The sequence below is a fragment of the Ancylobacter novellus DSM 506 genome, from assembly GCF_000092925.1.
Classification (GTDB): Bacteria; Pseudomonadota; Alphaproteobacteria; order Rhizobiales; family Xanthobacteraceae; genus Ancylobacter; species Ancylobacter novellus.
The window spans coordinates 2,915,234-2,972,784 of sequence record NC_014217.1 but is presented as its reverse complement, the minus strand read 5'-3'; the positions used below and the strand labels follow the sequence as shown (position 1 = coordinate 2,972,784).

General features: G+C 69.6%; 44 protein-coding genes and 1 pseudogene (2 of these 45 running past the window's edge). 23 read left to right on the top strand and 22 right to left on the bottom strand.

The features are described 5' to 3' along the window. From SNOV_RS14075 to SNOV_RS14065, 3 genes are all read left to right on the top strand, one after another. Nucleotides 1–516, top strand: the 3' portion of a protein-coding gene (locus SNOV_RS14075) for a WD40 repeat domain-containing protein (RefSeq protein ID WP_013167621.1). 480 nt of this gene lie to the left of the window's left edge; the window shows 516 of its 996 coding nt (coding positions 481–996); the start codon falls outside the window, past its left edge; the stop codon is at nucleotides 514–516. Between the two features lie 169 nt (nucleotides 517–685). Beyond that, the gene (locus SNOV_RS14070) at nucleotides 686–4,165 is read left to right on the top strand and encodes an autotransporter outer membrane beta-barrel domain-containing protein (RefSeq protein ID WP_013167620.1); all 3,480 of its coding nucleotides are present in this window, start codon (nucleotides 686–688) and stop codon (nucleotides 4,163–4,165) included. Nucleotides 4,166–4,319: 154 nt separating this feature from the next. Further along, complete coding sequence (locus SNOV_RS14065) at nucleotides 4,320–5,060, top strand: acetoacetate decarboxylase (protein WP_013167619.1); 741 nt, start codon at nucleotides 4,320–4,322, stop codon at nucleotides 5,058–5,060. Nucleotides 5,061–5,201: 141 nt separating this feature from the next. On the opposite strand, the gene SNOV_RS14060 is transcribed toward SNOV_RS14065, so the two are convergent. The 4 genes from SNOV_RS14060 to ispG all read right to left on the bottom strand — a co-directional run bounded on the left by SNOV_RS14060 (nucleotide 5,202) and on the right by ispG (nucleotide 10,113). Further along, entirely contained in the window at nucleotides 5,202–6,164 is a 963-nt protein-coding gene (locus tag SNOV_RS14060) for a nickel/cobalt transporter (protein WP_013167618.1), read from the bottom strand. Then, a complete protein-coding gene (locus tag SNOV_RS14055) occupies nucleotides 6,161–6,796 on the bottom strand; it encodes a DUF1007 family protein (protein ID WP_013167617.1) in 636 nt (211 codons plus the stop codon). Before SNOV_RS14055 ends, SNOV_RS14060 begins: the two co-directional genes overlap by 4 nt. Nucleotides 6,797–6,932: 136 nt before the next feature. Then, nucleotides 6,933–7,970, bottom strand: coding sequence for an aspartate-semialdehyde dehydrogenase (locus SNOV_RS14050; protein ID WP_013167616.1), 1,038 nt, complete (start codon nucleotides 7,968–7,970; stop codon nucleotides 6,933–6,935). Nucleotides 7,971–8,823: 853 nt separating this feature from the next. Further along, nucleotides 8,824–10,113 carry a flavodoxin-dependent (E)-4-hydroxy-3-methylbut-2-enyl-diphosphate synthase gene (gene ispG / locus SNOV_RS14045; RefSeq protein ID WP_013167615.1) on the bottom strand — a complete coding sequence of 430 codons (1,290 nt, stop codon included), beginning with the start codon at nucleotides 10,111–10,113 and terminating at the stop codon, nucleotides 8,824–8,826. Nucleotides 10,114–10,273: 160 nt separating this feature from the next. Between ispG and SNOV_RS23065 the strand changes: the two genes are divergently transcribed. Next, entirely contained in the window at nucleotides 10,274–10,600 is a 327-nt protein-coding gene (locus SNOV_RS23065; protein WP_081440981.1) for a helix-turn-helix domain-containing protein, read from the top strand. Nucleotides 10,601–10,606: 6 nt separating this feature from the next. Here SNOV_RS23065 and SNOV_RS14040 read toward each other — a convergent pair whose 3' ends face one another. Further along, nucleotides 10,607–11,080: a Fur family transcriptional regulator gene (locus SNOV_RS14040; protein ID WP_041782282.1), complete on the bottom strand. Its 474-nt coding sequence runs from the start codon at nucleotides 11,078–11,080 to the stop codon at nucleotides 10,607–10,609. Between the two features lie 196 nt (nucleotides 11,081–11,276). Between SNOV_RS14040 and SNOV_RS14035 the strand changes: the two genes are divergently transcribed. The 3 genes from SNOV_RS14035 to SNOV_RS14025 all read left to right on the top strand — a co-directional run bounded on the left by SNOV_RS14035 (nucleotide 11,277) and on the right by SNOV_RS14025 (nucleotide 14,419). Further along, entirely contained in the window at nucleotides 11,277–12,056 is a 780-nt protein-coding gene (locus SNOV_RS14035; protein ID WP_013167613.1) for a 3-hydroxybutyrate dehydrogenase, read from the top strand. An 81-nt stretch (nucleotides 12,057–12,137) separates the two neighbouring features. Continuing rightward, entirely contained in the window at nucleotides 12,138–13,628 is a 1,491-nt protein-coding gene (locus SNOV_RS14030; RefSeq protein ID WP_244412760.1) for a patatin-like phospholipase family protein, read from the top strand. A gap of 38 nt (nucleotides 13,629–13,666) precedes the next feature. Further along, nucleotides 13,667–14,419, top strand: a complete 753-nt coding sequence (locus SNOV_RS14025; RefSeq protein WP_013167611.1) for an RluA family pseudouridine synthase — start codon at nucleotides 13,667–13,669, stop codon at nucleotides 14,417–14,419. On the opposite strand, the gene SNOV_RS14020 is transcribed toward SNOV_RS14025, so the two are convergent. Next, nucleotides 14,394–15,365: a glucokinase gene (locus SNOV_RS14020; RefSeq protein ID WP_013167610.1), complete on the bottom strand. Its 972-nt coding sequence runs from the start codon at nucleotides 15,363–15,365 to the stop codon at nucleotides 14,394–14,396. The two genes, SNOV_RS14025 and SNOV_RS14020, sit on opposite strands and share 26 nt — an antisense overlap. A gap of 133 nt (nucleotides 15,366–15,498) precedes the next feature. Here SNOV_RS14020 and rsmB point away from each other — a divergent pair, with 133 nt between their 5' ends. The 3 genes from rsmB (at nucleotide 15,499) to purH (ending at nucleotide 20,452) form a co-directional block, all read left to right on the top strand. Next, nucleotides 15,499–16,839, top strand: coding sequence for a 16S rRNA (cytosine(967)-C(5))-methyltransferase RsmB (rsmB, locus tag SNOV_RS14015; protein WP_013167609.1), 1,341 nt, complete (start codon nucleotides 15,499–15,501; stop codon nucleotides 16,837–16,839). 128 nt (nucleotides 16,840–16,967) lie between these two features. Then, nucleotides 16,968–18,698 carry a heparinase II/III family protein gene (locus tag SNOV_RS14010; RefSeq protein WP_013167608.1) on the top strand — a complete coding sequence of 577 codons (1,731 nt, stop codon included), beginning with the start codon at nucleotides 16,968–16,970 and terminating at the stop codon, nucleotides 18,696–18,698. Between the two features lie 164 nt (nucleotides 18,699–18,862). Then, complete coding sequence (gene purH / locus SNOV_RS14005; RefSeq protein ID WP_013167607.1) at nucleotides 18,863–20,452, top strand: bifunctional phosphoribosylaminoimidazolecarboxamide formyltransferase/IMP cyclohydrolase; 1,590 nt, start codon at nucleotides 18,863–18,865, stop codon at nucleotides 20,450–20,452. Nucleotides 20,453–20,609: 157 nt separating this feature from the next. Here purH and SNOV_RS14000 read toward each other — a convergent pair whose 3' ends face one another. After that, nucleotides 20,610–21,332, bottom strand: coding sequence for an OmpW/AlkL family protein (locus SNOV_RS14000; RefSeq protein ID WP_013167606.1), 723 nt, complete (start codon nucleotides 21,330–21,332; stop codon nucleotides 20,610–20,612). Nucleotides 21,333–21,578: 246 nt separating this feature from the next. Between SNOV_RS14000 and SNOV_RS13995 the strand changes: the two genes are divergently transcribed. After that, on the top strand, nucleotides 21,579–26,435 hold the full coding sequence (locus SNOV_RS13995; RefSeq protein WP_013167605.1) for an NAD-glutamate dehydrogenase: 4,857 nt from the start codon (nucleotides 21,579–21,581) through the stop codon (nucleotides 26,433–26,435). A 123-nt stretch (nucleotides 26,436–26,558) separates the two neighbouring features. Here the strand turns inward: SNOV_RS13995 and acs are convergent, their stop codons facing one another. The 6 genes from acs to tsaD all read right to left on the bottom strand — a co-directional run bounded on the left by acs (nucleotide 26,559) and on the right by tsaD (nucleotide 33,858). Further along, entirely contained in the window at nucleotides 26,559–28,517 is a 1,959-nt protein-coding gene (gene acs, locus SNOV_RS13990; protein ID WP_013167604.1) for an acetate--CoA ligase, read from the bottom strand. Nucleotides 28,518–28,809: 292 nt separating this feature from the next. Next, a complete protein-coding gene (locus SNOV_RS13985; RefSeq protein WP_013167603.1) occupies nucleotides 28,810–29,541 on the bottom strand; it encodes a class I SAM-dependent methyltransferase in 732 nt (243 codons plus the stop codon). Between the two features lie 50 nt (nucleotides 29,542–29,591). Then, nucleotides 29,592–31,118: a glycoside hydrolase family protein gene (locus SNOV_RS23060; protein WP_013167602.1), complete on the bottom strand. Its 1,527-nt coding sequence runs from the start codon at nucleotides 31,116–31,118 to the stop codon at nucleotides 29,592–29,594. Nucleotides 31,119–31,383: 265 nt separating this feature from the next. Continuing rightward, complete coding sequence (locus tag SNOV_RS13975; RefSeq protein WP_013167601.1) at nucleotides 31,384–31,803, bottom strand: EVE domain-containing protein; 420 nt, start codon at nucleotides 31,801–31,803, stop codon at nucleotides 31,384–31,386. A gap of 1 nt (nucleotide 31,804) precedes the next feature. Then, nucleotides 31,805–32,794: an NAD(P)H-dependent glycerol-3-phosphate dehydrogenase gene (locus SNOV_RS13970; RefSeq protein ID WP_013167600.1), complete on the bottom strand. Its 990-nt coding sequence runs from the start codon at nucleotides 32,792–32,794 to the stop codon at nucleotides 31,805–31,807. Further along, complete coding sequence (tsaD, locus tag SNOV_RS13965; RefSeq protein ID WP_013167599.1) at nucleotides 32,794–33,858, bottom strand: tRNA (adenosine(37)-N6)-threonylcarbamoyltransferase complex transferase subunit TsaD; 1,065 nt, start codon at nucleotides 33,856–33,858, stop codon at nucleotides 32,794–32,796. Before tsaD ends, SNOV_RS13970 begins: the two co-directional genes overlap by 1 nt. A gap of 63 nt (nucleotides 33,859–33,921) precedes the next feature. Between tsaD and hemC the strand changes: the two genes are divergently transcribed. The 4 genes from hemC (at nucleotide 33,922) to SNOV_RS13945 (ending at nucleotide 38,738) form a co-directional block, all read left to right on the top strand. Further along, nucleotides 33,922–34,851, top strand: coding sequence for a hydroxymethylbilane synthase (hemC, locus tag SNOV_RS13960; protein WP_013167598.1), 930 nt, complete (start codon nucleotides 33,922–33,924; stop codon nucleotides 34,849–34,851). Between the two features lie 11 nt (nucleotides 34,852–34,862). Continuing rightward, nucleotides 34,863–35,555, top strand: coding sequence for a uroporphyrinogen-III synthase (locus SNOV_RS13955; RefSeq protein ID WP_244412758.1), 693 nt, complete (start codon nucleotides 34,863–34,865; stop codon nucleotides 35,553–35,555). 97 nt (nucleotides 35,556–35,652) lie between these two features. Continuing rightward, a complete protein-coding gene (locus SNOV_RS13950; RefSeq protein WP_013167596.1) occupies nucleotides 35,653–37,161 on the top strand; it encodes a COG4223 family protein in 1,509 nt (502 codons plus the stop codon). After that, the gene (locus SNOV_RS13945) at nucleotides 37,158–38,738 is read left to right on the top strand and encodes a heme biosynthesis protein HemY (protein ID WP_013167595.1); all 1,581 of its coding nucleotides are present in this window, start codon (nucleotides 37,158–37,160) and stop codon (nucleotides 38,736–38,738) included. The genes SNOV_RS13950 and SNOV_RS13945 overlap by 4 nt, the downstream gene beginning before the upstream one ends. A gap of 439 nt (nucleotides 38,739–39,177) precedes the next feature. Here SNOV_RS13945 and cobT read toward each other — a convergent pair whose 3' ends face one another. From cobT to SNOV_RS13930, 3 genes are all read right to left on the bottom strand, one after another. Further along, complete coding sequence (cobT, locus tag SNOV_RS13940; protein WP_013167594.1) at nucleotides 39,178–41,157, bottom strand: cobaltochelatase subunit CobT; 1,980 nt, start codon at nucleotides 41,155–41,157, stop codon at nucleotides 39,178–39,180. Nucleotides 41,158–41,389: 232 nt separating this feature from the next. After that, complete coding sequence (gene cobS / locus SNOV_RS13935; protein ID WP_013167593.1) at nucleotides 41,390–42,373, bottom strand: cobaltochelatase subunit CobS; 984 nt, start codon at nucleotides 42,371–42,373, stop codon at nucleotides 41,390–41,392. A 51-nt stretch (nucleotides 42,374–42,424) separates the two neighbouring features. Continuing rightward, nucleotides 42,425–43,042 (bottom strand): J domain-containing protein, encoded by a 618-nt coding sequence (locus SNOV_RS13930; RefSeq protein WP_013167592.1) that lies wholly within the window; start codon nucleotides 43,040–43,042, stop codon nucleotides 42,425–42,427. A gap of 110 nt (nucleotides 43,043–43,152) precedes the next feature. Here SNOV_RS13930 and SNOV_RS13925 point away from each other — a divergent pair, with 110 nt between their 5' ends. Further along, nucleotides 43,153–43,446, top strand: a complete 294-nt coding sequence (locus SNOV_RS13925) for a BolA family protein (RefSeq protein ID WP_013167591.1) — start codon at nucleotides 43,153–43,155, stop codon at nucleotides 43,444–43,446. A 204-nt stretch (nucleotides 43,447–43,650) separates the two neighbouring features. Here the strand turns inward: SNOV_RS13925 and SNOV_RS13920 are convergent. The 3 genes and pseudogenes from SNOV_RS13920 to SNOV_RS13910 form a co-directional block, all read right to left on the bottom strand. Next, nucleotides 43,651–44,427: pseudogene (locus tag SNOV_RS13920) on the bottom strand (transporter associated domain-containing protein); the annotation flags it as partial. Nucleotides 44,428–44,513: 86 nt separating this feature from the next. Then, on the bottom strand, nucleotides 44,514–45,674 hold the full coding sequence (aroB, locus tag SNOV_RS13915) for a 3-dehydroquinate synthase (protein ID WP_013167589.1): 1,161 nt from the start codon (nucleotides 45,672–45,674) through the stop codon (nucleotides 44,514–44,516). Next, nucleotides 45,671–46,276 (bottom strand): shikimate kinase, encoded by a 606-nt coding sequence (locus tag SNOV_RS13910; RefSeq protein ID WP_013167588.1) that lies wholly within the window; start codon nucleotides 46,274–46,276, stop codon nucleotides 45,671–45,673. Before SNOV_RS13910 ends, aroB begins: the two co-directional genes overlap by 4 nt. 175 nt (nucleotides 46,277–46,451) lie before the next feature. On the opposite strand from SNOV_RS13910, the gene SNOV_RS23840 reads away from it, so the two are divergent. From SNOV_RS23840 to SNOV_RS13895, 4 genes are all read left to right on the top strand, one after another. After that, complete coding sequence (locus SNOV_RS23840; RefSeq protein ID WP_013167587.1) at nucleotides 46,452–46,595, top strand: hypothetical protein; 144 nt, start codon at nucleotides 46,452–46,454, stop codon at nucleotides 46,593–46,595. 10 nt (nucleotides 46,596–46,605) lie between these two features. Next, nucleotides 46,606–47,610, top strand: coding sequence for a site-specific tyrosine recombinase XerD (locus SNOV_RS13905; protein ID WP_013167586.1), 1,005 nt, complete (start codon nucleotides 46,606–46,608; stop codon nucleotides 47,608–47,610). 115 nt (nucleotides 47,611–47,725) lie between these two features. After that, nucleotides 47,726–48,679 (top strand): acetyl-CoA carboxylase carboxyltransferase subunit alpha, encoded by a 954-nt coding sequence (locus SNOV_RS13900; RefSeq protein ID WP_013167585.1) that lies wholly within the window; start codon nucleotides 47,726–47,728, stop codon nucleotides 48,677–48,679. Between the two features lie 202 nt (nucleotides 48,680–48,881). After that, on the top strand, nucleotides 48,882–50,663 hold the full coding sequence (locus SNOV_RS13895; RefSeq protein ID WP_013167584.1) for a L,D-transpeptidase family protein: 1,782 nt from the start codon (nucleotides 48,882–48,884) through the stop codon (nucleotides 50,661–50,663). A gap of 221 nt (nucleotides 50,664–50,884) precedes the next feature. On the opposite strand, the gene SNOV_RS13890 is transcribed toward SNOV_RS13895, so the two are convergent. Beyond that, a complete protein-coding gene (locus SNOV_RS13890) occupies nucleotides 50,885–51,304 on the bottom strand; it encodes a nuclear transport factor 2 family protein (RefSeq protein WP_013167583.1) in 420 nt (139 codons plus the stop codon). Next, nucleotides 51,301–54,096, bottom strand: a complete 2,796-nt coding sequence (gene secA / locus SNOV_RS13885; RefSeq protein WP_013167582.1) for a preprotein translocase subunit SecA — start codon at nucleotides 54,094–54,096, stop codon at nucleotides 51,301–51,303. The genes SNOV_RS13890 and secA overlap by 4 nt, the downstream gene beginning before the upstream one ends. Nucleotides 54,097–54,535: 439 nt before the next feature. Between secA and SNOV_RS13880 the strand changes: the two genes are divergently transcribed. The 3 genes from SNOV_RS13880 to mutT all read left to right on the top strand — a co-directional run bounded on the left by SNOV_RS13880 (nucleotide 54,536) and on the right by mutT (nucleotide 57,371). Then, nucleotides 54,536–55,549 (top strand): peptidylprolyl isomerase, encoded by a 1,014-nt coding sequence (locus SNOV_RS13880; RefSeq protein ID WP_013167581.1) that lies wholly within the window; start codon nucleotides 54,536–54,538, stop codon nucleotides 55,547–55,549. A 161-nt stretch (nucleotides 55,550–55,710) separates the two neighbouring features. Beyond that, on the top strand, nucleotides 55,711–56,949 hold the full coding sequence (argJ, locus tag SNOV_RS13875) for a bifunctional glutamate N-acetyltransferase/amino-acid acetyltransferase ArgJ (RefSeq protein WP_013167580.1): 1,239 nt from the start codon (nucleotides 55,711–55,713) through the stop codon (nucleotides 56,947–56,949). 2 nt (nucleotides 56,950–56,951) lie between these two features. Beyond that, a complete protein-coding gene (gene mutT / locus SNOV_RS13870) occupies nucleotides 56,952–57,371 on the top strand; it encodes an 8-oxo-dGTP diphosphatase MutT (RefSeq protein WP_013167579.1) in 420 nt (139 codons plus the stop codon). Nucleotides 57,372–57,516: 145 nt separating this feature from the next. Here the strand turns inward: mutT and SNOV_RS13865 are convergent, their stop codons facing one another. After that, a protein-coding gene (locus SNOV_RS13865; protein ID WP_013167578.1) for a methyltransferase domain-containing protein crosses the window boundary here: on the bottom strand, nucleotides 57,517–57,551 show its 3' portion. Its footprint extends 847 nt past the window's final position; 35 of the gene's 882 nt are visible here — the last part of the coding sequence; its start codon lies off the right edge, out of view — the gene reads right to left on this strand; it ends in the stop codon at nucleotides 57,517–57,519.

The window sequence follows — 57,551 nt, the reverse complement described above, 5'->3', positions numbered from 1 at the left end:
CCGAATGCGGTGGCCAAACCCGAAGTGCTGGAGTGGAAGGGCTCGCATCGCGGCGTGCTCTGGCACCCGGAAGGACGCTTCCTCGTCACCACCATGCAGGAGCCGGCGCTACATGGCTGGCGCCTGCCGGACGGGGCGCATATGCGCATGTCCGGCTATCCCTCGCGGGTGCGCTCGATGGCCTTCACGGTGGGCGGACGTTATCTCGCGACCTCCGGCTCGGGCGAGGCGATCCTCTGGCCCTTCGGCTCGAAGGAAGGGCCGATGGGCAAGCAGCCCACCATGCTCGCCCCGCGCGACGTGCGCGTCTCGGCGGTGGCCACCCACCCCAAGGACGAGGTCATCGCCTGCGGCTATGAGGACGGGCTGGTGCTGATGGTGCGCATCTCCGACGGCGCCGAGATCCTGCTGCGCGCACCGGACGGCAAGCCGGTCAGCGCCATGGCCTGGCGGGCGGATGGTGGGGCGCTCGCCATCGGTACAGAAGGCGAGACGGCGGGCCTTCTCGCCTTCTGATTGGTCCTTTGTGAATCAGCGGCTTGGCAGGCTGTGGCCGTGAGGCAACGCAGCGTCGGCTGAGGAGGCGCGCTGCCGGAAATCCGGCTGCGGTCGTGGCGGCGTCACCCCGCTGTCATAAGCCGCCGGTAGCGGGGGACGACCCGAAGATCGTCCAGGATCCCGCCCCATGAACCGCCTCTTCTCGTCGGCCAGCTGCTCCGCTCTGCTGGCCGCCAGCGCTCTGCTGTTCGTGCCGCTGGCCGCCGGCCTTGCTCCGGCGCATGCCGATCCCGCGCCGAGCGGCTCGTTCATCGTTCCCACCGGCACGACCGAGACCGCGCCGCAGAGTGTCTCCGGCACGGATACGGGCGTGATCGAAGAGGGCGGCACGCTGGAGACCGACGGCGACGACGCCATCGTCTGGGACGGTCCGGCGACCGGAGCCGGCGTCGTCATCACCAATGACGGGACGATCTCCACCACCGACCGGGCGATCGACACGGACGGCGAGGTGAGCGGCACTTTCACGCTCCAGAACAACGGCGTCATCGAATCCGGCGACGACACGGTGCGCATCAACGATGCCTTCGCCGGCGGCTACCTGCATGTGATCAACACCGGCGAGATGACCTCGGGCGAGGGGCAGGTGTTCGATCTCAACAAGGCGACCGATGCGAGCGCCGTAGTGGTGATCGAGAACAGCGGCAGCATCACCGCGCAGGAGAACGACGCCATCCGCTTCGGCAGCGGCGCCATCACCCTGATCAATTCCGGCACGATCCAGACCCTCAACGAAGACGACCGCGCGCTGAAATTCGACGACGAAGGCAATATCGAGAACGTCTCGACCTTCACCCTCGTAAATGAGGAAGGCGGCAAGATCATCGGCGGCGACGATGCCTTCAAGATCGCCGCCGACGCCGACAACAACGCCTCCAGCGCGGTCATCACCATCGAGAACCATGGGCTGATCGACGGCGGCGCCGGCCAGGCGCTCGACTTCGCCGACCTCACCTCGGCGACCAACACGATCACCATCATCAACCACGCCACCGGCGTCCTGCAGTCCTCGGAAGCCGACGGCATCCGTCCCGGCGCCTTCGCCAGCGTGATCAATTACGGCGTCATCCAGTCGACGGACCTCACCAGCGACGGCGACGGCGTCGACTTCCAGGGCGCCGGCGGCTCGGTTCTGAACAAGACCGGTGGCGAGATCCTCGGGGCGAAACATGGTGTCACCGGCGATGGCGCTGTCACCGTGACAAACGAGGCTGGTGGCATGATCCTCGGCCGCAACGGCTCGGGCATCAACGTCGACAGCACCGGCGACACCATCGTCACCATCACCAATTACGGCACCATCCAGGGCGCCGTGACCGGCCTGCTCGACGACGACGAGGACACGGCCGACGGCACGCCGGACGGCGACGGCGACGGCGTGGACGTCGACGGGCAGGTGATTCTGCACAATTACGGCCTGATCCAGGGCACCGGCGCCACCGGCACCAATGACGGCGATCCGAACACGGCGGACGGCATCGCCGCCGGCGGCGGCCTCATCCACAACCATGCCGGCGCCACCATCCAGGCCTTCGACAACTACGCCAATGAAGGCCAGGACGACGTTGGCCGCGCCATCCTGATCGATGACAGCTCGCAGGGCCCGGCGCCCTTCGCCACCACGCTAATCAACGAGGGCACGGTCGTTTCGGACGGTGTCGCGGTGACCTTCATCGGTGACAATGACGACGTCATCGTCAACGCCGGTGTCATCAGCAGCGACAACGCCAAGGCGGTCGACATGGGCGGTGGCGACGACCTGTTCGTCTACCGCTCGGGGAGCCAGGTCACCGGCTACGTCACCGGCGGCGACGGCGACAACACCTTCGAGCTCGGCGGCAGCGGCAGCTTCAATCTCGGCCTGCTCGGCGACGAGGCGCAGTATCGCGACTTTGGCACGCTGCTGATCGGCGAGGGTTCGAGTTTCACCGGCACCGGCAGCAGCGACTTCGCCGGCGCCGTGGTGGTGGACGGCAGCTTCGTGCTCAACGGCGCGCTGCCCTCGGTGGCGCTGACCATCGCCAACGGGGCGACGCTGGGCGGCAACGCCACGCTCGGCTCGCTGACCGTCGGCAATGGCGGCACGGTTACCCCGGGCAACTCGATCGGCACCGTCACGGTGAACGGCACGGCGACCTTCGACACGGGCTCGACCTATGTCGTCGAGTTCAACCAGACGAGCTCCGACCGGATCGTCGCCGACACCTCGGCGATCAATGGCGGCACGGTGATGCTCTCCAGCGAGGGTGGGCCGCTCAATGTCGGCGCCGTCTACACCATCGTCTCGGCCGATGCGACGACCACGCCGGACGGCAAGTTCGACGGCATCACGATGGCGCAGGACTTCCTGTTCATCGACCCGACGCTCGGCCGCGACGGTGCGTCGGTGACGCTGACGCTGGAGCGCAATGGCACCTCCTTCGCCAGCCTCGCCCAGACCGCCAACCAGCGCGCGGTGGCGAACGCCATCGAGTTCGCCAATGGCGGGCTGCTGCAGTCGACCGTCTTCGCCGCCACGGCGGGCGACCAGGCGGCGATCGCCGAGGGCTTCGACCTGCTCTCCGGCGAGGTGCATGCCTCGGTCGGCACCACGCTGTTCTACCAGTCGAACCTGGTCGCCGACACGCTGGTCGGCCGCCTGCGCCAGGCATCCGCCGCCGGGGACTCGCCGGCCATGGCGGCGCTCGCCGCCGGCGGCCCGGTGACCGCCTATGCCGCCAGGGCGCCGGAGCCGGCGAGCCCGTTCCCGGTGAAGGCCGCGCCGCTCGAGCCGGCCGGCCCGGTCTACGCCACCTGGGCGCAGGGCTTCGGCCAGTGGAACAGCACCGACGGCAACGGCAATGCCGCCGATATCGATAGCTCGCTCGGCGGCTTCCTCGCCGGCGCCGATGTCACCAGTGGCAACGCCACCTTCGGCCTAGCCGCCGGCTACACCTCGTCCAGCACCGACATCGACGACCGGCTGAGCAGCGCCGACGCGGACACCGCGCTGATCGCCGCCTATGCCGGCGCCAGCCTCGACGCCTGGCGCCTGCGCGGCGGCGCCAGCTATGGCTGGAGCGACGTCGACACCAAGCGGACGGCGGCGATGCTCGGCCTCGCCGAGAACCCGCTCGGCTCCTATGACGGCTCGACCGCCAACGTCTTCGTCGAGGCCGCCTATGCGGTCGAGGCGGCCGGCATCGCCTTCGAGCCCTTCGCGCAGATGGCCTGGAGCTGGATCGACACCGACAGCTTCGTCGAGACCAACGCGCCGGTCCTCGGCCTGTCCTCGTCGGGCCTGTCCTATGACGTGCCCTATTCGACCCTCGGCCTGCGCCTCGCCACCAGCTTCGCGGTGGGCGAAGGCACGGTGACGCCGCATGCGACGCTTGCCTGGCGCCATGCCTATGGCGACCTGTCCCCGGAAGTCGCCATGTCCTTCGCTTCGACCGGCGGCGCCTTTACCGTGGCCGGCGCGCCGATCGCTGAGGACAGCTTCGTGCTCGGCGCCGGCATCGATCTCAACATCGGCCAGAACCTGTCGCTGAACGTCGGCTATGAGGGCCAGTTCGCCAGCGACGTAGACACCAACGCGATCAAGGGCGGCCTGACCTACCGCTTCTGATCGACGCTTCCCGCGGGCGGTGGCGCGGAGACGCGCTGCCGGCCGCCCGCCTTTGCCGGTACGCCGCATCGTGACATGCCAGTGACGCGCTTCGCGCTGTTGCAGCGCAGTATTGTCGACTAGGCTGGGCTACCGTTCAGCACGAGGGCCCGCCATGAAGATCGAGGACGTCCGCCGCACCGCCTATTCCATGCCGCTGACCAGCCCTTCCTATCCCAAGGGGCCGTATCGCTTCTTCGACCGCGAGTTCTTCATCGTCACCTACCGCACCGATCCGGCGGCGCTGGAGAAGGTGGTGCCCGAGCCGCTGAAGGTCATCGAGCCGATCGTCAAATATGAGTTCATCCGCATGCCGGATTCGACCGGCTTCGGCGACTACACCGAGACCGGGCAGGTGATCCCGGTGGAGTTCGAAGGCCGCAAGGGCGGCTATGTCCATGCGATGTATCTCGACGACGAGTCGCCCATCGCCGGCGGGCGCGAGCTGTGGGGCTTCCCGAAGAAGCTCGCCAAGCCGAAAATGGCCGTCGAGAGCGACGTGCTGGTAGGGAGCCTGCATTACGGCAGCGTGCTCTGCGCCTCCGCCACCATGGGCTACAAGTACGAGGCGCTCGACCATGACGCCGTGCTCAAGTCGCTGGCCGCGCCGAACTGGATGATCAAGATCATCCCGCATGTCGACGGCACGGCGCGGGTGTGCGAACTGGTCGAATATTATCTCGAGAACGTCACGCTGAAGGAGGCTTGGACCGGCCCGGCGGCGCTCGGCCTGTTCCCGCACGCCATCTGCGACGTCGCCAAGCTCCCCGTGCTGGAGGTACTCTCCGCCGTGCACATGCGCACCGATCTCACGCTGGGCCTCGGCAAGGTGGTGCACGACTATCTGAAGGATTGAGCGGGCCTGCGTGCTTCGAGGCCACCCTGCGGGTGGCACCTCAGCATGAGGCCGGTTTCCGCAAATCCCTGTCCAGCCTCATCCTGAGGTGCCCGGCGCAGCCGGGCCTCGAAGGACGCAGGCTGTTGATGCAGGCGGGCCTCACCCCAGCGTCAGGCGCTCGCTGGCCATGAAGCCGAGCATCAGCGCGAGGCCGAAGGCGATCAGCGCCAGTGCGGCGAGGAACTCGACGCCGCGCAGCATCACCGTGCCTGCCGAACCCGGCCGGTTGGCGGCGAGGCGCACCGCCGCGCGCTTGGCGAAGACGGCGATGGCGGCGATGGCACTCACCGTGATCGCCGTGCCCACGCCCATGAGCAGGGTCGAAGCGGCGCCGACCCAGAAGATGCCCTGGGTCAGCGCGAAGACCAGCACCAGTATGGCGCCCGAGCAGGGGCGCAGCCCGACCGAGAGCACCGCGCCCCACCATTCGCGCCAGCTATTGCCCTTGGGCAGTTCCTCCGGACCGGGCATGTGGCCGTGCCCGTCCTCGCAGCCGCAATCCGGGCCGTGGACATGGGCCGGCACGCCGCGCCAGGCGGCGAGCAGCGCGCGGCCCTTGATGTAGGCGAGGCGCAGGCCGATCAGCACGATCAGCCCATAGGCGGCGATCTCGACGATAGTGACCGCCCGGCTCATCGAGGCGGCGGTGGCGCCGAGGATCACCGCGAAGACGCCGGCGACGAGGATGGCGGCCAGCGCCTGCGCAAACGCGCTGGCGAAGGCGAGGCCAATGCCGCGCTTGAGCGTCGCCTCATTGGCCAGGAGGTAGGAGGAGATCACCGCCTTGCCATGGCCGGGGCCGGCGGCGTGGAAGATGCCATAGGCGAAGGAGATGCCGCCCAGCAAAGCGAGCGCGCTGCCGTCCTGCTTGGAGGCACGCACCGCCGAGGTGAGCAGCCGGTAGAACTCCGCCTGCTTGGCGAGGATGTAGCCGGCGATCCCGCCGCTCTCCGGGGGCGGAGGCGGGGCGCCGACGCCGAACGGGCTCTGCGCGAAGGCGGGGTGCAGGCTCAGCCAGCCGGCGGCGATGGCCAGCGTGGCGAGGAGGAGGCGCTGCCTCACGAGCAGGTCACCGTGACGCGGTTGGCGAATTGCGAGCCGAACTGGCTCGACGATGTCAGCGCGTTGAAGAAGCTCTCGGTGAGGTTCGACGAATTGGTCGCCGCCGGGTCCGGCCGGTGCAAAGTGAGCGCGCAGCCAGCGGCATCGCCGGCGAGCTTGATCGGATCGTCATCGGCGAGCTGGAAGGCGACGAAATAGGTCGGGTCGTAGACGTCGAGCGTCAGCGCGCCCTTCTTCGCCTGCGGCTTCTCGAAGGGCAAAGTGAAGTGCAGGGTGAGCTGCGTGCCGTCATAGGTTAGCGAATAATTGGTCGGCGGCAGGAATTTCTCGTCTTCCTTGCCGCGCTTGGCGTAGGTGAAATAGTCGAATTCCTTGAGGGAATCGATGTTGACCTGCGCCAGCTCCTTCAGCGTCTTGTCGCTGGGCTTGCCGTCGGGCGTGGTCTCCAGCCCCTGCAGCGCGTAGCTGGAAAAGGCCTCGTCGAACTTCCACGCGTGCTTGACGCCGGTGAGCGTGCCGTCCGGCGCGTAGTCGAGCTGCGAGCGCACCTCCACCCACACATGCGGATGGGCCAGCGCCGGCCCGATCAGGCCGATGAAGGCGAGCGCCGCCACCAATAGTCGCCGGAACATGAATGTCTTCCCCGCACATGCCGCCACGCGTTCCTGTCTGGCGGGCGAGTTCGGCGGAATGGTGACGCGGCCTCGTGAAACGACGACGGCCGCCCGAGGGCGGCCGTCGGATTGATCGAAGCGCCGGAAGCGCTGCTCAGGCCGCCTTGGCGGACTTCGGCTGCAGCAGCTTGCGGTTGACCAGCACTTCCGCGATCTGCACCGCGTTCAGCGCCGCGCCCTTGCGCAGGTTGTCGGAGACGCACCAGAAGCTGAGGCCGTTCTCCACCGTCGCATCCTCGCGGATGCGCGAGATGTAGGTCGCGTCCTCGCCGGCCGCCTCATAGGGCGTGATGTAGCCGCCCGGCTCGCGCTTATCGACCACCAGCACGCCCGGCGCGTTGCGCAGGACCTCGGTCGCCTCCTCCGCCGTGATCGGGTTCTCGAACTCGACGTTCACGGCTTCGGAATGGGCGATGAAGACCGGCACGCGCACCGCGGTGCAGGTGAGCTTGATCTTCGGATCGAGGATCTTCTTGGTCTCCGCCATCACCTTCCATTCCTCCTTCGTGTAGCCGTCCTCCATGAAGACGTCGATGTGAGGAATGACGTTGAAGGCGATGCGCTTGGGGAATTTCTTCGCCTCGACCGGGTCCGACACGAACACGGCGCGGGTCTGCGCGAACAGCTCGTCCATGGCGTCCTTGCCGGCGCCGGAGACGGACTGGTAGGTCGCAACGACAACGCGCTTGATCGTCGCCTTGTCGTGCAGCGGCTTCAGCGCCACGACGAGCTGGGCGGTCGAGCAGTTCGGGTTGGCGATGATGTTCTTCTTGGTGAAGCCCTTGATGGCGTCGGCATTCACTTCCGGCACGATCAGCGGCACGTCCGAATCGTAGCGCCAGGCCGAGGAATTATCGATCACGACGCAGCCCTGGCGGCCGATCTTGGGCGACCATTCCTTGGACACCTCGCCGCCGGCCGACATCAGGCAGATGTCGGTGTCGGAGAAGTCGTAATGCTCGAGGGCTTTGACTTTCAGGGTCTTGTCGCCGAAGGAGACCTCCGTCCCGACCGAACGGCGGGAGGCGAGCGCAACGACCTCGTCCGCGGGAAAGCCGCGTTCGGCGAGGATGTCGAGCATTTCGCGGCCCACATTGCCTGTGGCACCGACGATGGCGACCTTGTAGCCCATGATCATTCTCCTGAAAGCCCTGCCATTCACAGGCTCGGGCGAGCGCGGGCTTTTACGCCGAAAGGGGCACGCGCGCAACGCTGGTACCGCTCAGGCATGCCAGATCGCCCCGTCACCTTTCGGTGCGGAGGTTCGGGCCTTCCGGTCGCCCTTCGAGGAAGGGCGTGCGGGGCGCCGGAGCGGACACTCCGGCGGTCGCCTGCACCGATTGTGAAAAGGTGGTGCAAGCCTTCATTCAACCAACCGACGCGCCGTGCCCGGCGCCCCGCACGCGGTGTTTTCGGGCTTGCTCCATGCGGCCCCCGGAGGAACTACCGTTGCTATCCTCCGCTGGGGGGCTTGCGCGCTTGCCGGCGAACCGGTTAGCGCCAGCCACGGTGACTCGCGGAAAGTGCGAGCCGGGAACGCACGGCTTGGGCCGCCGCCCGGACGAGGTGCGTTATCCCCGCCAGACGGCCACCGCCCCCCGTCCCGCGCGAGCCGGCCGCTCCGGTTGCGCCCCCTCATCGGGACGAGGTGAGGCAAGGATGGCAGATGGGGGAGGCTTTGTCTAGGATTATATTCCTCAGAGATCCCAGGGGCCGTCATCCCTTCCGCCTATGCCGTCATGCCCGGGCTTGGCCCGGGCATCCACGACCTGGAATGAGCGACAACGTGAAACGAGAAAGACGTGGATCCCCGGGCCAAGCCCGGGGATGACGTGGTCCCTGTTCCGACATCGTGATCCCGGACGGCCATCAGGCCTATGCGCACAAATATCGGGAAGCGATCCCGGCTCTCGCTGCGCGGAGCCTGCCCTTGGGCTTACCCAAGGCAAGACCCGGGGGCCGGATGACGATGGAGAGAAGGCAGCCTACTCCGCCGCGTCCACGCCGGCGGCCGCCGCGCTCGCGCCGACGCCGAAACGACGCGCAACATAGTCCTCGACGATCTTCTTGAAGTCCTCGCGCAGGGTCGGGCCGCGCAGGGTCATGGCCTTCTTGCCGTCGAGATAGACCGGGGCGGTGGGGAACTCGCCGGTGCCGGGCAGGGAGATGCCGATGTCGGCGTGCTTGCTTTCGCCTGGGCCGTTAACAATGCAGCCCATCACCGCGACGTTCAGCGTCTCGACGCCGGGATAGTGCTTCTTCCATTCGGGCATGGAGGTGCGGATGAAGTCCTGCACCTCGAAGGCGAGTTCCTGGAAGGTGGTGGAGGTGGTGCGCCCGCAGCCGGGGCAGGCGGCGACCAGCGGCACGAAGGTGCGCAGGCCCATGGTCTGCAGCATCTCCTGCGCCACCGTCACCTCGCGGGTGCGGTCGCCGCCGGGCTCGGGGGTGAGCGAGACCCGGATGGTGTCGCCGATGCCTTGCTGCAGCAAGACACCCATGGCGGCGGTCGAGGCGACGATGCCCTTCGAGCCCATGCCCGCCTCGGTGAGGCCGAGATGCAGCGCATAGTCGGCACGACGGGCGAGCTCGGCATAAACGGTGATCAGGTCCTGCACCGCCGAGACCTTGGCGGAGAGGATGATCTTCTCCTTCGGCAGGCCGATCTCCTCGGCGAGCGCCGCCGAGAGCAGGGCGGAGCGCACCAGCGCCTCGCGGGTGACCGCGCGGGCGTCCGCCGGGCGCGGGAGCTTGGCATTCTGGTCCATCAGCGCGGTGAGCAGGTCACCGTCGAGCGAGCCCCAGTTGGCGCCGATGCGCACCGGTTTGTCGTGCTTTATCGCCTGCTCGACGATGGTGGCGAAGTGACGGTCGCGCTTCTCGCCGAAGCCGACATTGCCCGGATTAATGCGGTACTTGTCGAGCGCCGCCGCGCAGTCCGGGAACTTCGTCAGCAGCAGATGGCCATTATAGTGGAAGTCGCCGACGATAGGGGTGTCGAGCCCCATCTTGAGCAGGCGCTCCTTGATCTCCGGCACGGCGGCGGCGGATTCGTCGCGGTCGACCGTGATGCGCACGATCTCCGAGCCGGCGCGGGCGAGCTGGGCGATCTGCAGCGCCGTGCCCGCCGCGTCGGCGGTGTCGGTATTGGTCATGGACTGCACGACGACCGGCGCGCCGCCGCCTACCATGACGCGGCCGACCTGCACGGGAACCGTCATGCGGCGCGGCGCCGGGCCGGCGGCTTCAAGCTCCGGGGCGACGATGGCCAGCATTAAATCCTCCTCACGCATGGCTTGAGCGGCTTTAGCACAAAGACGGCAATGTGAGTGTTTCGATTGCGTGACAAAACGCAGTCGAAACACTTAAATTAAAATTTACCTCGACATTTTAATTTTAACGTGAAACACTGTGTCCAGATTAGGAGGAACTGCGATGCATGATTTGGGGTTTAGAATTGAGACTGCTCGGAAAGCGAAAAATTTAACCAAATCAGCGCTGGCTGCGCAATTGGGCGTCAGCGTGACGGCTGTATGGAACTGGGAAAAGAATGGAGTACTCCCTCGTCGAGAAATGTTTGAAAAAATATCCGATGCATTGGGCATTAGCACCAGTGACATGTTCTCTTCTTACAGCACTGACTCTAGAGAAAATGATGGCAGAGAAAAGATACCTGATATAATTGAGGATGCTCGTCGACGAATTGCCGATGTTAGTGGCTATGCAATTGAAAATGTGAAATTGATCGTTCAATTTTCCTGACTTTGTTCATTTTCGACAGCGGGCGCAGGTGCCGACGATCTCGATCACCGGCGTGTGCGGCGTGAAGCCGGCGGCGCGGGTCGCCCAGGCGAGGTCGCGGCCGATGGCGTGCGAGGAAACCTCGGAGGTCAGCCCGCACTGCTCGCAGATCAGGAACACGATCACGTCATCGGCGCCGTGGTCGCGACCGCAGGCGATATAGGCGTTGCGGCTCTCGATGCGGTGGGCGAGGCCCTCCGACACCAGGAAATCCAGCGCGCGGTAGACCGACATGGGTGGCGGCTTCTCGCCAGACGCGCCGAGCCGCTCCACCAGCTCATAGGCGCCGAGCGGCACATGGCTGTCGGCCAGTTCCTCCAGCACGCGGCGGCGCAGCGGCGTGAGCCGCGCGCCGCGCTCGCCGCACGACGCCTCCGCCCGCGCCAGTGCGTCGGCGACGCAGGCGCTGTGGTCGTGGTCGTCGTGGTGGCGGCTCGTCATCGCGCAATCGTACTCCGCGGCTAGTAAACCGAAAACCATGTCCCGCATGTGACGTACGGATGACCGTGCGGAACGGCACAAGGGCTGTTTGCAGCGCACAAGACCGTGCTAGCCTGCGGTAAATGGGAACTCGAACGGCACGTCGCGAGACCCGGCGCAGGGCGCGCGTGCTTCCATCTCGTTGAGGAGCAGCTTCATGCTTAAGGGGAAGAACGCCGTCGTCACCGGGTCCACCAGCGGCATCGGCCTCGCCATCGCGCGCGGGCTCGCCGCCGAGGGCGTGAACATCACGCTGAACGGCTTCGGCGACGCCGGCGAGATCGAGAAGCTGCGCGCGGGGCTGGAGACCGAGTTCGGCATCAAGGCGGTCTATTCCGGTGCGGACCTCACCAAGGCGTCCGAATGCGCCGGCCTCGTCAAGTTCGGCGAGGAGAAGCTCGGCTCGGTCGACATCCTCGTCAACAATGCCGGCGTGCAGTACGTCTCGCCGGTCGAGGACTTCCCGGACGAGAAGTGGGACCTCATCATCGCGCTGAACCTTTCAGCCGCCTTCCACGCCATCAAGGCGGCGGTGCCGGGCATGAAGGCGCGCAAATGGGGGCGCATCATCAACACCGCGTCGGCCCACGCGCTGGTCGCCTCGCCCTTCAAGTCGGCCTATGTCTCGGCCAAGCACGGCATCGCAGGTCTCACCAAGACCATCGCGCTGGAGACGGCGACCTTCGGCATCACGGTGAACGCCATCTGCCCCGGCTATGTGTGGACGCCTCTCGTCGAGAAGCAGATCCCCGACACCGCCAAGGCGCGCGGCATCACCGAGGAGCAGGTGAAGGAGTTCCTGCTGGCGGAGCAGCCGACCAAGGAATTCGTCACCGTCGACCAGGTGGCGGCGCTCGCCGTGTTCCTGGCCGGCGAGAACGCCAAGTCGATCACCGGCTCGCTGCAGCAGATCGACGGCGGCTGGGTCGCCGAGTAGCGTTCGACAGGAGGCAGGCGCGTGGCGCAGACACCCAAGCCCCCGCGGTCCCCACGCAAGCCGGCCGGCAAGGCGTCGCCCGTGGAGGCCAAATCGGCGCCGGCCGTAGTCGAGGCCGCACCAGTGAAGCCGGCGCCTGCCAAGCCGGTAACGGGGAAGCCGGCCTCGGCCAAGTCTGCGGCCAAGCCCGCCGCTAAACCCTCCGTCGCATCGGCGAAGCCCGCCGCAGTGGCGGAGGCGGCCGTTCCGCCCGCGCCGAAGCCTGCGGCTTCCAAGGCCCGGCCGGCGGCGAAGGCTGCGACCAAGCCGTCATCCGCCAAGGCTGAACCTGCTTCTGCCAAGCCGTCGCCCGCCAAGCCGGCGCCGAAGAAGCCCGCTGCCAAAAGTTCCGCCAAGATCCCTGCGGCGGCGAAATCGACGCACGACCAGGCCAAGGCGGAAGCGGCGGCCGGTGCGCTCGCCACCCCGACCGGTAAGGGCGAGGTCAATCGCGACACCGACCATATCGAGGCCGTCGAGGCGGTGAAGGCGGCCCAGCCAGCGCTCAAGCCGATCAACCTCGCGCTGCAGGGCGGCGGCGCGCATGGCGCCTTCACCTGGGGCGTGCTCGACCGCCTCTTGGAAGACGGGCGCATCGCCATCGAAGGCATTTCCGGCACCAGCGCCGGGGCGATGAACGCGGCGGTGCTCGCCACCGGCCTCGCGCGCGGGGGCAACGAAGGCGGGCGCGAGGCGCTCAACCGCTACTGGCGCGACGTGTCCCGCGACGGGCGCGCCAGCCCGCTGCAACGCACGCTGCTCGACCGGCTGATGGGCAACTGGTCGCTCAACACCAACCCGGCCTATGTCGCCGTGGATGTGATGAGCCGCTTCTTCTCGCCCTACGACCTCAATCCGCTGAACATCAACCCGTTAATGGAGCTGATCGAGGAACATGTGGACTTCGCGGCGCTGCAATCCTGCCGCCATGTGCATGTCTTCGTCTCCGCCACCAACGTCCACACCGGCAAGGTGCGCGTCTTCGCCAAGCACGAACTGACCGCGCAGGCGATCATGGCCTCGGCCTGCCTGCCCTTCATGTTCCAGGCGGTGGAGATCGACGGCGTGCCCTATTGGGACGGCGGCTATATGGGAAATCCGGCGCTGTTTCCGTTCTACAACGCGGTGAAGACCGACGACATACTGCTCGTGCAGATCAACCCAATCATCCGCCGCGAGACGCCCAAGACCGCCCGCGATATCCAGAACCGGATGAACGAGATCACCTTCAACGCTTCGCTGCTCGCCCAGCTGCGCGCTGCCGAATTTGTCACGAGGCTGCTCAAGCACGGCAAGCTGAACCGCAAGGATGACGGCGTCGAGGGTTATCGCGACCTGCGCATTCATCGCATCGACGGGGCGGAGAAGCTGATCGAGCTCGATGCCTCGACCAAGATGAACGCGGAGTGGGAGTTCCTGCTCTATCTCCACGCCATCGGCCGCGAGGCGGCGGAAAATTTCCTCGAGAAGCACTTCGACAGCATCGGCGTGCGCTCGACGCTCGACGTGCATGAGGAGCTGACGCGGGGCTAGCTCTCGACGTCCCCTCCGCTTTGTGCTGTGACGGCGCGATGAGCCTCGCCGACACCGCTTCTCTCGACATCGCTGCCCGTGTGCTGCACCGCGACGGCATGATGCTGGTCATCGACAAGCCGGCGGGGCTGGCGGTCCATAAGGGGCCGAAAGGTGGCGAGACGCTGGCCGACCATCTCGACGCGCTGCGCTTCGGCCTGCCGAACGCGCCCGAGCTCGCCCATCGGCTCGACAAGGACACCTCCGGCTGCCTCGTGCTCGGCCGCCATCGCAAGGCGCTGGCCGATCTCGGCAAGGCATTCGCCGACGGCACGGTGGGCAAGACCTACATGGCGGTGGTGCGCGGCGTGCCGGCCGAGCCGCGCGGGCGGATCGAGCTGAAGCTGTCGAAACGCTCGCCGACCCGCGGCTGGTGGATGGCGGTCGACCCGAACGGGCAGGAAGCCATCAGCGAGTGGGAGACCATCGCGGCGGGGGAGGGGCTGGCCGTGCTGGTGTTGTCGCCGCTGACCGGGCGCACGCACCAGCTTCGCGTGCACATGAACGCCATCGGCCATCCCATCCTCGGCGACAGCATCTATGGCGGCGCCTCGCGCCTGCCGGGTGGGCCGATCCTGCACCTGCATTCGCGCCGCGTGGTGATCCCTCAGCGCAAGGGAGAGGCGATCGACGTGCGCGCGCCGCTGCCCCCGCACATCCGGGCGACCATCGAGCGCGCCGGCTTCGACCCCGCCGCGCTGGAGGCGGCGGCGGATGCGGTCGTCTTCACACGACGTGCAGGCCGGGCTTGAGGCTGCGGGCGAGCCGCGCGCCGAGTTGGCCGCAGCCGATCAGGCCCGGCGTCGGGTGGGTGATGATGTTGACCGGCGTGGCGACGAGGCGCGGCCCGTGCGGCGGGTGCTCCTCGAACATGGCGCGGAAGGGCGATTCCGCGAAGAACGGCGCCAGCCCCGCCGAGACGCCGCCGGCGAGATAGACGCCGCCGCGCGCATTGACGATGAGCGCGAGGTCGCCGGCGATGCGGCCGAACAGCTTCAGGAATACGTTGCAGGTCTCGCGCGCGGCCTCGTCACCCGCCTTGGCGGCGGCGATCACCGCCTCGGGTGTCAGCGCGGCGCCGGCGAGGATGCGGTGGATGCGGGCGAGGCCCGAGCCCGACAGCGCATGCTCCACCACGACGGGGCCGAGCTCGCGCACCAGATGGCCGAGCAGCAGCGCCTCCTCGGCATCCGCGGCGCCGAGGCGGGCGCGGCCGCCTTCGCCGGTGATGGCGTGGTGGCGGCCGGCGATCTTGACGATGCCGGCGACGCCGAAGCCGGTGCCGGGGCCGCAGACCAACATCGGCGCGCCCGGCTCGGCAAGGCCGCCGCCGACCGGCACGAGGTCGGAAGCGCCGAGCGCCGGCACGCCATGGGCGAGCGCCTCGAAATCGTTCACCGCGGCGAATTTCTGCCAGCCGAAATGCTTGCGCATGTCGCGCTTGGTGAAGCCCCAGTCGCGGTTGGTGAGCTTCACGCTCTCCTGGTCGGCTGGCCCGGCCACGGCAAGGACGGCGCCGCCGACCGCCGTGCGTGCGCCGGGGCCGCGCTGGTCGAGGTCGGCCGCGATCAGCTCCTTGAAGCCGGCGAAGTCGTCATTGCGGTGGATCTGGATGTCGCGCGGCACGCCGTCCGTGTCGACGACGGCGAGGCGGGAGGAGGTTCCGCCGATATCGGCGATCAGGATGAGATGGGGCATGGATCCAAATCTGCGGGACCGAAGCGGGCGGGAGTGGATAGGACCCAATCTCGCCCGCTTCCACAAGCCCCGGAGGGTCGCTTCGGTTTCGCTGTGGTTGCCTTCCTGATGCGGCGGGCCTATCGGCTTGCCGATGAACGCCGCCCCGCATCGCCCCCGCCGCCCCGAGAGACCCGCCCCGCGCCCGGCCGCACCCGGCCTTGCCGTCCGCCGCGCCGCGGCCGACGCGGTCGACGCCGTGCTGGAGAAGGGTCGGCCGCTGGAGGAGGCCCTGGAGCGGCTGACCCGCGAGCTCGACGAGCGCGACCGCGGCCTCGCTCGCATGATCGCGGCGACCGCGCTGCGCAAGTTCGGCACCCTGCGCGCGCTGATCGGCTCGCTGCTGGAGCGCGGCCTGCCGGAAAAGGCGGGGAGGGTGGAGACGCTGCTCGTCACCGGCGCGGCGCAGATCCTGTTCATGGACGTGCCCGACCACGCCGCGGTAGACACCAGCGTTGCGCTGGCGGCGGAGAGCCCGGCGAGCGCCGGCTTCAAGGGGCTGGTCAACGCCGTGCTGAGGCGGGTGGCGCGGGAGGGCAAGGCCATGCTCCCCGACGTGGCGGACCAGCCGCAATGGATGGTCGACGGCTGGACCGCCGCCTATGGCGGCAAGGATGCGCTGGCCATCGCCCATGCGCTCGCCAGCGAAGCGCCGCTCGACCTCACCGCCAAGGACGATGCCGCCGGATGGGCGGAAAAGCTCGGCGGAAAGCTGCTGTCGACCGGCTCGATCCGGCTGGTCGAGGCCGGCAACGTCACCGCGCTGCCGGGCTTCGAGGAAGGAGCGTGGTGGGTGCAGGACGCCGCCGCCGCGCTGCCGGCGCGGCTGCTGCACGCCAAGGCGGGCGAGACGATCGCCGATCTCTGCGCCGCGCCGGGCGGCAAGACCGCCCAGCTTGCCGCGACAGGGGCCGCCGTCACCGCGCTCGACCGCTCCGGCCAGCGGCTGAAAAGGCTCAAGCAGAACCTCGCGCGGCTCGGCCTCGATGCCGAGATCGTCGAGGCCGATGCGGCGGCGTGGAAAGGCGGGCCGTTCGACGGCGTGCTGATCGACGCCCCCTGCTCGGCGACCGGCACCATACGCCGCCATCCGGATGTCGCCTGGACCAAGGCGCCGGCCGATATCGCCAGCCTCGGCGCCCTTCAGGCGCGCATCCTCGCCAATGCCGCCGACCTGGTGAAGCCGGGCGGCGTGCTGGTCTATTCCACCTGCTCGCTGGAACCGGAGGAGGGCGAGAAGCAGGTCGAGGCGCTGCTCGCCGCGCGGCCCGATTTCGTGCGCGATCCGGTGGCGCCAGGCGAATGCGGTGTGGCCGCAGAGTGGATCAACGCCGCCGGCGAATTGCGCACCCTGCCGACTCACCTGCCCGATGCCGATCCGCGCTTTGCCGGCATCGACGGCTTCTTCGCCGCCCGGCTGCGCCGCAGGAAGTGAGTCCCGCCAAGGCTTTGCCGCCTCGGCTGGACGTGACCTCCCGCTTCGCTAAGATTCGCGGCCGGGAGGGTGGGTGATTCCCTGGGGTTTTTCTTCGCTTGGCGATTTCGAGAAGGATTGAGGCGCCCATGGCCCGCGACATCTACGCGGACCGCGCCCGTCTGGCGCTGTTCGCCACCGAATCCGGCTGGAGCGGCCTCGTGGCCCGCGCCATGGCGCAGCCGTGGTTTCACGGCTGGTTCCCCTGGCGCGTCGCCTCGGTGCCGGTGCCCTCGCGCCTGCTCATCGCGCCGCACGATCTGCGCACCGGCGATCCTGCCCGCGCCGGCGAATTCTATGCCGGGCGCTTCGCCTTCGCCGGCAAGCTGGCGCTGACCGAGGGCGTCTCGCCCTTCGAGATCGTGCCGCCCTCGCCGGAATGGGCGCGCGAACTGATGAGCTTCGGCTGGCTGCGCCATCTCCAGGCCGCCGGCACGCCGATCGCCCGGGCGCATGCGCGGGCGCTGGTCGGCGACTGGATCGCGCTGCGCGGCCCGCGCCTGCCGCAGGCGGCCGCGCCCGACGTCGCCGCACGGCGGGTCATGAGCTGGCTCACCCACTCGCCGTTGATCCTGCAGGACGCCGATCCGAGCTTCCACCGCCGCTTCATCCGCAGCCTCACCGGGCAGGTGCGCTACCTGAAGAGCGTCGGCACGAGCGCGCCAGACGGCCGGCCGCGCCTTGCCTGCGCGCTGGCGCTTTCCTTCGCCGGCCTGTGCATGGCCGACCAGGGGCGGCTGATGCGCACGGCGCAGAAGCGGCTGATCGAGGAACTCGACCGGCAGATCCTCGGCGATGGCGGCCATGCCGGGCGCAATCCGGGCACGCTGATCGACCTGCTGCTCGACTTATTGCCGCTGCGCCAGTGCTACAGCGCCCGCCATATCGCGCCGCCGCCGGCGCTGCTCAACGCCATCGACCGCATGATGCCGATGCTGCGCTTCTTCCGCCATGTCGACGGCGCCTTCGCGCTGTTCAACGGCATGGGGCCGACACCAGCGGACGCGCTCGCCACCGTGCTCGCCTATGACGATGCGCGCGGCCGGCCGGTGTCGAACGCGCCCTATTCCGGCTACCAGCGCATGGAGGCGGGCGGCACCGTGGTGATCGCCGACACCGGCGCCCCACCGCCCATCGGGCTGAGCCAGGAGGCGCATGCCGGCTGCCTGTCCTTCGAGATGTCGTCCGGCCGCCACCGCATCGTGGTCAATTGTGGCCTGCCCGCCACTGGCCGTGAGGAATGGCGCGGCGTAGCGCGCCAGACCGCCGCGCATTCCGCCGCCGTGGTCGAGGACGCTTCCTCCTGCCGCTTCGTCTCCGGCGGGGCGCTGACGCGGCTTTGCGGCACGCCGGTGCTGAGTGGGCCGAGCGAGATCCGCGTCGAGCGCGGCGAGCATGGCGGCGCCGACGTGCTGCTGGCGAGCCATGACGGCTATGCGGCGCGCTTCGGCGTCGTCCACCAGCGCTCCTGGCGGCTGTCGCCGGACGGCATGCGGATCGATGGCGAGGACCTGTTCCGCGTGGCGCAGGGCGAGGAATTCCCTTCCGACCAGCCCGGCCGCTACGCCATTCGCTTCCATTTGCACCCCTCGGTCGAGCCCTCGCGCGGCTCGGACGGGCAGACCGTGGTGCTGAAGCTCCCCGACGGCGACGACTGGGCCTTCACCGCCCCCGATTGCGCTGTTGTCATCGAGGAGAGCGTGTTCCTCGCCGGCGGCACCGGTCCGCGCCGCACCGAGCAACTCGTCATCGCCGGCCATGTGCGCGAGGCGCCACGCGTCGAATGGACCTTCGTCCGGCTGAAGGCGCTGCGGGGATAGCGTCATCCCGGCCGAGCGGAGCGAGAGCCGGGATCGCTCTTCATTCTGGTTACGATCCCGGATCGGCCTTTGGCCGCCCGGGATGACGGTTGGGAATGGTTCACGCGGCGGGCCAGACGTGATAGGGCGCTCACCTGTTTCCGCTCCAACGAACTGGCCTCCCCATGCCCGCTGATGTCCGCCCCATCGCCCGCGCTTTGCTCTCGGTCTCCGACAAGACCGGCCTCGTGGCCTTCGCCGAGCGGCTGGCGGCGCAGGGGGTGGAACTGATCTCCACCGGCGGCACCCGCAAGGCGCTCGCCGATGCCGGGCTGAAGGTCATGGACGTCGCCGACCTCACCGGTTTCCCGGAGATGATGGACGGGCGGGTGAAGACGCTGCATCCGCGCGTGCATGGCGGCATCCTCGCGGTGCGCGACGATGCCGGCCACCGCGCTTCGATGTCCGAGCACGGTATCGCCCCGATCGACCTCGTGGTGGTGAACCTCTATCCCTTCGAGGCCACCGTCGCGCGCGGCGCGAGCTACGAGGACTGCGTCGAGAACATCGATGTCGGCGGCCCGGCGATGATCCGCGCGGCGGCGAAGAACCATGCCGATGTCGCGGTCGTTGTCGACCCGGCGAGCTACGACCTCGTGCTGGCGGAGTTCGCCGCGCAGGGCGGCACGACGCTGGCGACCCGGCGCAAGCTGGCGCAGCTCGCCTTCGCCCGCACCGCCACCTATGACGCCGCCATCGCCAGCTGGTTCGCCAGCGTCGAGGGCACCTTCGCCCCCGATACCCGCGTCTTCGGCGGCACGCTCGCCGAGGCGCTGCGCTATGGCGAGAACCCGCACCAGGACGCCGCCTTCTATCTCGGGAGCTCGGCACGTGCCGGCGTCGCGACGGCGCGCCAGCTTCAGGGCAAGGCGCTCTCCTACAACAACCTCAACGACACCGACGCTGCCTTCGAGGCGGTGGCCGAGTTCGATCCCACCCGCACCGCGGCAGTGGTGATCGTCAAGCACGCAAATCCCTGCGGCGTCGCCGAGGGGGTGAATCTCGAGGAAGCCTACCGCAAGGCGCTGGCCTGCGACCCGACCTCGGCCTTCGGCGGCATCGTGGCGCTGAACCGCACGCTCGACGCCGAGGCGGCGCGTGCCATCGTCGAGATCTTCACCGAGGTGATCGTGGCGCCCGGCGCCACCGAGGAGGCGGTCGCCATTGTCGGGGCGAAGAAGAACCTGCGGCTGCTGGTGACCGGCGAACTGCCCGATCCGCGGGCGGGCGGCCTCGCCTTCAAGTCGCTGGCGGGCGGTTTCCTCGTGCAGTCGCGCGACAACGCGGTGGTCGACGACATGGAGCTGAAGGTCGTCACCAAGCGCGCCCCGACCAATGCCGAGCTGGCGGACATGGCCTTCGCCTTCCGCGTCGCCAAGCATGTGAAGTCGAACGCCATCGTCTATGCCAAGGACCTCGTGACGGTCGGCATCGGCGCGGGGCAGATGAGCCGGGTCGATTCGGCTCGCATCGCCGCCGCCAAGGCGCGCGAGGCGGCCGTTGCCGCGGGTCTGGCCGCGCCGCTGACCAAGGGCTCGGTGGTCGCGTCCGACGCCTTCTTCCCCTTCGCCGACGGGCTGCTGGTGGCTGTCGAGGCGGGGGCGACCGCGGTGATCCAGCCGGGCGGCTCGATGCGCGACAACGAGGTGATCGCCGCCGCCGACGAGGCCGGCCTCGCCATGGTATTCACCGGCGTGCGGCACTTCCGGCACTAGGCATCGCGCCGTCATCCCGTGATCGCACGATAAGTCTCATTGCGCCGTCATCCCTAGGCTTGGCCCGGGGATCCACGCCTTTGCCGCCGGCGTCACGAGCCCAAGACGTGGATGGCCGGGACAAGCCCGGCCATGACGTCGTTCAGATGGAAGCCGCTCAGAACCGGTAGGTCACGCCCACGCCGACCAGCCACGGGCTGAGCTTGGCGGTGCCGCTGACCGGCGTGCCGCCGACCACGGCGTCGAAGTCCGGCTCCAGGAAGAGCTTCTTGACGTCGACGTTGATGCCCCAGTGCTGGTCGAACATGTAGTCGAAGCCGGCCTGCAGCGCCCAGCCGAAGGTGTCCTTCACGTCGAGCGAATCCGCGGCGGAAGCGTTCTGGTCGAAGAAGAAGGTGTAGTTGATGCCGGCGCCGATATAGGGCTTGAAGGCGCCGAAATTGGTGAAGTGGTACTGCAGGGTCAGGGTCGGCGGCAGCGCCCAGACGTCGCCGATCTTGTTGAGGCTCGAAATGGTGCCGGAGCCGTCGATGTCGTGCGGCGTGACGCCGAGGATGAGCTCGGCGGCGAAGTTCTCGGTGAAGTAGTAGGTGATGTCGAGCTCGGGGACGATCGAATCCGAGTAGCTGAGGCCGGAGCCCGGTATCTGGCTCACATAGCCTTCGTCGTCGGTGATCACGCCCAGCGCGCGCACGCGGATCTGCCACGGGCTCGGCACCTCGACCACCGGCGCCTTGTAGACCGGTGTGGCGACGTCGGCCGCCATGGCCGGCGAGAGCGCGACCGGCGAGGCCGCCAGCGCGAGCAGCGCCGCCACGGGCGCGAGAAGCTTCACAGAAGCGGCTTGGTTGTTGGAAAGACCGGCGCGGTCCGTCGACATCGTGGAAATCCCCTTATTGCCCCAGCTCGGATCATCGTCCGGTTGCTGCACCGCAACCTGCGGCGGAAGGGGAAGGCGGCGCTTGATCCAGGTCAAAGGCGGGATTCGCGCGCGCCCTTGTGTAACCGTATTGCCACATGATGCTGGGCTGTCATCCGCCGGCAAGGTAGAGGATGCAGAAAAGACCCCAACCGGCCGCCATGAGCGGCGGCGCAAGAAATCGGGCGGGCAAGCGGGAGGACGATCATGGGCGTGGAAGGGTTTCTCTCCACCGAGGACGAACGCGCGGCACGGCAACTGGTCGAGCAGGCCGACCTGATCCTGCAGGCGACCGACGACAGCGTGCCGGGGCAGTTCGCCAGCCGGCTGTTCGGCCGGGCGGTGGCGGAGGATGTGCGGCTCTATACGGCGCACGAACTGGCCAGCCTGGCGCTCGGCGCCTATGGGCATCTCGCCGCGCGTCGGCCGGGGGCGCCCGACATCCGTGTCGAACTGCCGCGCCTGCCGGACGGCGAGGGCGAGCGGCTCGGCAAGGTCACGCTGATCGAGATCGTCAACGACGACATGCCCTTCCTGCTTGATTCGGTGATGGCGGCGCTGAACGCGCGCGGACTGACCGCCTCCTTCGTCGTGCATCCGATCTTCGGCGTCGAGCGCGACGCGGCCGGCGCGCTGGACGGGCTGACGCCCGCCGACATGCCGGTGGGGGCGCGCGCTCGCCGGGAGAGCCTGATCCAGATCCACATCCCGCGCATCGAGGACGAGGCGCAGCGCGCCGCGCTGGCCGAGGAGATCGGCGTCGTACTCGGCCAGGTGCGCCGGGCGGTGGCGGACTGGAAGCCGATGATGGAGCAGGTCCAGGGCGCCCTGGCGGACCTCGCCAACGCACCCGCCAAGGTGCCGGCCGAGGAGGTCGAGGAGGCGGTCGCTCTGCTCGAATGGCTGCTGGACGGCAATTTCACTTTCCTTGGCAGCCGCAATTACGACGCGCGCGAAGGCGCCGGCGGCCGGCTCGCCTTCGACCGCCGCATGGAGGACGCGCTCGGCGTGCTGGCGGATGAGGAGTTCCGCCTGTTCCGCCGCGCCAGCGATCCGCGCGCGGTCAGCATGGATCTCAGCGAGGTGCTCGCGGAGGAGACGCCGCTCATCGTCGTCAAGTCGCGCACCGTCTCCTATGTGCACCGGCGGGCCTGGATCGATGTGGTGGTAGTCAAGCGCTACGACGCCGAGGGGCGCGTCGTCGGCGGGCTGTGCGTCGCCGGCCTGTTCACCAACACCGCCTATGCCGAATCGGTCCGCGCCATCCCGCTGGTGCGGCAGAAGGTGGCCGGCGTGCTGGTCCGCGCCGGCTTCGTGCCGGAGAGCCATTCCGGCCGCGCGCTGGTGAAGGTGCTGGAGCTGTTCCCGCGCGATGACCTGTTCCAGATCGACCCGGCGACGCTGTTCCAGTTCTCCATGGCGATCCTCCAGCTCGACGAGCACCCGCGCGTGCGCGTGCTCGCCTGGCGCGAGCGCTTCGAGCGCTTCGTCTCGGTGCTGGTCTTCGTGCCGCGCGACCGCTACGGCTCGGAGGTACGCGAGCGCATCGGCCGGCTGCTGGAGGCGAGCTTCGGCGGGCAGGTGGCGGCGTTCCGGCCGCTCTTCGTGGAAGGGCCGCTGACCCGCGTGCATTTCATCGTCGAGCAGACTGGCGCACCGGTGCGCGAGGTCGGCCGCATCGAACTGGAAGATGCCGTCGCCGGCATCATCCGCACCTGGGGCGACGCCTTCGCCGCGGCGCTCGGCCTCGTCTTCCCGCCGGCGCAGGCGACCGCGCTGGCGAGGCGCTACAGTGAGGCCTTTCCCGTCGGCTACCAGAGCAGCTACACGCCCGAGGAGGCGCTGGCCGACCTCAGGCTGATCGAGCGGCTGAGCGCCCAGCACTCCGTCGCCGCCGACTTCGCCCGCGCGCCGTCCGTGCCGGGACGCGAGCGCGTCGCACTGAAGGTGCTGAGCTACGAGGTGCCGCGCCTGCTCTCCGAGCGGGTGCCGATGCTGGAGGCTATGGGCTTCGTCGTGGTGGACGAGCGCACCTTCACCGTTCGGCCCGAGGGCACGCCGCCGGTCTATGTCCACGACATGGTGCTCGGCCGGCGCGGCGGCGGCGAGATCGCACTCGACGTGCTGGAAGGGCGCCTGCACTCGACGCTGATGGCGGTGCTGCGCGGGACGGCGGAGAACGACGGCTTCAACGCGCTGGCGCTGAATGCGCGGCTCGGCTGGCGCGACATCGCGCTGCTGCGCACGCTGGCGCGCTATCTGCGGCAGATCGGCGTGCCGTTCAGCCAGGACTATCTCTGGGCGACGCTCAACGCGCATCCCGCCATCGTCGACCGGCTGGTGGCGCTGTTCCATGCCCGCTTCGACGTGGAGCAGCCCGAGCAGCGGGAGGAGCGGCAGGCGGCGATCCGCGAGGAGATCGAGGCGGCGCTCGCCGAGGTGCAGAGCCTCGACGAGGACCGCATCCTGCGCCGCTTCGCCAACCTCATCGAGGCGGCGGTGCGCACCAATTTCCACCAGCGTGGCGAGGATGGCGGCTTCCGTCCGACCATCGCCATCAAGTTCCTCAGCCACAAGGTAGAAGGGCTGCCGCTGCCGCGCCCGCTGTTCGAGATCTTCGTGCATTCCCCGCGCGTGGAAGGCATCCATCTGCGCTTCGGCCGGGTGGCGCGCGGCGGCCTGCGCTGGTCCGACCGGCCGCAGGACTTCCGCACCGAGGTGCTGGGGCTCGTCAAGGCGCAGCAGGTGAAGAACGCGGTCATCGTGCCGGTCGGCGCCAAGGGCGGCTTCGTGCCGGCGCAGCTTCCCACCGGTCCGCGCGAGGCGATCCAGGCCGAGGGCGTGGAGGCCTACAAGCTGTTCATCTCCAGCCTGCTCGACGTCACCGACAACATTGACGGCGGCGCCATCGTGCCCCCACCGCAGACCGTGCGCCATGACGAGGACGACCCCTATCTCGTCGTCGCCGCCGACAAGGGCACGGCGACCTTCTCCGACACCGCCAATGCGCTGTCGCAGGCGCGCGGCTTCTGGCTCGGCGACGCCTTCGCGTCAGGAGGCTCGGTCGGCTACGACCACAAGGCGATGGGCATCACCGCGCGCGGCGCCTGGGAGGCAGTGCGCCGGCATTTCCGCGAGATGGATGTCGACATCCGCGTGACGCCCTTCACCGTGGTCGGCGTCGGAGACATGTCGGGCGACGTGTTCGGCAACGGCATGATGCTGGAGAACACCATCAAGCTGGTGGCCGCCTTCGACCACCGCGATATCTTCCTCGATCCGAACCCCGACCCGCTCCTCTCGCTCGCGGAGCGCCAGCGGCTGTTCGCCCTGCCGCGTTCCTCTTGGCAGGACTACGACAAGTCGCTGATCTCGGCGGGCGGCGGCGTGTTCCCGCGCACGGCCAAGAGCATCGCGCTCAGCCCGGCGATCCGCGAGGTGCTCGGCTTCGACAAGAGCTCGGCCTCGCCCGCCGAGGTGATCAGCGCGATCCTGCGCGCGCCCGTCGACCTGCTCTGGTTCGGCGGCATCGGCACCTATGTCCGCGCATTGAACGAGACCGACGCGCAGGTCGGCGACCGCGCCAACGACGCGATCCGTATCGCCGGCGCCGAGGTGCGCGCCAAGGCAATCGGCGAGGGGGCCAATCTCGGCGTCACCCAGCGCGGACGCATCGAGGCTGCGCGGCGGGGCGTGCGGCTCAACACCGACGCCATCGACAACTCGGCCGGCGTGAACACCTCCGACGTCGAGGTGAACATCAAGATCGCCCTCGGGCCGGCGGTGCGCGAGGGGCAGCTCGACGCCGAGCGCCGCGCCGAGCTGCTGGCGAGCATGACCGACGAGGTCGCCGAGCTCGTGCTGGGCAACAACTACCTGCAGACGCTGGCGCTTTCGCTCGCCGAGCGGCGCAGCCTCGACGAGGCCGGTTTCCTGCAGCGGCTGATGCAGCGGCTGGAGGCGCGCGACCTGCTCGACCGGGCGGTGGAGTTCCTGCCCTCCGACGCCGAGCTCAATGAGCGGCGCGGCCGCGGCGAGGCGCTGACGCGGCCGGAGCTCGCGGTGCTGCTCGCCTATGCCAAGCTCACTGCCCATTCCGACCTGCTCGATACCGACGTGCCGGACGATCCCTATCTCGCCCGCGAGCTCGCCGCCTATTTCCCGCCGGAGCTGCGCGAGCGCTTCCCGGAGGGGATCGAGCAGCATCGCCTGCGGCGCGACATCATCGCCACGCGGCTGTCCAACGCCATGATCAACCATGGCGGGCCGACCTTTGTCGCTCGCCTCGCTGACGAGACCGGCGCCACGGTGGGCGCCATCGCCAAGGCCTTCGCCGCCGTGCGCGACGGCTTCGGCCTGAACGGGCTGAACGAGGAGATCGATGCGCTCGATGGCGTGGTGCCGGGCTCGGTGCAGCTCGACCTCTACGGCGTCGTGCAGGACATGCTGCTCGACCGCTCCGTGTGGTTCCTGCGCAATGTCGACCTGCTTTCCAGTCTCGACGAACTGGTCGCGCACTATGCTGCGGGTATCGCCCCGGTGGAGACGGTGCTCTCCGGGCCGGTGCGCGAATTGCTGCCGGAGGAGACGCGCGGGCTGCATGATGCGCGCGTGGCGCAATGGACCCAGGCCGGCGTGCCGGAGGGGCTGGCGCGCCGCATTGCCCGGCTGCCGGCGGTCGAGAACGCCACTGACATCGTGCTGATCGCCGACCGGACGAAGGCGTCGATCAGCGACGTCGCCGTGACCTTCTTCGCGGTCGGCCTCTTGTTCCGGCTTGACCGCATCTTCGGCGCGGCGCGCACGCTGTCGGTGACGGATTATTACGACCGTCTCGCGCTGGAGCGGGCGCTCACCGCCTTCGAGATCGCGGTGCGGCGCCTCACCGCCGAGGTGATCGAGGCGCACGGGCCGGGGGTCGATGGCGTCACCGCCTGGGCCGCGGCGCGCGGCGAGGTGGTCGAGCGCGCACGCACCGGCGTGCACGAGATCGCCGCCTCCGGGCTTAGCGTTTCGAAGCTGTCGGTGGCGGCGAGCCTGATCGGCGATCTGGTGCGGGGGTAGTGCGGCTCTTGCTGATTGGCGTCATCCCGGACGGCCGAAGGCCGATCCGGGATCGTCATCGGAATGGAGAGCGATCCCGGCTCTCGCTACGCTTCGGCCGGATGACGCCGTATCCGGCCGGCTTCACGCCGCCGCGTGCTTCTTGTTCTGCCGCTGCGAGATCAGGTCCTGCACCACGGTGGGGTCAGCGAGCGTGGAGGTGTCGCCGAGATTGCCGAACTCGTCCTCGGCGATCTTGCGCAGGATGCGGCGCATGATCTTGCCCGAGCGCGTCTTCGGCAGGCTGGGGGCGAACTGGATGAGGTCGGGCGAGGCGATCGGGCCGATCTCCCGGCGTACCCAGGCGACCAACTCCTTGCGCAATTCCTCAGTCGGCTCGGCGCCAGCCATCAGCGTCACATAGGCGTAGATGCCCTGGCCCTTGATGTCGTGCGGATAGCCGACCACCGCCGCTTCCGACACCTTCGGATGGGCGACGAGGGCGCTCTCCACCTCGGCCGTGCCCATGCGGTGGCCAGAGACGTTGATCACGTCGTCGACGCGGCCGGTGATCCAATAATAGCCGTCCGAGTCGCGGCGGCAGCCGTCGCCGGTGAAATATTTGCCGGGGTAGGTGGCAAAGTAGGTCTGCATGAAGCGCTCATGGTCGCCATAGACTGTGCGCATTTGCCCGGGCCACGAGTCCGCGATGACGAGGTTGCCCTCGCAGGCGCCCTCCAGCACCCGGCCCTCGGCGTCCACCACCTGCGGGATCACGCCGAAGAAGGGCTGCGTCGCCGAGCCGGGCTTCAGCCGGGTGGCGCCGGGCAGCGGGGTGATCAGGATGCCGCCGGTCTCGGTCTGCCACCAGGTGTCGACGATGGGGCAGCGGTCCTCGCCGACCACGCGGTGATACCACTCCCACGCCTCCGGATTGATCGGCTCGCCGACCGAGCCGAGCAGGCGGAGCGACGCGCGGGACGTCTTCTTCACCGGCTCGTCGCCCGCCTGCATCAGCGCGCGGATGGCGGTCGGGGCGGTGTAGAAGATGTTGACCTTGTGCTTGTCGATCACCTCCCAGAAGCGGGAGTTGGACGGGTAGTTCGGCACGCCCTCGAACATCAGCGTGGTCGCGCCGTTGGCGAGCGGGCCGTAGACGATGTAGCTGTGCCCGGTCACCCAGCCGATGTCGGCGGTGCACCAGTAGACGTCGCCGTCATGGTAGTCGAACACGTATTGGTGCGTCATCGAGGCGTAGACGAGATAGCCGCCCGTCGTGTGCAGCACGCCCTTGGGCAGGCCGGTCGAGCCCGAGGTGTAGAGGATGAACAGCGGGTCCTCCGCGTTCATCGGCACGGCCGGGCACTCGCTGGTCACGAGGTCGGCGGCCTGATGGTACCAGACGTCGCGGCCGGGCTTCATGTCGACCTCGCCGCCCGTGCGCTTGACCACGATGACGTGGTCGATCTCGACATCGCTCACCTTGGCGATGGCGGCGTCGACATTGGCCTTGAGCGGCACCTTGCGGCCGCCGCGCAGGCCCTCGTCGGCGGTGATGATCACCTTGGAGCCGCAGTCGCGAATGCGCCCGGCCAAGCTGTCGGGAGAAAACCCGCCGAAAACAACGGAGTGGATGGCGCCGAGCCGCGCGCAGGCCAGCATCGCATAGGCCGCCTCGGGGATCATCGGCATGTAGATCGTGACGCGGTCGCCCTTCTCCACATTGCGGTTGCGCAGCACGTTGGCGAAGCGGCAGACCTCGTCATGCAGCTCCTGATAGGTGATGTGCCTGGACTGCGAGGGGTCGTCGCCTTCCCAGATGATGGCGGTCTGGTCGGCGAGGCGCGGCAGATGGCGGTCGATGCAGTTCCAGGCGACGTTGGTCACGCCGTCCTCGAACCATTTGATCGAGACGTGGCCGGGGTCGTAGGAGGTGTTCTTGACAATGGTATAGGGCTCGAACCACTCGATGCGCTTGCCTTCCTCGGCCCAGAAACCTTCCGTATCACGCACGGAGGCTTCGTACTTCGCGCGATAGGCATGCTCGTTCAGGAAAGCGCGCTTGGCCCATTCTGCGGGAACGTCGTAGATCTTGTCGGACATGGCGTTTCTTCCCCTGCGGCAGGCGCTGTTGCGCCTCTCTGGTTCGGGCGGATTATGCGGACGTGGCCCCGGCGCGACAAGGACGCCAGCGCGCGACTTTGGTCGGTATGTAGTTGCCCGGAGGGTTGCCCGCCGACTTCAAGGGTCTGATCCGCAATGCGTCCTCATCCTGAGGTGCGAGCGTTAGCGAGCCTCGAAGGATGCTGGTTACAGCGCGCCCGGACGAGCATCCTTCGAGGCCCGGCCTTGGGCCGGGCACCTCAGGATGAGGTTGATCGGAAAAGGCAGCTGGTCATGCGCGCGGCCGCCAGACTGCCGTGCGCTTGATCTCGGCGTCCTCCAGTTCGCGCGAGACCGGCACGCCGTATTCCGCGACCTTCTCGAGCTTCTCGCGCGGCAGGTAGGAGCGGCCGGGATCGCCGATCCACACCTGCGCGCCGCGGGCGGCGAGCGCCTCCAGCCAGGCGAAGACGCGCTGGCTGAGGTCGCGCTCATAGGCGATGTCGCCGGCGAGCACGACGTCCCACATTGCATCTTTGCCTATGATGTCGGTGGCGAGGATGGTGGCGAAAAAGGTGACATCCGGCGCGGAAGCGGTGGCATCCGCGGTGTCATCGGTGGCGACGTCCGAAGTGACTTGCGCCGCGACGTTGAGCGCGATGGCCACCTGGGCGAAGGGATCGATCTCGGCCGCCTCGACCGACGCCGCCCCGGCCTTGAGCGCGGCGATGGCCACCAGCCCCGAGCCCGAGGCGAAGTCGAGCACGCGCTTCCCCCGCACGATCTCGGGATGGTCCAGCACATGGCGGGCGAGCGCCTGCCCGCCTGCCCAGGCGAAGGCCCAGAAGGGCGGCGGCAGGCCGACCGCACCCAGTTCCTCCTCGGTGCGCTGCCAGATCGGCAGCGATTCCTCGGCGAGGTGCAGCACGATCTCGGGCACCAGCGGGACAGGGAGGCGCCGCGTCTCGGCGCGGATGAAGGCGGCGGGGTCGGCGCTCGGGCTCGCGGGCGAAGAGCAGGGCATGAAGCGGTCCGTCGGCGGGAGGCGGAAGCTCCCGCCGGGCGGCCACTCTGTCAGGGGTGCGGGCAGGTGCCCAGCCCCCAATCGACGAACAGCTCCTTCGGGTCGGTCTCGCGCAGCCACGTCACCAGCGTCCTGAAGTCGGAGATATTCTGGATGCCGATGCATCCCGCCGTGCCCGGCGCGGTCGGGCGGTTCCAGTCGATATGGATCTCGATGGCCGAGCGCGGCGTCTGGCCGGGATCGAGATATTCCATCCTGATCTTGGCCGGGCCTAGCCCGTTATTGTAGATGCGGCCGCTATAGTTGTCCTTGCCTTCGGCCCATTCGATGTTGCCGATGCTCCACTTGCCTTCCGGCAGCGGCTCCATCGAGCCGGCCGGGCTGTGCGGCCCGGGCCGGAAGATCTGCTTGCGCGACTGGCCGGAGCAGACCTCCAGCACGCCGACGGCGGTGCCGTGGCGGACATAGGTGAGGTTCATCACCATGCAGCCATAGCGGTCGCGGCGGTCGGTCCGGGTCAGCAGCAGATAGGTCTTGCCGGCCGAGCCCTGCAGCGGCGGGATCGCCTCCTCGGGCTTGGGCGGCGCGTCGCCCCAGAGCTTCTTCCAGGTCTTCGGCCCGACCCGCCCGTCCGCTTCGCTCCAGCCGAAGAACTCCGTCTGGAACTCGCGGACGGCGGCATCCGTCGCCGGGTTGAAGATGCCGTCGACCGGCCCCCGGTAATAGCCGAGCTCGACCAGCCGGGCCTGCATCTCGGCGATGTCCTTGCCCGGGTTCTCCTCGTCGTCCTCCATGCCGACGAGCAGCAGGGGGCGGTCGAGCTTGGGCGCGCCCTTCGTCCGAGGCAGCGGCAGGGCGAGGCCGGAGAAGCGCGTCCGCTCCCCGGCGGGAACGGTCTCGCCCGGCGCGGCGAATTCGAAGGCATGGAGCTTCGGATAGCTTTGCAGCGCCGCGATCAGCGTCTCGGGATGGGCATCGGCCAGCTCGACGATGTCGCGCGCGGCGCCGTCCGCGCCGAAGCCGACGATGATGTTGGCCGCACCTTCGCGGTAGCCGGCCACGCGGACCACCTGCTCCTGCGGCGAGGGCGGCGAGGGCTGGAGCGGGGTGCCGCCATGCCCGCCGGCCTCGAACAGGCTGCGTTCTCTGGCGCGGCGGCGGGTGAGCCCCGGCAGCTCCTGCTTGACGCCGTCGACCGTGCCCTTGTTCCAGCGCGGGAACTCGGCGGCGGCAGCGGGCACGTCGCCCAACCGCAGCTTCTGCAGGAGCGTGCTGCCGGCGAAGGCGCCGACGCCCAGATTGAAGCAGAACGAGACGATCGCGTCGTACTGGTTCTGGCTCAGCGCGACCTGATCGAGCACCTCGCGCAGCTTGCGGCCGATTTCCTCGCATTCGAAGCACAGGAAGGCTTCCGCCTCCGCCTCGGAGATGCTGTCGCCCATCTGCACCGTGGTGCCGTTGGGATAGCGTATGGTGCCGTAGCCGATGGTCGGGATGCCGACGGGATCGATATAGGCCTTGAGTCTGAGGCCCTCGAATTCCCGGATCAGGTCGAGGCAATTCGAAGAAATGTCCACGATGCGCCCCCGCACAAGACGCGCGCCGGCATTTCGCGGACGCGCCCTCAAGTCCACATGCGACGTTCACTGACGAAAGGCAGAGCAGGCGAACGAAAATGTAGAGGCATGCTGATGTCGCGACGACGCGGGATCATCCCTCAGTCTTCGGCAAGTTTCAATTGAGATTTAGACTTCAACTGAGTTTTAGACTTGGGGGCCGCCAGCCTATTACACAATATACACGTTGCGCGGACGATCGGCGAAGGCGGCGCGGGCCGTCACCTCACGCCGTGGTGCCGGCCATCTCCAGCACGATGGCCCATTCGGCGTCGGTCACCGGCTGCACGGAGAGGCGGGAGAACTTGATCAGCGCCATCTCGGCGAGGCGCGGCTCTTCCTTGACGGCGGCGAGCGAGACCGGCTGCTTCAGCGGCTCGACCGCCTTGATGTCGACCATGAAGAACCTGCCCGTCGGATCGGAGGGATCGGGATAGGCCTCCTTGATCACCTCGACGATGCCGACGATCTCCTTGCCCTCGTTGGAATGGTAGAAGAAGCCGCGGTCGCCCTTCTTCATCGCCAGCAGGTTCAGCTTGGCGGCATGGTTGCGCACGCCGTCCCAATGCGTGCCCTTGGCCCCGGCGGCGACCTGGTTGTCCCAGGACCATTTGAACGGTTCGGACTTGTAGAGCCAGTGGGCCATCTCACGCTTCCGCTTTCTGGGGACGGGCCAGCAGCGACCCGATCGCCTGTTCGATATCGCTGCGCCCGGCCAGCACCGCCTCGACGGCGGCGGCGATCGGCATGTCGATGCCGCGCTCCCCGGCCATCGCCACCAGCACGCCGGCGGTGAGCGCGCCTTCCGCCAATTGGCCGGAGGGGTGCAGGCCCTCGCCGCGCCCGAGGCTGAGCCCGAGCGAATAGTTGCGCGACTGGGGGGTGGAGCAGGTGAGGATGAGGTCGCCGAGGCCGGAAAGACCTGTGAGGGTCTCCGCGCGGGCGCCGAACGCCTTGCCGAAGCGCATCAGCTCGGCGAAGCCGCGCGCCACCAGCGCCGCGCCGGCCGATGCGCCGAGCCTGCGCCCGCCGACGATGCCGGCGGCGATGGCGAGCACGTTCTTGGCGGCGCCGCCGATCTCGACGCCGCGCACGTCGTCGCTGTGATAGAGCCGGAAGGAGGAGGAGCCCAGCGCGGCCGCGAGAGCCTCGGCGAGGCCGGCGTCGCGGGCGGCGAGCGTCACCGCGGTCGGCAGGCCGGCGGCCACATCCGCGGCGAAGCTGGGGCCGGAGAGGATCGCCGGCACGGCGTGCGGGCAGGCCTGCGCCAGCACCTGCGTCATGAACAGTTCGGTGCCGCGCTCGATGCCCTTGGCGCAGGTGACGAGCGGCGTGCCTTCCCGCAGATGGTGCGTCAGCGCGCCCGCGACCTCCCGGCTCGCCTGCGCCGGCACCACCAGCAGCACCGCGTCGCAATCGCCGAGGTCGGCGAGATCGGCGGTGGGGGCGACGGCGGCGGCGAGCTCGACGCCGGGCAGATGCGCCTCGTTGGCGCGGCTGCGGCGCATCGCCTGGATGGCCTGCGGATCGCGGCCCCACAGCACGACGGAGCGCCCGGCGCGGGCGGCGGCATTGGCCAGCGCCGTGCCCCAGGCGCCGGCGCCGGCGACGCCGATGGTGGCGAAGCGTGCCGGCATCAGCGGGTGGTCTCCGGCGCGCCTTCGACCTCGGCCAGCGGCCAGCGGGCGCGGGGCGAGGTGTCGAGCCCGTCGGTGAGGCCGCGCGCCATGCGCTCGGCCCCCGCCCAGGCGATCATGGCGCCATTGTCGGTGCACAGCTCCGGCGGCGGCACGGCAAGGCGGGTGCCGCCATCGGCCGCCACCTTGTGCAGCACGCGGCGCACCGCCTGGTTGGCGCCGACGCCGCCGGCGAGCACGAGGGCGTGCGGCTTCACCCCGCGCTCGCGCATCACCCGCAGGGCGCAGCGCACGCGGTCGGCGAGGATGTCGACGATGGCGGCCTGGAAGGAGGCGCACAGATCGTTGATGTCTTCCTCGGAGAGCGGGGCGATCTTCAGCGCCTCCAGCCGCACCGCGGTCTTCAGGCCGGAGAGCGAGAAGTCCGGCGTCGGCTTGCCGTGCAGCGGGCGGGGCAGGGCGAAGCGCGAGGCGTCGCCCTTCAGCGCTGCGCGCTCCACCGCCGGGCCGCCGGGATAGGGCAGGCCGAGCATCTTGGCGGTCTTGTCGAAGGCCTCGCCGATGGCGTCGTCGATGGTGCCGCCGAGCTTCTCGTATTCGCCGATGCCGGTGACGGCGACGAGCTGGGTGTGCCCGCCCGAGACCAGCAGCAAAAGGAAGGGGAAGGGCACCTTGTCGGTGAGCCGGGCGGTGAGCGCGTGGGCTTCGAGATGATTCACCGCGACCAGCGGCTTGCGGGCGGCGAGCGCCAGCGCCTTGGCGGTGGTGAGCCCGACGATGACGCCGCCGATCAGCCCCGGCCCGGCGGCGGCGGCGATGCCGTCGAGCTCCGACAGGCCGACACCGGCGGCGCGCAGCGCCCGCTCGATCACCCCGTCCAGCACCTCGACATGGGCGCGGGCGGCGATCTCCGGCACCACGCCGCCGAACTCGGCATGGTCCTCGGTCTGCGTGCGCACGACATTGGAGAGTATGGTTCCCGAACCGTCCGGGCGGCGGCGCACCACCGCGGCGGCGGTCTCGTCGCAGGTGGTCTCGATGCCGAGCAGGAGAAGATCACGCATTGACTTATGGCCGCCGGACGTTGTTCTGAACCCTGTCTCGAACCGCTAGCATCGCAGGACGGCATGACGCAATCGCTTCCCAGACTCCGGCTCGGCACGCGCGGCAGCCCGCTGGCGTTGTGGCAGGCGCATGCGGTGCGCGACGCGCTGGTGAAGGCGCATGGCTGGGCGCCCGAGGCCGTGGAGGTGCAAGTGATCCGCACCACCGGCGACGCCATCACCGACCGCGCGCTGTCGGAGGCGGGCGGCAAGGGGCTTTTCACCAAGGAGCTCGAGGAGGCGCTGCTCGACCGGCGCATCGACCTCGCCGTGCATTCGGCCAAGGACATGGCGACGAAGCTGCCGGACGGGCTGCATCTCGTCGGCTATCTTCCCCGCGCGGATGTCCGCGACGCGCTGATCCTGCGCGAGGGCTCCTCGCTCGCCGATCTCAAGCCCGGCGCCAAGGTCGGCACCGCCTCGCTCAGGCGCGAGGCGCAGCTGCGCCGGCTGCGGCCCGACCTTCAGGTGTCGCTGCTGCGCGGCAATGTCCACACGCGGCTTTCCAAGGTGGAGAGCGGCGAATTCGACGGCACGCTGCTGGCGCTGGCCGGGCTGACCCGGCTCGGCATGGCGGACAAGGCGAGCGCGCTGCTCGACGTGGCGGATTTCCTGCCCGCGGTGGGGCAGGGGGCGGTCGCCATCGAATCGCGCTTCGGCGACATCGCCGTGGACGCGCTGCTGGTGCCCGTGACCTGCCCGGCGACCGGCCTCGCGCTCAGGGTCGAGCGGGCCTATCTCGGCGAGCTCGACGGCTCCTGCCGCACCCCCATCGGCGGGCTGGCGGAAGTGCAGGGCGAGGAAATCCGCTTCCGCGGCGTGGTGCTCTCGCCCGACGGCAGCCGCTATTACGAGATCGTGCGCTACGGGCCGGCCAACCGCGCGCTGGAGCTCGGCCTCGCCGCCGGGCAGGAGATGCGCGCCATGGTACCGGCCGACCTGCTGCCGCACTGATGCGGGTACTGGTGACACGCCCGCGGCCGGATGCCGAAGCGACGGCCGAGCGGCTGCGTGCCGCGGGGCACGAGGCGATCCTCGATCCGCTGCTGAGCGTGGAGGCCATTCCCGACGCCCGTCTGCCGGAAGGGCCGTTCGACGCGGTGGCGCTGACCAGCGTGAACGGCGCGCGGGCGCTCGCCGCGCGTGAGGAACTGGCGAGGCTGACGGGTCTGCCGCTCTATGCGGTGGGCAAGCGCACGGCCGCGGCGGCGCCTTCCGGCTTCTCCCCGGTCCATGTCGCCGGCGGCGACGGGGCGGCGCTGGTCGAACTGCTGCGCGAGAAGCTGCCGCGCGGCGCGCGGGTGCTGCATGTCGCCGGCGAGGAGCGGGCGGTGGAGCTCTCGCGGGAACTGGCGCCGGCGGGCATCGCCGCCGAACTCTTCGTCATCTACCGCGCCGTGCCGGCCGCCACGCTCTCCCCCGCGACGCTCGACGCCGCGCAGGCGAGGCGGATCGACGCGGCCTTCCATTTCTCCCCGCGCACCGCCGCGACGCTGGCCGCGCTGGCGCAGGCGGCGGGCGCCGCGGCGCATTTCCGCCACATCACGCATCTGTGCTTCTCGGCCAATGTGGCGGCGCCATTGGCGGCCGCCGGCTGGCCGACCCGCATCGCCGCAGAGCCGACCGAGGACGGCTTGTTCGCGCTGCTCGGGCGGTAAATCATGGGGGCTCTCCCGAGGTTGCGGCGTGGACTCCACGCGGTTATCCCGGGGAACAAGCGCCGGTCCGGCGCTTTATCAGGGTAGAGGTAGGGACGTGGCGAAAGACGATCCGAAAAGCGGCGCGACCGACAAGAGCGGTGCGGGCAAGCCTTCGCGGCGCCCGCCGCCGACCCTCGACCTTTCCGCCAGGGATTTGACGCCGGCCGAGGCCAAGGCCGAGAAGCCGGAGGAGGTCACGCCCGTCTCCGACGAGGCGGCGACCACCGAGCCGCTGGCCCCCGCCGAAGCCGCTGCCGAGCCGGCCAAGACCGCCACCACCTTCTCCACCTCCACCCCCACCACGCCCGGCGAGGTGCCGGTGCTCGACGCCGAGGCGCCCGTGACGGCCGCTGCCGGCGGCCCCGACGACCCACCGCCGGTCGAGCCGGCGCGGCCCTCGCAGGCGCCCGAGGCCGGCCCTGTGCCGCCGGCGGGCAAGCGGCCCGCGCGGCAGCTCGGCCTCATCGGCGGGCTCGCCGTGGCGCTGGTCTCCGGCGTGCTCGGCGCGGCCGTGGCCTTCGCCGTCGTCGGCGCCTTCACCAGCGCCGAGGAGAATGCCGACGCCATCACCGAACTGGAGGCGCGCGCGCTCGACCTGCGCCAGCGGGTGGAGACGCTGGAAGCCGCCGGCGGCCAGCCGACGCCCGGCCTCGACACCGCCCCGGCCGAGCTCGCGGCGCGGCTCGACGCGCTGGAGAGCGGGCTCGACGCGCTGGGCAAGAAGGTCGACACCCAGCCGGCGCCCGCCGCGCCCGCCGCCGACGCATCCGCGCCGCCGGCGGCCTCGGCCGAGGCCGTCGCCGCGCTCGGCAGCCGCGTCGGTGCCGTGGAGGACAAGCTGAGCTCGCTGCCGGCGCCCGCGCCCGCCGCCACGCCGGACGACGTCGCCGCCGCCAATGCGCGGATCGGCGCGCTGGAGAGCAAGGTCGCGGCGCTGCCGGCGCCGGCGCCTTCGGTCTCGCCGGACGATCTCGCCGCCGCGACGGGGCGCATCTCCGCTTTGGAGCAGAAGCTCGCCACCGTCGCCAGCGCGCAGCAGGCGAGCGGGCAGGGCGCCGCCCAGCTCGTCGCGCTCTCGGCGCTGCGCGAGGCGGTGCTGGGCGCGAAGCCGTTCACCACCGAATTGAAGGCCGCGCGGGCGCTGCTCGGCGCGGAAGCCGCGCCGCTCGCCGCGCTGGAGCCGGTGGCCACTGAAGGCTTCCCCACTGGGCCGCAGCTTGCCGCTGAGCTGAAGCGTGCGGTCGCGCCGCCTCCGCCGCCGGCCCAGGCCGGCGTGCCGACCGACGAGGGCGTGCTCGACCGGCTGCTGCGCGGGGCGCAGGGCCTCGTCACCGTCCGTCGCCTCGATGCCACGGGCACGCCGCCCGGCGTCAGTGAGGCGCAGGCGGCGCTGGAGCGCGGCGACTTCGCCGCCGCGCGCGAGGCGCTCGCCACGCTGCCCGAGGCCGACCGCGCCAAGGTGCAGCCGGTCGCGCAGACGCTGGAGGCGCGGCAGGCGGCGCTCGACGCCATCGCCGGCCTCAACCAACATGTCCTCGCCAGCCTCGCGGGAGGAGCCCAGTGATCCGGCTCGTCGTCTATCTGCTCGTCCTCGCGCTCATCGCCTTCGGCGTCGCCTGGCTCGCCGATCGGCCGGGATCCATCGCCATCGACTGGCAGGGCTGGCAGATCGAGACCAGCATCCTCGTCGCGGCGAGCGCGCTGCTGGCGCTGCTGGCGGCGACGATCCTGCTCTGGACGCTGCTGCGGCTGATCTTCCGTTCGCCGGAGCTCATCGCCTTTTCCTGGCGCTCGCGCCGGCGCAATCGCGGCTGGGCGGCGGTGACGCGCGGGCTGGTGGCGGTCGGTTCCGGCGACGCGCTGGGCGCCCGCCGCGCGGCCAACGATGCCGAGCGCCTGCTCGGCCATGAGCCGCTGACGCGGCTGCTCGCCGCGCAGGCGGCGCAGCTCGCCGGCGACCGCGACGGCGCCGAGGCGGCCTTCCGCGCCATGAGCGAGACGCCGTCGACGCGGCTGCTCGGCCTGCGCGGCCTGCATGTCGAGGCGCGCCGGCGCGGCGATGCGGCCGCGGCGCTGCTCTCCGCCGAGGAAGCCGCGCGCGTCGAGCCGGGCCTCGCCTGGGCGGCGGATGCGGTGATCGAGGCGCGCTGCCTCAATGGCGATTTCGCCGGCGCGCTGGCGACGCTGGAGCGCGAGGCCGCCCATGGCGGGCTGGAGCGCGCCGCCCATCGCCGCCGCCGCGCCGTGCTGCTGGCGGCGCAGGCGCAGGCGCTCGAACTTTCCGATCCCTCGACCGCGCGCGAGAAGGCGGTGGAGGCGACGCGCCTCGCACCGACGCTGGTGCCGGCGGCCGAGGTGGCCGGGCGGCTGCTCGGTGCTTCCGGCGACACCCGCAAGGCGGCGAAGATCATCGAGGCCGCCTATGCGGCGACGCCGCATCCCGACCTCGCCGACGCCTTCCTGCATCTGCGCCCGGGCGATTCCTCGCAGGAGCGGCTGAAGCGCATCCGCACGCTGACCGCGCGCATGCCCTCCCATCCCGAGAGCGCCATGGTGCTGGCGCGCGCCGCCATCGACGCGCAGGAATTCGACGTCGCCCGCACGGCGCTGGGCCCGCTGCTGGGCGAGCCGACGCAGCGCGCGTGCCTGTTGATGGCGGAGCTGGAAGCGGCCGAGCATGGCGATGTCGGCAAGGCCCGCGAATGGACCGCCCGCGCCGTGCGCGCCGCGCGCGATCCGGCCTGGGTGGCGGACGGCGTCGTCGCCGAGCGCTGGGCGCCGGTCTCGCCGGTGACCGGCAAGCTCGACGCCTTCGAGTGGAAGCTGCCGCCGGGCGTCGCCACCACGCCGATGCTGGAGAACGAGGCCGAGCGGGTGAAGGCGGCGATCGCCGCTGCCATCGAGGCGCGGCCGGCGGCGGAAGCTGAACCGGAGCCGCCGGTGGTCGACCTCACCCCCGAGGAGCCGGCGCCGAGCCTCGCCCCCGAGGCGGAGGTGAAGGAGCCGGCCAAGCCTGAGGCGATCAGGCCGGCGCCCAAGCCGTCGCCGGTGGTCGCCATGCCGCATCTGCCGGATGATCCCGGCCCCGACCCGTTCCCGGACGAGCCGGCGGGCCGCACCCGTCCGCCCTTCGCGGTCTGAGGCGCGCAAAGAAAAAGCGCGCCTTTCGGCGCGCTTGTCCAGTCTCTTGGGAGGAGACTCCCGCCAGAAGCCGGCCGCCCGTCAAGCGGCCGGAGGGTACGAGCGCGGCCGGAGTACATCCGTCCTGACCGCGATCCAACCGGCGAGGCGCTGACGAGGCGCCAACATGCCGGAAGCCCTGTTCTGGCTGGGATGACACCTATTTGGGGGCTGCCGGCGGGAATTCAAGGGGCGGGCGCGGCGGAGGGCGCCTGCGTGCTTCGAGGCCGGCCTGTCGGCCGGCACCTCAGCATGAGGATGGTTGTTCGTTCGGGCAGGAAGAACGACCTCATCCTGAGGTGCGAGCGCAGCGAGCCTCGAAGGATGGTCTGCCGGGTCGATCCTTGGAAGGCGTGGATGGCCGGGCCAAGCCCGGCCATGACGGTTTTCTGACCGACCCTCAATGCACCCGGCGGGTCGACAGCGGGGTCGCGGCGGCGCGGCCGGCGGGGGCGGGCCTTGCCGCGGGAGCGGAACGACCGGCCGGGGCAAGGATCGGCGCGCCCTTGCGCGGCGCCCGCTCGCGCTCGTCGAACAGCTCGGCCAGCTTCTCGGTCATGGCGCCGCCCAGCTCCTCGGCGTCGACGATGGTGACGGCGCGCTTGTAGTAGCGCGTCACGTCATGGCCGATGCCGATGGCGATGAGCTCGACCGGGGACTTGTCCTCGATCTGCTGGATGATCCAGCGCAAATGCCGCTCCAGATAATTGCCGGGGTTCACCGACAGGGTGGAATCGTCCACCGGCGCGCCGTCGGAGATCATCATCAGGATGCGGCGCGACTCGTTGCGCGCCAGCAGGCGGTTATGCGCCCATTCCAGCGCCTCGCCGTCGATGTTCTCCTTGAGCAGCCCCTCGCGCATCATCAGGCCGAGATTGCGCCGGGCGCGGCGCCAGGGGGCGTCGGCGGACTTGTAGATGATATGGCGCAGATCGTTCAGGCGGCCGGGCGAGCCGGGTTTGCCGGCGGAGAGCCAGGCCTCGCGCGCCTGCCCGCCCTTCCACGCCTTGGTGGTGAAGCCGAGGATCTCGACCTTCACGCCGCAGCGCTCGAGCGTGCGCGCGAGGATGTCCGCGCAGGCGGCCGCGACGGTGATCGGGCGCCCGCGCATGGAGCCGGAATTGTCGAGCAGCAGCGTCACCACCGTGTCGCGGAAGTCGGTGTCGCGCTCGCGCTTGAAGGACAGCGCCTGCATCGGATCGATGATGACGCGGTGCAGTCGGGCGGGATCGAGCAGGCCCTCTTCGAGGTCGAACTCCCAGCCGCGGTTCTGCTGCGCCATCAGCTTGCGCTGAAGCCGGTTGGCGAGGCGGGCGACGATGCCGGACAGATGCACGAGCTGCTTGTCGAGATAGGCGCGCAGCCGCGCCAGCTCCTCGGGGTCGCACAATTCGTCGGCGTTCACCGTCTCGTCGAAGCGCGGGGTGAAGGGGTGATACTCCGGCGGGCGCGGCTCGGCCGGCACCGCGTTCTGCGGCTGCCAGGGCTCGGAGGAATCGTCGGATTCGCCCAGCTCCGCGTCGTCGGAAAGCTCGGAGTTGGGCTGCTCCTGCTGATCCTCGGATTCCTCCGGGTTCTGGTCGGAGGAAAGGTCGGTGTCGACCTCGGTCTGGCCCTCGCTGTTCTCGTCCTCCTCCGAATCCGCGCCCTTGCCGGAATCGTCGTCGCGCGTGTCGTCGGCCTCGGTGGAGGGGTCGTTGTTCTCGTCGAAGGGGGCGATGTCCTCGCCCATGCCGAGCGAGGACAGGAGGTCGCGCATCGCCTCGGCGAAGCGGGTCTGGTCGTCGGTGGAATGGGCGAGCTCGTCGAGCGCGCTCGCGCCGTGCTCCTCGATGAAGCCGCGCCAGAGATTGACCATCTCGCGCGCCGCGGCGGGCGGGGCCATGCCGGTCATGCGCTCGCGCAGGATGAGCGAGAGCGCGTGCTCGATCGGGGCGTCCGAGCGGTCGGAGAGATTGGCGAAATTGGCCCTCTGGTAGCGGTCCTCCAGCATGGCCGAGAGGTTGAGCGCCACGCCGTCCATGCGCAGCGCGCCGAGCGACTCGCAGCGGGTCTGCTCGGCCGCCTCGAAGGCGGCGCGCGCCTGCTGGCCGATGGGGGAGAGGCGCTGGTGCACCTTGGGGTCGTGGCAGGCCATGCGCAGCGCCATGGAATCGGCGTGGCCGCGCATGATCGCCGCGTCCTGCTTCGACATGCGGCGCGAGGGCTCGGGCAGGCGGGCGCGCCCGTCGGCATAGCCCGGCTTCTCCGAGCCGAAGCTCACCTCGATCTCGCGATTTCCCGCGATGGCGCGCAGGCAGCCGGTGACGGCGCGCTTGAGCGGCTCGGTCGGGGCTTCCTTCGGCGGGGTGCGGTTGGGGCGGTTCGAGGTGGTGGACATCGGTTGCTCGTTGGTTCGATCGCCTCTCCCCGACGGGGAAAGGGAGGTGCCGGTCCCTGAAGCCTGCCTTGTGTCCCGATCGACCTCATCCTGAGGTGCCCGGCCGCAGGCCGGGCCTCGAAGGATGTTCGTCCGGGTCCACGTGAGCGAGCATCCTTCGAGGCTCGCTGCGCTCGCACCTCAGGATGAGGCCGATCCGTGGGGCAGGCTCCCGGGGGCCGTACGTCCTGCCTTACGACAGGACGACGTTGACGGCCGACTCGGTCAGCTCCTTGCCGAAGCAGCGCTGGTAGAACTCGGCCACCAGCGGGCGCTCCAGCTCATCGCACTTGTTGAGGAAGGTCACGCGGAACGAGAAGGCGAGGTCCTGGAAGATCTCGGCATTCTCGGCCCAGGTGATCACCGTGCGCGGGCTCATGACGGTCGACAGGTCGCCATTGATGAAGGCCTGCCGGGTGAGGTCGGCGAGACGCACCATGCGGGCGACGCTGTCGCGGCCTTCCGGCGTCTGCATCTGCTTGGCCTTGGAGAGGACGATGTCCACTTCCTTGTCGTGCGCCAGATAGTTCAGCGTGGTGACGATGGACCAGCGGTCCATCTGCGCCTGGTTGATCTGCTGCGTGCCGTGATAGAGGCCGGTGGTGTCGCCGAGGCCGATGGTGTTGGCCGTCGAGAACAGGCGGAAGGCGCCGTGCGGGCGGATGACGCGGTTCTGGTCGAGCAGCGTCAGGCGGCCGGAGGACTCCAGCACGCGCTGGATGACGAACATCACGTCCGGGCGGCCAGCGTCGTACTCGTCGAACACCAGCGCGACGTTGTTCTGGTAGGCCCAGGGCAGGATGCCGTCGCGGAACTCGGTGACCTGCAGCCCGTCCTTCACGACGATGGCGTCCTTGCCGATCAGGTCGATACGGCTGATGTGGCTGTCGAGGTTGACGCGCACGCAGGGCCAGTTGAGGCGGGCCGCGACCTGCTCGATATGGCTCGACTTGCCGGTGCCGTGATAGCCGGTGACCATCACGCGGCGGTTATGGGCGAAGCCGGCCAGGATGGCGAGCGTGGTCGGGCGGTCGAACAGGTAGTCCGGATCGACCTCCGGCACATACTCGTCCGGCTCGGCATAGGCCGGCACATCCAGATCGACGTCGATGCCGAACACCTGACGGACGGAGACCTTCATGTCCGGCAGAGCGGGCGCTTGCGTGGGGGCAGTCATTCTTCCTCCGTTGCCGCGCAAACCGACGCGGGCTGGTCTGTCACGCGGGCTCTAGCAGAAGCCCGCGCTCTTTAGGTGATTATAGGCCTGGATGACGTCGCGGAGACGGTCCTCGGTCGAAATGTCGCCGCCATTCGCGTCCGGGTGGTACTTCTTCACCAGGACCTTGAAGCGGGCCTTGATCTCCTCCGGCGTCGAGGACACCTCCACGCCGAGGGATTCGAAGGCGCGGCGCTCCGCATTGCGGATCATCCGGCTCTCGCGGCTCGGCTCCGGCTCGGGGCGGGCGCGACCGCCCACCTCGCCGAACATGCCGAACGGGTCGGCGAAGCCGTCCGTCGAATGGCGGGCATTCTCGGCGGCGGCGTGGCCACCGCCGCGCGAACCCATCTTCCAGGTCGGCCGGTGGCCGGTGAGCGCGTCCTTCTGGTAGGCCGCGACGGCGTCGTCGCCCATGCCGGAGAAGTAATTGTAGGACTGGTTGTACTCGCGCACATGGTCGAAGCAGAAGCGCCAGAACTGCCCTTCCGCCTGCCGCCCCTTGGGCGCGCGATGGGTCGCGCAGTTGACGCACCCCTGCCATTCGCAGGCGGGGCCTTCCGCCTTGACGCGGCGATCGCGGTCCGGCTTGACGCGGATGCGGTCGAATATCGGGGAGTCGAGCTTCATGGTCGGCCGATTATGCTGATGCCGGGACAGGTATACAAGAAACCGCCGCACCGTCACGGTGCGATTGGACGATATTGACGCCGGTCTGAGGCGCGCGTACCGCATCGGTCATGAACGCGAACATTTCCGACGATGCCGTGGCACAGGCGCTTTCCCGCGTGCGTGCCGCGCTGGCCGAGCTCTCCCCCACCGTGCTGGAGCTGGAGGACGAAAGCCATCGGCATGAGGGTCATGGCGGGTACCGTGCGGGTGAGCTCACGCATCTGCGCGTGCGCATCGTGGCGGAAGCCTTCCGGGGACAGAGCCGCATCGCCCGCCACCGCGTGGTGAATGGGCTGCTCGCGGGCGAGATCGCACGCGGGCTGCACGCGCTCGCCATCGAGGCCAAGGCGCCGGGGGAGTAACCGTCCGGGGAAGCCTCCCCAATATGGGGGCGGACGGCGCGAATTCCAGAGCGCGAAGCGATGGCACCGCCGTCTCGTGTCCGGCCGGAAACCCAAATCCGCCCTCATGGCCGGGCTTGACCCGGCCACCCAGGGGCCAGGCCGTGCGCGGGTGGAAAGTCTGGGTCCCCGGGTCAAGCCCGGGGATGAGGGCGGTTCAATCGATCACACCGCCCGCCGCAGCGGGGCGATGCGCAGGAGGGTGATGCGGTTGCGCTGCTTGCGCATCACCTGGAAGCGAAAGCCGTGGAACAGGAAGGCCTGTCCGGGCTCCGGGATGATGCGCGCCTCGTGGATGACGAGGCCGGCGATGGTGGTCGCTTCCTCGTCCGGCAGGTCCCAACCCATGGCGCGGTTGAGGTCGCGGATCGGCACCGAGCCCTCGACGCTCACCGAGCCGTCGACGTTGCGGCGGGCGCCGGTGAAGGCGCGGTCGTGCTCGTCGGAGATGTCGCCGACGATCTCCTCGAGGATGTCCTCCAGCGTCACCAGACCCATCACCTCGCCATACTCGTCGACGACGAGGGCGAAATGCTGCTTGCGGCGGCGGAACGCCTTGAGCTGGTCGGTCAGCAGGGTGACGTCGGGCACGAACCAGGGCGGGCGGGCGATCTTGTCGACGTCCAGCGTGCCCATGTCGTCGCCGAGCGCCTGGAGTTCGCGCAGCAGGTCCTTGGCGTGCAGCACGCCGACGATGTTGTCCGGCGTGTCGCGCCACAGCGGCAGGCGGGTATGCGGCGAGGCCAGCACCTGCCGCACCAGGTCCGCCGGCGCGGCGCCGGCGTCGAGCGTCGCCATCTTGGTGCGGTGGACCATGATGTCGGAGACTTCGAGCTCGCGCAGGTTCAGGAGCCCCTCGACCATGGCGAGGTCGTCGCGGGCGATGCCGGCGGCGCGCTGGAGCGCGTCCAGCGCCTGGCGCATCTCGTCCCTGGGCGTGAGCTCCGGCGGGCTCTGCGGCTGCGGCGGGCGGACCGGCGGGCGGCCCTTCAGCCAGTGCCTGAGGCCGTAGAGCGCCGGTGCCCGGCTCATCGGTGCAGCGTCCCCGCGCGCTCGGTGTCGAGGAAGGCGCGCACCCTCGCCGGGTCGACGTCGCGGGCGATGAAGCTCTGGCCGATGCCGCGGGCGAGGATGAAGGTCAGCGCGCCGCGCGAGACCTTCTTGTCCTGGGCGATGAGGTCCATCAGCCCGTCCGTGCCGGGCAGCTCGCCGGGGACGTCGGACATGCGGGTGGGCAGGCCGACGGTCTTGAGATGCGCCTCGACGCGCGCGGCGTCGGCCGGGTCGCACAGGCCCTCGCTGGCCGAGAAGCGGAAGGCCTGCGCCATGCCGATGGCGACCGCCTCGCCGTGCAGCAGGCGCTGGGAGAAGCCCGCGCCCGCTTCCAGCGCATGGCCGAAGGTGTGGCCGAGATTGAGCAGGGCGCGGTCGCCGGTCTCCTTCTCGTCGCGGGCGACGACGGCGGCCTTGGCGGCGCAGCTGGTGGCGATGGCCTCGATGCGGGCGGGGCCGCCGGCGAACACCTGCTCCCACTTGCGCTCCAGCCAGGCGAAGAAGGGGGCGTTGTCGATGAGGCCGTATTTCGCCACCTCGGCATAGCCGGCGCGGAATTCGCGCAGGGGCAGGGTGTCGAGCGCGCCGGTGTCGGCGAGCACCAGGATCGGCTGATGGAAGGCGCCGACGAGGTTCTTGCCGTGGCGGGAATTGATGCCGGTCTTGCCGCCGACGGAGGAATCCACCTGCGCCAGCAGGCTGGTCGGCGCCTGCACGAAGTCGACGCCGCGCCGCAGCGCCGCCGCCGCGAAGCCGGCGAGGTCGCCGACCACGCCGCCGCCCAGCGCCAGCACGAGGTCGCGGCGCTCGATGCGGGCGGCGATCAGCGCGTCCACCACGGTCTCGAACACGCCGTAGCTCTTCGATTTCTCGCCCGGCTCGACGAGGATGGCGACCGAGGTGAGCCCGGCCTCGGCTAGCGCCGCCTCGACGGTGGACAGATGCCGCTCGGCGACGTTGCGGTCGGTGACGATGCCGACGCGCGCGCCCGGACGCAGCGCCGCGATGCGCGCGCCCGCTTCAGTCAGCAGGCCCGAGCCGATGACGATGTCGTAGGAACGCTCCCCGAGGCCGACGCGCAGCTGGGTCACGTCGGTGCGCGGGGCAGGGGGGGCGTCGATGGCAGGCTTGTTCACGTCTCGTCTCCCGATCGCGCGGATTCCGCGCCGACGCCGAGATGGCGCGTCAGCGCGTCGATCACCTCGTCGACCATGACCTCCTGCGGCACGTCGTGCGACACCACCGTGACGTCCGCCTGCGCATAGACCGGATAGCGCTGCTCGATCAGCCGCGCCAGCGTGGCTTCAGGATTCTCGGTCTTCAAGAGCGGGCGGTCGTCGCGCCGGCGCACGCGGCGCAGCAGCACGTCGAGCTCGGCCTTCAGCCACACGGTGATGCCGTGGCGGGCGATGGCGTCGCGGGTGTCGCCGTTCATATAGGCGCCGCCGCCGGTGGCGAGCACCATCGGCCCGTGCTCCAGGAGGCGGGCGATGACCTTCTTCTCGCCGTCGCGGAAGGCGGGCTCGCCGTGATGGGCGAAGATCTCGGGGATGGTCATGCCGGCCGCCTGCTCGATCTCGGTGTCGGCATCGGCGAAGGCGAGGTTGAGCCGGCGGGCGAGGCGCTTGCCGACGGAGGACTTGCCGGCGCCCATCATGCCGACCAGCACGATGGAGCGCACGCCGAGCAGCTCGTTCAGCGCCGCGGCCTTGCCGTCCTGGTCGATGCTCGTGGTCATGTCCCGTGCCCGCTCATGGCAATGGCGGACTATCATCCGCCGTGCGGGGATGCAATGTAACGCCGCCTTCAGACGGAGGTGTCATGCTCGCGTCCGCTTGCTTCCGTCCGGCCGCCCAAAGGCTTTAGGATCGGGTGGCCGGGAACCGTTTCGAATCGCAGGGCCACATCGTTCCATGCCGAGCCTCATCCGCCTTCTCGTCGTCCTCGGCCTTATCGGAGGCGTCGTGTACGGCACGCTCTGGGCCTTCGCCAATCTGGTGGAGCCGCACACGCGCGAGATGAGCGTGAACGTGCCGGCCGATCGCTTCGCCAAATGAGCGGGCAAAGATGGGTGCAAACGAGGCCCGGCTCTTCCTCGACATGATGGCCGCCGAGCGCGGGGCCGGCGCCAACACGCTCGCCGCCTATGGCCGCGACCTCGACGATTACGAGGCCTTCCTCGTCGACGAGGGCGTCGGCCCGCTGGAGGCGGGCACCGAGCACATACGCGCCTGGCTCGCCGCTCTCTCCGCGCGCGGCCTCGCCGGCGCCAGCGTGGCGCGCAAGCTCTCGGCGGTGCGCCAGTTCCACCGTTTCCTCTATGTCGAGACCTATCGCGGCGACGATCCCGCCGCCGTGCTGGAAGGCCCGCGCCGCGGCCGGCCGCTGCCCAAGGTGCTGACCCTCGACGAGGTGACCACGCTGATCGAGACGGCCCATGCCCGCGCGGCCGCGCCCTGCGCCGCCCCGGCTGCCGGCGCCCTGCCGGACCGTGCCGGCGATGCGGCGGTGCGGGCGGGCGAGGCGGCCCGGCGGGCGCGCGTCGCGTGCTTCGTCGAGCTGCTCTACGCCACCGGGCTGCGCGTCTCCGAGCTCGCGGCGCTGCCGGCCTCGGCGGCGAACGCCAAGGGCGACGCCATCATCGTGCGCGGCAAGGGCAACAAGGAGCGGCTGGTGCCGCTCGGCGAGGCGGCGAAGGGGGCGATGCGGGCCTATCGCGTCGCGCTGGGGCAGGCGGCGACGGTGAAGGGCGCGAAGGCGAGGCCGGAGGACGGCCGCTGGCTGTTCCCTTCCGCTGCGGCAAGCGGCCACATCACCCGCCAGCAGGTGGCGCTCGACCTCAAGGACCTCGCCCTCGCCGCCGGGCTCGACCCTAGCAAGCTCTCGCCGCATGTGCTGCGCCACGCTTTCGCCAGCCATCTGCTGGCGCACGGGGCGGATCTGCGCATCGTGCAGACGCTATTGGGCCACAGCGACATCTCGACCACGCAGATCTATACCCACGTGCTCGACGAGCGGCTGAAGAGCCTCGTGCGCGACCTGCATCCGCTGGGCGACACGAGCGGCGATTAAGCGCATTTACCGCCTTGCCTTGACGTCGCCACCCTGTCGGGGCAGCTTCCGCGCGATTTTCGCGGGCCGCGCTCGACAGCGGCCCCATTCATGAGAGCCGGTTCACCAATCCCAAATGCGCAGCTACCTCGACTTTGAGAAGCCCGTGGCCGAACTCGAGGCCAAGCTGGAAGAATTGCGCGCCATGGCGGCGCAGGGCGACGCCGTCTCCATCGGCGACGACATCGTCCGCCTGGAAGGCAAGGCCAAGGACGCGCTCGTCCAGCTCTATGGCAACCTCTCGCCCTGGCAGAAGACTCAAGTTGCGCGCCATCCGCTGCGCCCGCACTTCACCGACTATGCCGACGGGCTGTTCGAGGAGTTCGACCCGCTCGCCGGCGACCGCAAGTTCGGCGACGACCACGCCATCCTCGGCGGCTTCGCGCGCTTCCGCGGCCGGCCGGTCTGCGTGATCGGGCAGGAGAAGGGCTCCTCCACCGAGACCCGCATCAAGCACAATTTCGGCATGGCGCGGCCGGAGGGCTACCGCAAGGCGGCGCGGCTGATGGAGCTGGCCGACCGCTTCGCGCTCCCCGTCATCTCGCTGGTCGACACCGCCGGCGCCTTCCCCGGCCTCGACGCCGAGGAACGCGGGCAGGCCGAGGCGATCGCCCGTTCCACCGATGCCTGCCTCTCGCTCGGCGTCCCCAATGTCGCCGTTATCATCGGCGAAGGTGGGTCGGGTGGCGCGATCGCCATCGCCACGGCGAACCGGGTGCTCATGCTGGAACATTCCATCTATAGCGTGATCTCGCCGGAGGGCGCGGCCTCGATCCTGTGGCGCGACACCGCCAAGGCGCAGGAAGCGGCGGTGAACATGAAGATCACCGCCCAGGACCTGCTCCGCTTCAACGTCATCGACACCGTCATCGCCGAACCGACCGGGGGCGCGCATCGCGACCCGCAGGCGGCGATCACCGCCACCGGCGACGCCATCGAGGCGGCGCTGGGCGATCTCGAGGGGCTGGACTCGGCGGCGCTGCGCAAGGCGCGCCGGGAGAAGTTCCTCGCCATCGGCCGGAACCTCTAGAGCCCTTTCCGTTCGGATGGAACATCCGAACGGGAAATGCTCCAGGGCCCGGCCGCGACGACCGCCTTCGCCGCTGCGCGCAGGCGTTGGGACGTGCCGGTAATGCGAGGCGGGATTGCGATGCGGCCCGCACGCGTATAACGCTTTGCAGGACGCCCGCGTGGGGCGGGCGTGTCGGGGAGCTTTAGTGGGGAGTCTTGGGGTGAGGGTTCCAAGCTTTTCGCGCCTCCTGCACAAGGGGTCCGCGCGCTGGCGCGCCGCGCTGCTGGCCGGCGCCGCCGCGCTCGCTCTCGCCGGCTGCACCGGCGATGACGGTCCCTCGCCCATGTCGGCGAAGGGCACCAAGTCGTTGTCGCCGCAGACCGTGGCGCTGATCGGCGAGAAGGGCATGTCGCGCACCAGCCCGATCGTGGTGCGCATCTTCAAGGAAGAATCGGAGCTGGAAGTCTGGAAGCAGACCACCAGCGGCGACTATGCGCTCCTGAAGACCTATCCGATCTGCCGCTGGTCCGGCGAGCTCGGGCCGAAGGTGAAGGAAGGCGACCGGCAGGCGCCGGAAGGCTTCTACACCGTCACCCCCGGCCAGATGAATCCGAATTCCCAGTACTACCTGTCCTTCGATCTCGGCTATCCCAACGCCTTCGACCGCTCGCTCGGCCGCACCGGCGCCAATCTGATGGTGCATGGCGACTGCACCTCGCGCGGCTGCTACGCCATGACCGACGAGCAGGTGCAGGAAGTGTTCGCGCTCGGCCGCGAGAGCTTCATGGGCGGCCAGCGCTCCTTCCAGGTGCAGGCCTATCCGTTCCGCATGACCGCGGAAAACATGGTGCGCCACCGCAACAACCCGAACCTCGCCTTCTGGAAGATGATCAAGGAAGGCAGCGACACGTTCGAGGTCACCAAGGCGCCGCCGAAGGTCGATTTCTGCGCCAAGCGCTACGTGTTCAACGCCACGCCGGTCGATCCGAACGCCCGCTTCGACGCCTCGGCGCCGTGCCCGCAATACACCCAGCCGGAAGGGCTGCAGCAGGCGCTCGCTTCCCGCCAGCAGCAGGTCAACGCCAAGATCGCCAGCGCCGGCACGCTGCAGCCGACCGCCCCGGTGAAGACCGGCAAGGACGGCGGCATGCACAAGGTCTTCCTCGCCAAGCTGGAGAATCCGGAGCTGAACGCGCCGGGCTCGCTGCCGGCGATCGTGAAGCCGCCGGGCAGCGAATGGGGCGTCGAGACCAACGCGCCGGCCCCGGCCGACAGCATCGCGCTCGCCAAGGCCGACACCGTGGTGCAGGGCGCCGATGGCCCCATGGTCGGCACCGCCCGCACGTCCGGCGCCGCGCCGGTGCAGGTCGCCGGTGGCGTGCCGCTGCCGGCGCCGCGCCCGACCGACGCGCCGGGCGGCGTGCGCACGCAGGTCGCTGCCGCGCCGGCTCAGGCGCCGAGCCTGTTCGGCGCCTTCGCGCCGGCCCCGGCGCGGAGCGTGCAGAACACCCCGGCCGGCACCCAGGTCGCCGCGCTCGATTCCGGCGGTGGCTTCTTCGCCGGGCTGAAGAGCTGGTTCGGCGGCGGCTCACCGCCCCCGAACGTTCCTGCGGCGACCGCCAGCACCGGCACGCCGGCGGACGTGCCGCTGCCGCCCGAGCGGCCGACCGCCCGACCGCAGGCGGCGTCGACCCGTCCGGCCGCGCCGGCGAAGCCGGCGGCGCAGGGCCAGAGCTCCGCCGCGCCGCGTCCGGCGACGACCAGTTCCGCCAGCGCCGCGCCCGTCGTGACGCGGCCGACCCATCCGGGCTATGGCGCGACGACCAGCACTGTGGCATCGCCCAAGGCGACGCCCGCCGCGACGTCCACGGCCGATACCGGCGACGCGCCGGTGCTGCGGCCCTCGGTCGCCTCCTCGCAGCAGCCGCTCTACGGCACGCCCGGCGCGCTGCCCGGCGCCTCGATTCTGGCGCCCGGCGGATTCTCCTCGTCGGTGCAGTAGGCGCCTTCACGCGCCCGATTCCCACACGATGGACCTCATCCTGAGGTGCCCGGCGAAAGCCGGGCCTCGAAGGATGCTCGTCCGGGCGCGCTGAGCTGACCATCCTTCGAGGCCGCCTGCGGCGGCACCTCAGGATGAGGGCGTGCGGGGGAGTGGAGGGATGGGGGCGATCCCGGCTCTCCGCCCTTCGGGCTGCGGCCGGGATGACGACTTCGATTCTCTTAGGCGATGAAGGTCGAATGCGCGCTCGCAACCCGCCAGCGGCCGGCCTCAAAGCGCCAGACGCGGGAGAAGCGCAGCGCGGCGTCGAAGGGCTCGCCGGCGGCGCGGCCGGAGGCGTCGGCGCGCAGCACCACCAGCACCACGCCGGGCGACAGCAGGCGCAGCCGGTAGTCGGAGAACCGCAGCGCACCGAGCTTGAGCGCGCCGGTGCGGTGCATGGCGAGGTCGTCTTCCTTGGAGAGGAACTGGCCGGTCTGGTCGACGAAGATCAAATCGTCGGCCAGCAATTCGTCCAGCGCCGCCACGTCACCGTGCAGGGCGGCATCGCGCAGGCGGCGCTCGGCCGTCTCGACGCCGGCCAAATCGTCGGCTCGGCTGTCGCCGGTCCGATCATCGTCGGCCGGCGCCTTATCGCTCATACGAACTTGCCGTGGCAGTGCTTGTATTTGAGGCCCGAGCCGCAGGGGCAAACCTCGTTGCGCCCGACCCGGCCCCAGGTCGACGGGTCGTTCGGGTCGCGGCGCGGGGAACCGGCGTCGGCGGCGGGGGCCAGCGTCGCCTCGGCGCTCATCTCGGCATCGGCGAGCGCGAATTCGTCGTCGCCGGTGCCGGCGTCGAGATGGTGCGCCTGCATGACCGGCAGCGGCTCGGGCGGCGGGGTGGTCACCACCTCGACGCGCATGAGCTGGGCGGTCACCGCCTCGCGCAGGTTGGAGAGCATCGCCTCGAAGAGCTGGAAGGCTTCCGACTTGTACTCGTTGAGCGGGTCGCGCTGGGCATAGCCGCGCAGGCCGATGACCTGGCGCAGATGGTCGAGCGTGACCAGGTGCTCGCGCCAGAGATGGTCGAGCGTCTGCAGGAGGATCGACTTCTCGACATAGCGCATGATGTCGGGGCCGTATTTGGCGACCTTGGCCGCCATGGCCTCGTCGGCACGGGACTGGATGCGCTCGCGCATCTCCTCGTCGGCGATGCCTTCCTCGCCGGCCCATTCCTTCACCGGCAGATCGAGGCCGAGGATGCGGTTCAGCTCCTCGCCGAGGCCGTCCGTGTCCCACTGCTCGGGATAGGCGTTGGGCGGGACGTGCTTGACGACGATGTCCTCGATGATGCCGTGGCGCATCTCGACGACGGTCTCGGCGACGTCCTCGTCCTGCATCAGCTCGACGCGCTGCTCGAACACCACCTTGCGCTGGTCGTTCATCACGTCGTCGTATTTCAGCAGGTTCTTGCGGATGTCGTAGTTGCGCGCCTCGACCTTCTGCTGCGCCTTCTCCAGCGCCCGGTTGATCCAGGGATGGACGATGGCCTCGCCCTCCTTGAGGCCGAGCTTCTGCAGCATGCCGTCGAGCCGGTCCGACCCGAAGATGCGCATCAGGTCGTCTTCCAGCGACAGGAAGAAGTGCGAATGGCCGGGGTCGCCCTGGCGGCCGGAGCGGCCGCGCAGCTGGTTGTCGATGCGCCGGCTCTCGTGCCGCTCGGTGCCGATGACGTAGAGGCCGCCGGCGGCGAGCGCCTTGGCCTTGAGCGTCACCACCTCGTCGCGGATGCGCTGCTCGGCGCCCGCGCGCTGCTCGCCCTCGGGCATGTCGGCGATCTCGTGGGCGATGCGCATGTCGGCATTGCCGCCGAGCTGGATGTCGGTGCCGCGACCGGCCATGTTGGTGGCGATGGTGATGGCGCCGGGCACGCCGGCCTGCGCGACGATGTAGGATTCCTGCTCGTGGTGGCGGGCGTTGAGCACCGCGAACACCTTCTCGGAGGCCTTGCCCTGGTCGCCGTCATAGAGGCTGCGGAAGGCGTCGGCGTCGGAGAAGTCCTTCTGCTTGAAGCCGCGCTTCTTCAGCAGCTCGGCGAGCAGCTCGGACTTCTCGATCGAGGTGGTGCCGACGAGGACCGGCTGGCCGCGCGTCTTGCAGTCCTCGATGAGGGCGATGATGGCGTCGTACTTCTCGCCGGCCGTGCGGTAGACCTCGTCGTCGTCGTCGACGCGCTGGACGGGCAGGTTGGTCGGGATCTCGACCACTTCGAGGTTGTAGATGTCCTGGAACTCCGCCGCCTCGGTGTTCGCCGTGCCGGTCATGCCGGCCAGCTTCTCGTACATGCGGAAGTAGTTCTGGAAGGTGATGGAGGCGAGCGTCTGGTTTTCCGGCTGGACCTGGACGCGCTCCTTGGCCTCGAGCGCCTGGTGCAGGCCTTCCGAATAGCGGCGGCCCGGCATCATGCGGCCGGTGAACTCGTCGATGATGACGACCTCGCCGTTGCGCACGATGTAGTCCTTGTCGCGCTGGAACAGCGTGTGGGCGCGCAGGGCCTGGTTGACGTGGTGGACGACCGAGACGTTCTCGATGTCGTAGAGGCTGTCGCCCTTCAGCAGGCCGGCGTCGCGCAGCAGGGTCTCGATCTTCTCCATGCCGGCTTCGGTCATGGCGACGGAGCGCTGCTTCTCGTCGACCTCGTAGTCGCTCTTGTCGAGCCTGGGGATGTAGGTGTCGATGGTGTTGTAGAAGTCCGAGCGGTCGTCGAGCGGGCCGGAGATGATCAGCGGCGTGCGCGCCTCGTCGACCAGGATCGAATCGACCTCGTCGACCACGGCGAAATAGTGCGGGCGCTGGACCATCTGGTTCAGCTCGTACTTCATGTTGTCGCGCAGATAGTCGAAGCCGAGCTCGTTGTTGGTCGCGTAGGTGACGTCGCAGGCATAGGCCTCGCGGCGCTCATTGTCGTCGAGCCCGTGATGGATCACGCCGACGGTGAGGCCGAGGAAGCGGTAGACCCGGCCCATCCACTCGGCGTCGCGCTTGGCGAGGTAGTCGTTGACGGTGACGACGTGCACGCCCTTGCCGGTGATGGCATTGAGATAGACCGGGGCGGTGGCCACCAGCGTCTTGCCTTCACCCGTGCGCATCTCGGCGATGCCGCGCTCGTGCAGCACCATGCCGCCGATGAGCTGGACGTCGAAATGGCGCTGGCCGAGCGCGCGCCTTGCGGCCTCGCGCACCGTGGCGAAGGCGGGGACCAGCAGGTCGTCGAGGCTGGTGCCGTTCGCATATTGCTCGCGGAAGGCGGCCGTGCGGGCGCGCAGCTCCTCGTCGGAGAGCGCCCTTACCTCCGGTTCGAGCGCATTGATGGCCGCCACCTTGGGCTGGTAACCGCGCACGCGGCGGTCATTGGCCGATCCGAACAGCTTTCGCGCGAGAGCGCCGAACATGAGACTTCCAATCCGTGTCCGCCAGGATCAGGTGTCAGACGAGCGGTGACGGGCCGCCGCGTCCTTAAGTGCAAGCTGCCGGCGCGAATGCCGGGGCTCCTCCACGGGGCCAGGGCTCAACGAGACGCCATTTGCGGCCGAAATGGGTCTTGCACGCCAGGCCGCCGCGAACGGCTTGCGGGTTCTTGCGTCACATAAATGCGAGCGCGCGGGAGGCCCCGCACCGCCTGCCACACTTATGAACGGGTTTGGGGGTTGTCAATCGCGCGCCGGACGACAGTTTCCCTTCCCGTAGGGAGGCGGGAGGCCGGCTCATCGCCACCCGGCGCCGCGGCGCCAAATATGTTCCGCCGTCCCATTCTACCCGCTTGCAACATGGACCCGACTGGGCCAGCTTTCGCCGCCCAACCGCGGACAACCGCAATTTGAGGAACGTCCCATGACCCGTCATCGCCCGCATGCCGTGCTCCAGGCATCTTCCCGCCCCGCCGGCCTGCTGCGCGCCGGCCTGCTCGCCGCGCTTCTCGGCGCGGCCCTCATCCCCGCGCTGCCGGCACTGGCGCAGGACGCTCCCGCCAAGGGCCCGGCCGCGCCGGCCGCCGCTCCTGCGGCGAGCGCGCAGCCCGACGACACGGTGCTGGCGACCGTCAACGGCGCGGCGATCACCCGCGGCGACGTGAATGCCGCTGCCGCGGAGCTGGCGCAGAACCTGCCCCCGCAGCTTCAGGGCCCGGCCCGCGACGAATATGTGCTCGGCTTCCTGATCGACCTGACCGCCATGGCGCAGGCCGCCGAGGCCGACAAGCTCGACCAGACCCCGGCCTTCAAGCAGCAGCTCGACTTCATCCGCAAGCGCGTGCTGATGCAGGCGGCGCTGGAGAAGGCGACCAAGGCGGCGCTGACCGACGACGCGATGAAGAAGACCTATGAAGAGGCGGTGAAGCAGCAGAAGCCGGAAGAGGAAGTGCACGCCCGCCACATCCTGTTCCGCGCCTCGCCGGACGACAAGGAGGCCTCGGCCGCCGCCGAGAAGAAGGCGCAGGACGTCGAGGCCCGGCTGAAGAAGGGCGAGGACTTCGCCACGCTCGCCAAGCAGCTTACCGAGGACCCCTCGGGCAAGCAGGACGGCGGCGATCTCGGCTTCTTCGCCAAGGAGCAGATGGTGCCGGAATTCGCCGAGGTCGCCTTCGCCATGAAGCCGGGCGAGGTGTCCAAGCCGGTGAAGACGCAGTTCGGCTGGCACGTCATCAAGGTCGAGGAGAAGCGCGAGAAGCCGACCCCGACCTTCGACGAGGTGAAGCCGCAGATCGAGCAGTTCCTCGCCCAGAAGGCGCAGGCCGAGGCGGTGCAGAAGACCCGCGAGGCCGCCAAGGTCGAGAAGACCGACGCCGCGCCGAAGGCCCCGGCCGCCGACGCGCCGGCCGCTCCGGACGCGCCGAAGCCCGCGCAGTGAGCCGCGCCTGACGCCGTGACGAACGAGGCCCCGGACAGCGCGTCCGGGGCCTTTTTTCTTGTCCGGGCGACGCGGCCGGCCGGGGAGCGGCGATCCGTCTTGCGGATGTTGCGCTTCTCGGGCACATCGGTTCGGCCCTTCCTGCCGCAGAGATTTTCCCGATGGCCCACGCTTCCCCCGTCTCCCCGCTCGCGCCCAAGACGACGCCCGAGGTCGGCCCCGTCGCCGGCGTGCGCTTCGCCACCGCCGAGGCGGGCATACGCTACAAGGGCCGCACCGACGTGCTGCTGCTGGCGCTCGACAAGGGGACGAGCGTCGCCGGCGTGTTCACCAAATCGAAGTGCCCGTCGGCGCCGGTCGAATGGTGCCGCGACATCCTCGCCAAGGGTTCGGCGCGCGGGCTGGTGGTGAATTCCGGCAACGCCAACGCCTTCACCGGCAGGAAGGGCCGCGAGGCGACGGCGCTGACCGCGAAAATCGCCGCCAAGGCGCTGGGCTGCCGCGAGGACGAGGTCTATCTCGCCTCCACCGGCGTCATCGGCGAGCCGCTGGACGCGACGAAGTACGAGGGCGTGCTGGAGGAGACGGCCAAGCGCCTCGCGCCGCTGCCCTGGATCGACCCGGCCAAGGCGATCATGACCACCGACACCTTCCCCAAGCTCGCCACCGCCAAGGTGAAGATCGAGGGCGTCGAGGTGACCATCGCCGGCATGGCCAAGGGCGCCGGCATGATCGCGCCGGACATGGCGACCATGCTGTCCTTCGTCTTCACCGACGCCGCCATCGACGCGCCGGCGCTGCAGGCGCTGCTGTCGAAGGGCGTGACCGACTCGTTCAACGCCGTCACCATCGACGGCGACACCTCGACCTCCGACACGCTGCTGCTGTTCGCCACCGGCGCCTCCGGCGCGCCGCGCATCTCGGATGCCAAGGACCCGCGCCTCGCCCGCTTCCGCCGCGCGCTGACCGGCGTGCTGGCGGATCTGGCCGAGCAGGTGGCGCGGGACGGGGAGGGCGCGCGCAAGCTGGTGCGCATCCATGTCACCGGCGCGACCTCCAAGCGCTCGGCCCGGCGCATCGCCATGTCGATCGCCAATTCGCCGCTGGTGAAGACGGCGGTGGCCGGCGAGGACGCCAATTGGGGCCGCGTGGTGATGGCGGTGGGCAAGGCCGGCGAGCCGGCCGAGCGCGACCGGCTCTCCATCTCCTTCGGGCCGATCCGCGTGGCGCATGAGGGCACGCGCGACCCGTCCTATGACGAGGCCGAGGTCTCCGCCTACATGAAGAACGACGTCATCGACCTCACCGTCGATCTCGGCCTCGGGCGCGGCGCGGACCGGGTGATGACCTGCGACCTCACCAAGGAATATGTCGCCATCAACGGCGACTACCGGTCCTGACCATGGCGCCGATGAAGCTCGTCCTCGTCGCCGCCTGCGCCCTCGTCGACGTCGACGGGCGGGTGCTGCTGACCGAGCGGCCGGCGGGCAAGTCGCTGGCGGGGCTGTGGGAGTTTCCCGGCGGCAAGGTCGAGCTCGGCGAGCGGCCGGAGGACTGCCTGATCCGCGAGCTCGCCGAGGAGCTCGGCATCGTCGTGAAGGAGCCGTGCCTCGCGCCGCTGAGCTTCGCCTCGCACACCTACGAGACCTTCCAGCTGCTGATGCCGCTGTGGATTTGCCGGCGCTGGGAAGGCCACGCCCATGGCCGCGAGGGCCAGCGCCTCGCCTGGGTGAAGCCGCGCGCGCTGCGCGACTACCCCATGCCGCCCGCCGACGAGCCGCTGATCCCGGTGCTGGTCGATTTGCTGGGGCCGGGGCGGTAGAGGATCCGACGACAAACACACCGTCATCCTGAGGTGCGAGCCATAGGCGAGCCTCGAAGGATGCTCGTCCGGGCACCGCCTGCGTGCTTCGAGGCCGGCCTGAAGGCCGGCACCTCAGCATGACGGCGGGCGGGGAAACGGGAAGTTAGCCATCCCCCGGCAGCCGTCCTTCCGGAACCT

Excerpts from the sequence above, each read along its gene's own strand:
- SNOV_RS14070 (WP_013167620.1), top strand. The coding sequence starts at position 686 with ATGAACCGCCTCTTCTCGTCGGCCAGCTGCTCCGCTCTGCTGGCCGCC.
- SNOV_RS14065 (WP_013167619.1), top strand. The coding sequence starts at position 4,320 with ATGAAGATCGAGGACGTCCGCCGCACCGCCTATTCCATGCCGCTGACC.
- SNOV_RS14055 (WP_013167617.1), bottom strand. The coding sequence starts at position 6,796 with ATGTTCCGGCGACTATTGGTGGCGGCGCTCGCCTTCATCGGCCTGATC.
- SNOV_RS14050 (WP_013167616.1), bottom strand. The coding sequence starts at position 7,970 with ATGGGCTACAAGGTCGCCATCGTCGGTGCCACAGGCAATGTGGGCCGC.
- ispG (WP_013167615.1), bottom strand. The coding sequence starts at position 10,113 with ATGCTGGCCATCGTCGCCCCGGAGCTTGAAGCCGCCGGCCCGGCGCCG.
- SNOV_RS23065 (WP_081440981.1), top strand. The coding sequence starts at position 10,274 with ATGCATGATTTGGGGTTTAGAATTGAGACTGCTCGGAAAGCGAAAAAT.
- SNOV_RS14040 (WP_041782282.1), bottom strand. The coding sequence starts at position 11,080 with ATGACGAGCCGCCACCACGACGACCACGACCACAGCGCCTGCGTCGCC.
- SNOV_RS14035 (WP_013167613.1), top strand. The coding sequence starts at position 11,277 with ATGCTTAAGGGGAAGAACGCCGTCGTCACCGGGTCCACCAGCGGCATC.
- SNOV_RS14025 (WP_013167611.1), top strand. The coding sequence starts at position 13,667 with ATGAGCCTCGCCGACACCGCTTCTCTCGACATCGCTGCCCGTGTGCTG.
- SNOV_RS14020 (WP_013167610.1), bottom strand. The coding sequence starts at position 15,365 with ATGCCCCATCTCATCCTGATCGCCGATATCGGCGGAACCTCCTCCCGC.
- rsmB (WP_013167609.1), top strand. The coding sequence starts at position 15,499 with ATGAACGCCGCCCCGCATCGCCCCCGCCGCCCCGAGAGACCCGCCCCG.
- SNOV_RS14010 (WP_013167608.1), top strand. The coding sequence starts at position 16,968 with ATGGCCCGCGACATCTACGCGGACCGCGCCCGTCTGGCGCTGTTCGCC.
- purH (WP_013167607.1), top strand. The coding sequence starts at position 18,863 with ATGCCCGCTGATGTCCGCCCCATCGCCCGCGCTTTGCTCTCGGTCTCC.
- SNOV_RS14000 (WP_013167606.1), bottom strand. The coding sequence starts at position 21,332 with ATGTCGACGGACCGCGCCGGTCTTTCCAACAACCAAGCCGCTTCTGTG.
- SNOV_RS13995 (WP_013167605.1), top strand. The coding sequence starts at position 21,579 with ATGGGCGTGGAAGGGTTTCTCTCCACCGAGGACGAACGCGCGGCACGG.
- acs (WP_013167604.1), bottom strand. The coding sequence starts at position 28,517 with ATGTCCGACAAGATCTACGACGTTCCCGCAGAATGGGCCAAGCGCGCT.
- SNOV_RS13985 (WP_013167603.1), bottom strand. The coding sequence starts at position 29,541 with ATGCCCTGCTCTTCGCCCGCGAGCCCGAGCGCCGACCCCGCCGCCTTC.
- SNOV_RS13975 (WP_013167601.1), bottom strand. The coding sequence starts at position 31,803 with ATGGCCCACTGGCTCTACAAGTCCGAACCGTTCAAATGGTCCTGGGAC.
- SNOV_RS13970 (WP_013167600.1), bottom strand. The coding sequence starts at position 32,794 with ATGCCGGCACGCTTCGCCACCATCGGCGTCGCCGGCGCCGGCGCCTGG.
- tsaD (WP_013167599.1), bottom strand. The coding sequence starts at position 33,858 with ATGCGTGATCTTCTCCTGCTCGGCATCGAGACCACCTGCGACGAGACC.
- hemC (WP_013167598.1), top strand. The coding sequence starts at position 33,922 with ATGACGCAATCGCTTCCCAGACTCCGGCTCGGCACGCGCGGCAGCCCG.
- cobT (WP_013167594.1), bottom strand. The coding sequence starts at position 41,157 with ATGTCCACCACCTCGAACCGCCCCAACCGCACCCCGCCGAAGGAAGCC.
- cobS (WP_013167593.1), bottom strand. The coding sequence starts at position 42,373 with ATGACTGCCCCCACGCAAGCGCCCGCTCTGCCGGACATGAAGGTCTCC.
- SNOV_RS13930 (WP_013167592.1), bottom strand. The coding sequence starts at position 43,042 with ATGAAGCTCGACTCCCCGATATTCGACCGCATCCGCGTCAAGCCGGAC.
- SNOV_RS13925 (WP_013167591.1), top strand. The coding sequence starts at position 43,153 with ATGAACGCGAACATTTCCGACGATGCCGTGGCACAGGCGCTTTCCCGC.
- SNOV_RS13910 (WP_013167588.1), bottom strand. The coding sequence starts at position 46,276 with ATGACCACGAGCATCGACCAGGACGGCAAGGCCGCGGCGCTGAACGAG.
- SNOV_RS23840 (WP_013167587.1), top strand. The coding sequence starts at position 46,452 with ATGCCGAGCCTCATCCGCCTTCTCGTCGTCCTCGGCCTTATCGGAGGC.
- SNOV_RS13905 (WP_013167586.1), top strand. The coding sequence starts at position 46,606 with ATGGGTGCAAACGAGGCCCGGCTCTTCCTCGACATGATGGCCGCCGAG.
- SNOV_RS13900 (WP_013167585.1), top strand. The coding sequence starts at position 47,726 with ATGCGCAGCTACCTCGACTTTGAGAAGCCCGTGGCCGAACTCGAGGCC.
- SNOV_RS13890 (WP_013167583.1), bottom strand. The coding sequence starts at position 51,304 with ATGAGCGATAAGGCGCCGGCCGACGATGATCGGACCGGCGACAGCCGA.
- secA (WP_013167582.1), bottom strand. The coding sequence starts at position 54,096 with ATGTTCGGCGCTCTCGCGCGAAAGCTGTTCGGATCGGCCAATGACCGC.
- SNOV_RS13880 (WP_013167581.1), top strand. The coding sequence starts at position 54,536 with ATGACCCGTCATCGCCCGCATGCCGTGCTCCAGGCATCTTCCCGCCCC.
- argJ (WP_013167580.1), top strand. The coding sequence starts at position 55,711 with ATGGCCCACGCTTCCCCCGTCTCCCCGCTCGCGCCCAAGACGACGCCC.
- mutT (WP_013167579.1), top strand. The coding sequence starts at position 56,952 with ATGGCGCCGATGAAGCTCGTCCTCGTCGCCGCCTGCGCCCTCGTCGAC.